Here is a 57,671-nt window from a genome sequence, read left to right as displayed (position 1 = left end):
GACGACCAGGATGGCAGGGGCCCGAGCGGAAAAATCGACGATGACGATTTAATCTCCCTGGAACAGCTGGAGCGGTTTCAGGAGCGGTACGCTGATCAGATCGGCGCGCTGTCGGTTACGTGCGGCGGGGGCAGCGGCAAGGTAAAGGATGGCCGGCTGTACGCAAATGTAAGCATTGAGGGCGCAAACGAAGGCACCAAGGAAATTAGTAATATAAAAATGCTGAAGGGTCGCTTTCTGAAAGCGAAGGACGTCAATGCCATGCGCAAGGCGGCGGTTGTATCGGATAAGCTGGTACACAATATCTTCAAGGATAAAACGGACCCACTAGGAAAGGAAATCAATATCTACAAGGATGACGGCGTTGATTCCTATACGATTGTCGGCGTGTACAAGTACGAGCAGAACGCCTTTCAGGGAGGGGGGCAGACTGCTTCGGATAAGGATATCAGCACCACGCTGTACATTCCCGTTACGGTCGCGCAACAGACGGCGGAAAATAAGAATTTCCAGTACTTTATGGTAAAATCGAAGCCGACCGTCGACACAGCCGTATTCGCGGATACCGTGCAGAAGTACTTTGACGGGCTTTATGCCAACAATGAGAAATACACTTGCCAGATTCAGAATATGGAAAGTTATTTGGAACAAGCTACCTCTACACTAAATACCATTTCCGTCGCTGTTGCGGCGATCGCGGCGATTGCGCTTTTGGTAGGCGGAATCGGCGTAATGAATATCATGCTGGTTTCCGTAACCGAAAGGACGCGCGAAATCGGTACCCGCAAGGCGCTGGGCGCGCGAAGCATTTATATTAAAATGCAGTTCATCGTGGAATCGATTATCATTTGTGTAATCGGTGGAATTATCGGCGTGCTTTTAGGAATAGGGTTAGCGTCCATCGGCGTGAACCTGCTCCATGCCACCTTAAAGATTTCCATACCGGTCATCATCATCAGCGTGGGCTTCTCCATGTGCATCGGCATATTTTTTGGCTACTACCCCGCAAGCAAGGCGGCGAAGCTCGATCCGATCGAAGCACTGCGTTACGAATAACCAAGCAAAAGGCGGGCGCATTTGCACCCGCCTTTGAACTTGTTTTCCATTGGCAGGGCGGAAATTTACACCGCTCTGCGCTTTCTTTTGCTTACTCCTGATTTTATAATATATTCAAAAAATGTAATTGCGAAAAGAGAGCAGCTACGCTATAATGGTAACAATTATAACTTGGAAAAGCGCGCCGGGGACGCGCGCGAGTAAAGGAGGAAATAGAAAATGTCATACAACCGCGTTATTGAAACATTGCTCGAACGGCGCTCTGTCCGCTCCTACCGGCCGGAACAGGTTTCAGAAGAAGAGCTGGCCGATATTCTGCATGCAGCAAAATATGCACCAACGGCAAGGGGGCTTCAAGCGAGGCATTTTACCGTTATTCAGAATAAGCAGTTCCTTGCGGAAATCGCTGCTGCAGCTACTGGAAACGAAAACGATTCCCCGTTCTATCATGCGCCGACGGTCATTGTGCTCTCCGCTCCGCAGGAGGCGAAGTATGGGCGCGAGGACTGTGCCTGTGCAATTATGAATATTATGCTTGCTGCCGAGGCGCTGGGGATTGGCACGTGCTATATCTGTTCCGCTTTGGATGCTTTGCGGAGCGACAAAATTCTTAGCCGTCTGAAGCTGCCGGAGGGGTATGTCCCATATGGCAGCGTTGCGGTAGGTTACGCAAAGGAGCACGCGGCGCCTCCCAAGGAACGCTGCACCGACGACATCAGTTATATTCAGTAAAGCATTGAAAAACGGGGGCGCCGATTGCAGCGCCCCCGTTCTCTTATATTTCTTAACTTTCCGGCTGCCGGCGGATGATTCCGCGCGGCAGTTTTATTTTTTAATAAGCTGGACCAGAAGCTTCTCCGCTTCGATTGCATCTGCTTTTCCTCGTGTAGCCTTCATTACGGTGCCCAGAATGGCCTTCAGGGCTTTTTCTTTGCCGCCAAGGTAATCGGATACCGCGTTTTGATTCGCGGAAATTGCTTGTTCGCAGGCGGCTCTGAGCGCATCCGGATCCAAGCCGCCCATATCGCTTTCGCTGATCAGTTCACTAGGTTTTTTTCCGGTGTCGAGCATTTTTTCAAGCGTAGCCTTTAATAGGTTCATCCGGATTTTGCCTTCATCCAAAAGGCGTACCAGAGCGTTCAGATTTTCAGGTGTTACCTTTACCGAGAAGTTTTCCTTAGCGCCTTCGCCTTCCAGACGGCTGAACATCTGGCCGATTATGCAGTTTGCGACGGTTTTCGGATTCTTTACGCCCTTTATGGCCGCTTCAAAATATTCGGAGATCCTGCGGTACTGCGTCAAGAGCAGGGCGTCGGCTTCCGGAAGCCCAAGTTCTTCCATATAGCGTTTCGCCTTTTGCTGCGGAAGTTCGGGAAGCTTTTTCTTAAGCTCGCTGATCATTTCCTCCGATACCTGAATGGTGACCAGATCCGGCTCGCGGAAATAGCGGTAGTCATGCGCGTCCTCTTTGCCGCGCATGCTTTCGGTGCTTTCTTCCTCTTCGTTATAGCGCCGCGTTTCCTGCACAACTTGTTCTCCGCTTTCCAAAAGGTCAATCTGGCGGTTTATTTCATAATCCATCGCTTTTGCCATGTGGGCGAAAGAGTTCATATTTTTGATTTCGGTCCGTGTACCGAATTCCTCCGACCCCACCGGGCGTACGGATATGTTTACGTCGCAGCGCATGGAGCCTTCCTGCATTTTGCAGTCGGAAACGCCGATAAAACGCATGATGAGCTGCAATTTTTCAAGGTATTCCTTCGCTTCGTCAATGCTGCGGATGTCCGGCTCCGAAACAATCTCAATCAGCGGCACGCCGCCGCGGTTGTAATCCACATAGGTGTTGCTGCGCTGATGGACCAGCTTACCGGCGTCCTCTTCAATATGGATTCTTGTCAGCCGGATTTTCCGGCCATTGCTCAGTTCCACCCAGCCGTTTTTGCACAGCGGCATGTCGTACTGGGAAATTTGGTACGCTTTTGGCAAGTCCGGGTAGACATAGTTTTTACGGTCCATTTTGGAAATGCGGCTGATTTCGCAGTTCGTTGCAAGACCGGCCAAAATTGCGTACTCCACCACCCGTTTGTTCAGCTTTGGCAGCGTGCCGGGAAGCCCAATGCAGATGGGGCAGCAGTGCGTGTTCGGCTCGCCGCCGAATTCGGTGGTGCAGGAACAGAAAATTTTCGTTTTGGTAGCGAGTTCAATATGTGTTTCCAGTCCGCAGACCAGTTCATACTTTGTCATAGCTTAACCCCCATTTCCGCCGTGCGGAACATCTGGCCGTCTGTGGCAATTTCATACTGGTGCGCGATATTCAGGATGGTTGCCTCGCAGAAGCGGTTGCCGATCAGCTGCATGCCGATCGGAAGCCCGGCAGTGTCAAACCCGCAGGGAATGGAAACAGCGGGGAGCCCGGCAATATTCACTGGAACGGTGCAGATATCCGTCTGATAGGTTTCGACTGCGTCCTTCGCTGTGAAATTCAGCGGAAAGGCGGTCATGGGGACGGTGGGCGCCAACATGACATCACATTTTTGGAACGCGTCTTCAAACGCTTTGATCAGCTCGCCGCGCAGGTTCTGCGCCTTTTTATAGTAAGCGTCGTAATACCCGGCGCTCAACACATAAGTGCCGAGCAGAATCCGGCGCTTCACTTCTTTTCCAAAGCCCTCGTTGCGTGTTTTGCACACCATTTCGTTGCGGTCGGCGTAATGGGCGGTTTTGTAGCCGTAGCGAATGCCGTCGTAACGTCCCAGATTGGAGGAAGCCTCCGCACAGGCCAGAATATAGTACACTGGCAGGCTGTATTTCAAAGAGGGCATATCAAAATAGACAATCTGTGCCCCCAGCGATTCGAAAACCTTAATTGCGTTTTGTATCGCGCTGTTCACGTCGTCTCGGATGCCGTTGAAATATTCCTTCGCAATGCCGATTTTTCTGCCCTTGATGCTGTTTTTTAGGCTTTCGCAGACCGGCGCGTTGACTTTTCCGCGCGAAGTGGAATCTTTTTCATCATAGACCGAAATAGTGTCGTAAACGATGGCAGCGTCTTCCACGTTCTGCGTAATCGGTCCGATCTGGTCGAAGCTCGACGCATAGGCGATCAGGCCGTAGCGCGAAACCGCGCCGTAGGTCGGCTTTAGGCCGGTCAGCCCGCAGAAGCTGGCGGGCTGGCGGATGGAGCCGCCGGTGTCGGAACCCAGCCCGTAAACGGCAAGATTGCCGCCGACTGCCGAAGCGACGCCGCCGGAGCTTCCACCCGCGACGCGGGACGTGTCGTGCGGATTCAAAGCGCCGCCGAAGCAGGAGGTTTCACAGGAAGAGCCCATGGCGAACTCATCCATGTTTGTCTTGCCGAGCAGAACGGCATTCTGCTTTTGCAGCAATTCCCAAACCGTCGCGTCATAGATCGGCACATAACCGGTCAGAATTTTGGAACAACAGGTTGTTTCGATTCCCTTTGTGGAAATATTGTCCTTGAGGGTCATCGGAATCCCTTCCAAAGGGAGAAGGGGTTCGCCGGACGCAATTTTCCGGTCGACGCGTTTTGCCGTTTCAAGTGCCGTTTCCGGAGTGAAGCGGACGTAGGCGTTGATTTTTTGATTGTCCTTTTCCATTGCCTCAAGGTAGGCCTTTGTAAGCTCTAGGCAGCTAATCTGCCCGGAAGCCATCTGTTCGCTTAGTTTTTTAATCCGACTTTCCATCCGTACCTCCTACATGCGTTTTTTAACCAGAAAATATCCCTCGTCCTGGCTTTCCGCGTTTTTAAGAATTTCCTCCCGGTCATAAGAAGGAACGACAATATCCTCACGGAAGGCATTGGACAGGCCGTTGATATTATCAAAATCGGTTGCCTGCGGGCAGGCGTCGTTAATGGTATTGGCAAAGCCGATAATCTCATTCATATCCTTTGTAAGCTCGTCTAATTCTTCGGGGCTGACGGAAAGCTTCGCCAGATTTGCAATATTCAGGATGTCTTCATGCGTGACCATAAAAATGCCTCCTTCGGCTTTACTTTCTCAGGCGGATATGCACTTCGCGCAGCTGCCGCTCGGTTACCTCGTTCGGCGCGCCCATCAATACGTCCTGCGCGTTAGAATTCATCGGGAAAGCGATAACTTCGCGGATGTTTTCCTCGCCGGTAAGCAGCATAATCATGCGGTCCACGCCCGGCGCCATACCCGCGTGCGGCGGCGCGCCGTACTGGAAGGCGTGATAAAGCGAAGTGAACTTATTTTTAATGTCTTCTTCCGTATAGCCGGCAATTTCAAAGGCTTTCACCATGATTTCCAGGTCGTGGTTGCGAACCGCGCCGGAAGAAAGCTCAACGCCGTTGCAGACAATGTCGTACTGGTAGGCAAGGATATCCTCCGGCTTTTTGTTCAGAAGCGCGTCCATACCGCCCTGCGGCATGGAAAACGGGTTATGAGTGAAGACATAATTGCCGGTTTCCTCATCGATTTCATACATGGGGAAGTCAACGATGAAGCACATCTGATAGGAATCCTTGTCAATCCGGTTCAGCCGTTCACCAAGCTGGGTGCGGATTTGCCCGGCAAACTTCGGCGCGTTTTCGCGGTCGTCTGCAATAAAGAAAATGACGCAACCGGGTTTCAGCCCTGCGCGGCGGATAAGCTCTGCACGGTCTTCCTCGGACAGGTATTTGTTGATCGGGCCTTTATATTCGTTTTCACCGGTTACGCTGATGTAGCCGAGCCCCTTCATGCCGATATCCGTTGCAAATTTCAGCATATTCTCAAAGAAGCTCTTCGGCTGGGAAACGCAGTCCGGCACGTTGATTGCCCGGACGGTTTTGCCCTTAAACGGGGCAAAGTCCGTGTTTTCAAATAAATCGGAAATATCGATGATTTCCAGCGGATTGCGCAGATCCGGTTTGTCTGTGCCGTATTTCAGCATGGCTTCCTGGAACGGAATGCGCGGAAACGGCGCTTTGGATACGGTTTTATCGGAAAATTTCGAAAATGTCTCGCTCAGAACTTCCTCCGCAACGGAGAAAACATCCTCCTGCGTGGCAAAGGCCATTTCGAAGTCCAGCTGATAAAATTCGCCCGGAGAACGGTCCGCGCGGGCGTCCTCGTCCCGGAAGCAGGGCGCAATCTGGAAATAGCGGTCAAAGCCGGATACCATCAGAAGCTGCTTGAAAATTTGCGGAGCCTGCGGCAGCGCGTAGAATTTGCCCGGGTGCTTCCGGCTTGGAATCAGGTAATCGCGCGCGCCTTCCGGAGATGAAGCGGAAAGAATCGGGGTTTGGATTTCCAGAAAGCCCAGCTCCGTCATCTTGTTACGCAGAAAGGAAAGAATCTGCGAACGCAGAACAATATTTTTGTGCACCTTCGGGTTGCGCAAATCAAGGAAGCGGTACTTTAAGCGAAGATCCTCCTTGGTTTCTTTCGACATTTCCACCTCAAACGGCAGGTTGGAAAGCGATTTGCCCAGAACGGTGAGCGAAGTTACCTTCACTTCCACAGTACCGGTCTTTATTTTGGGATTAATGGTATCCTGGTCACGCAGCACGACTTTACCGGCGGCGGAAACAGTGGATTCTTTTGTGACATTATTCAGCAGATTATTGTCGTAGATGACGATCTGAACGATGCCGTAATGGTCACGCAGATCGACGAATTTTACGCCGCCGTGGTCGCGGATATTTTCGACCCAGCCTGCGACGCGTACTTCGCGGCCAATGTCATTCTCGCTGATTTCACCGCACAGATGTGTGCGATATTGGTTGACACAAATCATAATCCCATAGTCCCCTTTAGCATTTCTATATTATAAAACAAAATTATACCATAAAGTACCTTGCGCTTCAATGAAAATTCAATAATCTTCGGGAAAAAAGCGACTGCACTTTATCACTTTACTATATCATATTTTTGAATAAAATGCGATACAAAAATTCAAAATGCTTTCAAGATATTAATTATTACTTCGACCATGCTGTCCATTGCCTGTACCGGGATGTACTCGAAACGGCCGTGGAAATTGTGCCCGCCGGTGGAAAGGTTGGGACAGGGCAGCCCCATAAACGACAGGCGCGCGCCATCCGTTCCGCCCCGGATCGGCACGATTTCCGGCTCCACGCCCGCGTCGCGCATGGCTTTCTTTACCCGGTCGATGATGTGCATATGCAGTGCGATTTTTTCCTTCATATTATAGTAGGAATCCTTTAGGTTCAGTTCAACCGTATTTTTCCCGTATTTTTCATTCAGGTACACGGCGATTTTCTCGAAACGGGCTTTCTTTTCGGTGAATTTGTCCATGTCATGGTCGCGGATTATATAGTGGAGGACTGCCTTTTCTTCGTCGCCTTCCATGTGGCACAGGTGATGGAAGCCTTCGTAACCTTCCGTGCAGGAAGGAATTTCGTTCGGCGGAAGCATGGAATTGAATTCTATCGCCATGAGCTGTGCATTTTTCATCCGGTTTTTCGCGTCGCCCGGATGAATGTTTACGCCGTTAACCGTTACGACGGCGGACGCCGCGTTAAAATTCTCGTACTCGATTTCGCCCAGCTTCCCGCCGTCCACCGTATAGGCAAAATCCGCTCCGAAGCGTTTTACGTCGAACCTGTCCGCCCCGCGCCCGATTTCCTCGTCCGGCGTAAAGGCAACCGCGATTTTTCCATGTTTTATTCCGCTGTTTTGCAACTGTTCGACGGCGGTCAGGATTTCCGCAATACCGGCCTTGTCGTCGGCGCCCAGAAGAGTGGTGCCGTCCGTCACAATCAGGTCCTTGCCTTTGTAATCCACAAGGCTTCCGAACTCCGCCGGGCTAAGGACAATATTGCGTTCCTTATTGAGCAGAATGTCGCCGCCGTCGTAATTTTTCACAATCCGGGCGTTGATATCCGCGCCCTTTGCGGAGGGGCTTGTATCCATATGGGCAATCAGCCCGATTACAGGCGTTTTTTCGCCGCAGTTGGCGGGGAGCGTGCCGTAAACGTAGCCGTCCTTGTCCATTTCGGCGTCGCTGATGCCGAGGGCTTTCATTTCCTCCACCAGCGCCTTTGCCAGCAGCTTTTGGTTGTCCGTACTGGGACAGCGGTCCTCCGGCGCATTCTCGTCCGAGGTCGTGTCAAAGGTCACATATTTTAATAATCTTTCATATGCTTTCATCCATTAATGCTCCTTTTGTCGGTATTTTTTTCTATTTTACTCCTTCGAATGGGAAATAACAATTCAGAGCTGCAAAAGTACATCCCTTCATGATTCGATTTCTATTTGCAATGGCTATAGGGCAAATTTCCATGCGCTTTTCAGGTACGCAACCGCGTCTTCAATGTCATCAATGGGAATGCCCGCAAATCCGAGCATCACCTTTGGAAAACTGGAACCCTTTGCCGGCATAATGGCAACGCCCTGTTTTTCCGCGAGCTCGCACAGCTTCGCCGCGGTTTTATCGGTTTTTACCGTCAGGATTACACTAAGGAGGGTTTCTTCCAGCAGGATTTCAATTCGGTCTCCGAATGCGTTTTTTAAGGCCTTTATCAGCTGCGTGCTTTTTGCGGCGTAAAGCTTGCGCAGCCGCCGAAGTTGGCGCTCCATTTGCCCGCTTTTAATATAATTGCTCAGGGCGAGCTGTTCGGTTTTTGAAGCGGTTTGATTGTAGCGGTTTGCCCGCGCGCGGTAGCGTTCCAACAGCTTCGGGGGAAGCACCATGTATCCGATTCGAACGGAGGGCAGAAGCAGTTTGGAAAACGAACCAATATAGACGATCTGCTCCCCGTTCATGCCCTGCATAGCGGGGATGGGTCTGGCTTTATAGCGCAGTTCGCCGTTGTAGTCGTCCTCAATAATAATCGCTCCGGTTTCCTGCACCCAGTTTAACAACTCGTAGCGTCGGTTCATCGGAAGGCTCATCCCGGTTTGAATCCGGTTGGACGGACTGATAAACAATACTTTTGCTTCGCTTTCCTTTAGTGCGTCCATGCGGATCCCGCTCTCGTCGGAGGGGAGACGCACAACCGTCAGGCCACAATCGCCGAATACCTGTTCCGCCTGTAAAAAGCCGGGCTCTTCCATCGCAACGCGACGGCTGGTTTTGCCTAGCAGGCCGCACAGAATGGAAAGCAGCGGCTGCGTACCCGCGCCGATGACGATTTGCTCTGGGGCGGCGACAACGCCGCGCACGCCATAGCTGTACGCCGAAAGGGCTTCGCGCAGCGCCTGCTCGCCCTGGTGCTCGCCGTAGGAAGCTAAGACATCATGTCGGTTCAGCACGTCGCGGATATGGCGGCGCCAGGCTTTGAGGTCAATGTTTTCACTATCTACGCTGTCGCTTCCGAAATTGTAGCGGATTTTTGCGCGGCGGGTCGGATTCGGGCTGATCTGTACGGACTTCTGTCTTGCGGTTTCGTCGCGGACAGAGGTCAGCACGAAATATCCGCGCCGAGGGCGGGATTGAATGTATCCTTCCACGCTGAGCTGCTGATAGGCCGTTTCGACCGTCGTGCAGCTTAACTTCAAATCTTCCGCCAGTTTCCGTATGGAAGGGAGCCGGTCCCCTTTTTTCAGATGTCCCGCATGAATGGCAGACTGAATGGAAAGGTAGAGCTGCTGATACAGCGGCGTATCGGATTGATTATCTAAAAGAAGAAAGTCGTATGTCATGCTTTGCTCCTTGAACTGTACTGGTCAAATTTTTATAAACTGTATATTTTAATATGAACAGTTATCCGCTATTATTATAGCACAGCTTTAAAGCAGTTCAAGAAAAGGAGTGGTTTTTATGGAGACGAAACAATACAATACAAAAACCTATGTTTTGACGGCTTTGTTTGCCGCACTGATTTTTTTGGTTACAGCATATGTTCTTCACATTCCAACCCCGGCGACGGGCGGATATATCCATTTGGGCGACGCGGTGCTTTACCTTGCGGCAAGCGTCCTGCCTACGCCGCTTGCCGTTGCGGCGGGAGGAATCGGGGAGGCGCTGTCCGATGCGATGACCGGAAGCGTTGTTTACGCCCTTCCGACCTTCCTGATAAAATCGGCAATGGTTCTTTGCTTTGCTTCGGCGGGCAGGAAAATTGTTACGAAGCGGAATATTGCCGCTGCGGTTTTTGCAGGTGCTATCTGTGTTGGCGGATACTATCTTACGCAAGTGTTTCTCTATCACAGCTTTGTATCCCCGCTGGTGGAAATCCCCGCAAACCTAGTTCAGGCTGGTTCGAGCGCGGTTATTTATATTCTTGCCGGCAATGCGCTGGACAGGGTGAATATCAAAAACCGCCTCGGCGGGACGGAACTGCGTGGCTAAGGAGGACTTTTTATGAATATGCTGAAGAATAAAAAAACGACGGTAAGTATTGCCTTAACTGGGCTGATGGGTGCTTTGGTGCTGGTTGGAACCTATATGAATATCCCAATTCCTGTTTTGGGCGATAGAACGATGCTCAGTTTGGGAAATGTGTTCTGTATCCTGTCCGGCCTTGTGCTCGGGCCGCTTTACGGGGGTCTTGCCGCGGGAGTCGGTTCGTTTATTTTCGACATAACCGGAGGCTGGGCCTCCAGCGCGCCTTTTACGCTTGTCTTTAAATTTATCATGGCGTTTGTGTGCGGAACCATAGCAAACGGCGGGAAGCAGGCGAAGAAAAAACTTTCCCGCCTGATCATAGCCGCGGTTTCCGGGTCCCTTACCTATAGTATTTTGTACCTGACCAAATCCTATATTGAAGCGGTGCTTTTGGGAAATTCCGCACAGGCGATTCAGATGCTCCTAATAACCAAGGGCTGCGCAAGCCTGACCAATGCCATTATCGCGGACTGCGTGGCGGTCCCCTTATTCCTTGCCATCTCTAAGGCTCTGTTTGATTATAAAATTACCGGCCGCCTGCGCCAATAATTCCCCAAATATTGTTATCTTTCATCTGCCATGCTATAATATACCTTATGCATGTTTGTACAGATTAAGGTATTAGGAGTTTCGTTGATGAAAGATAAAAAAGAACCGAAAATCAGAAGTTCGATCGTGCGTGATGCACTCAGTACCTTCGGAACCACCCTTTTCGGCGCGGTTATGGGCTTTGTTTCCTCGCTTGTTATCACCGGCATTCTGGATCCGGCTTCCAAAGGGTATATTACCCAATTGCAGTATGTAGGCACGCTTTTGGTTACTTTCCTATCCATGAGCGTCAGCTCGGCGGTTATTTATTACACCTCTCGCTACGGCTTGAAAAATGTGAGAAAGGCGCTCACAACCATTTGTATCTGGATTATTGTGCTGATTGCCGTTGTGGGCTTTGCCAGCGTGTTCATCCTTCGGGACAGTTACTTTGCCGATACTCCGTTTCTTTACAGCGCGCTCGCCGTTGTTTACGGTGTCTTTTCCTTTTTATCCACGATTTACACCTGTGTTCTGCGCGGGGAAAATAAATTCAGCGCGTACAATATCATTACGCTGATTCAGCGGATTCTGACGACGGTTTTCGCGTTCAGCGTATTTTTCTGGAAAACGCCGATGGTGATTATCCTTTCCAGCATCCTGATTATGGTTGCGATGATTTTTATGTGCATTTTTGCACTTCGTCGCGGCCCGGAGCAAGAGATTCCGGAGGAAAACGACATTGTTGTCGGCGCCGGGGCGATTGTAAAATACAGCTTGAAATCCCATATTTCCAATATTTTGACTTACCTAAATACTTACGCCGCAAATTTTATTGTAAAGGGGTATTATAAAGTCGCTGCGCTCGGCGTTTATTCCTTTGCGTCCACTTTGATGGAGCAGGTTTGGCTCTTGCCGAATGCTGTCAGCATGGTCATCATGTCGCGGATTGCCGGAATGAGGGTACAGGAGGATAAGGTGAAGCTGACGCTGATGTCCTGTAAAATCGTGACCTATATCACTTTCATCTGTGCCTTTTTGCTGACTGTAGTCGCACAGGTTTTCGTACCGATTATATTTCCGAAATATATTGCGGCTGTTCCCGCGCTACGCATCCTGATTGTGGGTTCTATTTTTATCACTTACGCGAAGGTGCTTAATAATTCCATCGCGGCTTATGGCAAACCGGAATTGAACATTATCCCTACTGCCATCGGCGTGGCGTTTAACATCATCTTTAGTTTTTTGCTAATTCCCGGTTTGGGGATCAATGGCGCGGCATTGTCGACCTCTGTTTCCCTGACAGCGCAGGGGGTAACCTCCATTGTTATTTTCTGCCGTTTTACACAGACGCCGTTTTACAAGTTGCTTTTCCCCAGCAAGGAAGAAATTGCAATCGTAAAGCGGGTGCTGAAAAGATAAATACAGATTGTATTTATTTCTGAAATATTACAAAGAGTACTTACAAGCAAATTACAGAAGGTATAATTTAAGCCATAATATACAAAGCCGCTCCGCGTTTTGCGGGGCGGTTTCTCTTTTCGGAATTTTAAAACCGAAGTAAAATGCAAACAGCGGAGCAAAAGCAGAACAATCAAAGGGGCGTACCGTACATACGGGACGCCCGATTTATGCTTTCATACTTTTGTACTTGCCGCTATGCAAAATAAGGATTAATTTTTATCTTGACTTTTCACAATAATCGGATTAAAATAGTTAACCGGTTAATTTTTAACCGGTTAAATTATAAGGAGGGGATTTTGATGAATGACGATATACGCTTTATCGTTGGTCTGTTGGGACAGATCCATATCCTTCACCGAATATACGTTCACCGCGCACTTTCGGCGACGGATATTTATTTTGGGCAATTTCCAATTTTGGAATATGTGGAAAAGCACGAGAAATGCACGCAGAGAGAGCTTGCGGATACGCTTCAAGTGTCCCCGCCTTCCATAGCGACTTCCGTTAAGCGTATGCAGAAAACCGGACTGCTGGAAAAAGAAAACGATGAAAATGATTTGCGGCGCACCCGTATTTCGATTACCGAAAAGGGAAGGGCTCAGATGAATCAATGCCGCCGGGCGTTTGATATGATTGATTTGCAGATGTTCGAAGGTTTTTCGGAAGAGGAGACCGCTCTGTTTAAAGAGTATCTGAGCCGTGTGATAGCAAACTTGACAACGGATGAATTCCGAGGTAAAACGATGTTCTCTCTTATTCAAACGATGACAAATGAAAAACATGCGCAATTGCGGGGAAAGGAAGGATCCATTTGATAAAGAGGCTTGCACCTTTTGTGCGTAAATATTGGTGGGCTACGCTCCTTGCGCCGGCAACCATTATTTGCGAGGTGTTAATTGAAATTCGGATCCCGGTGTTAATGGCCGAGATTGTCGATAGAGGGATTTCCAGCAAGGATATCTCCTATGTGGTTAGGACCGGCGGGATTATGGTTATCATGGCGCTGCTATCCCTTTTGATGGGAACTGTTTCCGCGCGCTTTTCGTCGGTTGCCAGTATGGGCTTCGGCAGCGAGATACGCGCCGGATTATTTGAAAAAGTACAGGAATACTCCTTTTCGAATGTGGACAAATTCAGTACCGCGTCGCTGGTTACCAGGCTGACAACGGACGTTAGCAATGTGCAGATGGCGTTTATGATGCTGATTCGCATTGCGGTGCGCGCGCCGATTATGCTGGTGGGTGCTACCTTTATGGCGTATTATATCAATTCCAGGCTGGTAACCATTTTCTTGGTGGCGATTCCCGTACTGGCGTTCATGCTGTTTACCATCGGAATTGCCACATTTCCAAAATTTCAGGCGATGCTGCGGAAATACGACGCGATGAACGCTTCGGTGCAGGAAAACCTGATATCCATCCGTGTGGTAAAGGCTTTTGTGCGTTCCATGCATGAAAAGATGAAATTCAAAAATGCAAACGATGGCCTGATGACCGCCTCTATTAAGGCGGAGCGCATCCTTCAATTGAATATGCCCGTCATGCAGTTGACCATGTATGCCTGCATTGTGTCCATCATGTGGTTCGGGGGCAACATGGTTATCGTCGGCGGGATGAAGACCGGTGAGCTGATCGGCTTTGTCAGTTATGTTACACAGATTCTCATTCAATTGATACTTCTCTCCATGGTGTTTATTCAGATGATTATATCCAGGGCTTCCGCAAGCCGCATTGTGGAAGTGCTGGAAGAACGTATTGATATAACGGATGAGGGAGCGGAGGAAGGGCTTAAGGTCAAGGACGGCTCCATTTGCTTCGAGGACGTTTCGTTCCGCTACAACCGCAGCGCGCACGAGAATATCCTCAAGCATATTAATCTGGATATTAAATCGGGGGAAACCATCGGCATTATCGGCGCGACGGGTAGTGCGAAAAGCACGCTGGTCCAATTGATTCCGCGCTTGTACGATGCGACCGAGGGCCGGGTGCTTGTCGGCGGCAGAGATGTTCGGGACTATAAAATCAGGGAGCTTCGCGACGCGGTAAGCATGGTGCTGCAAAAGAATGTGCTGTTTTCCGGAACGATCAAGGAAAACCTGAAGTGGGGAAATGAAAACGCGACGGACGAGCAGATTGTGGAGGCCTGTAAAGCAGCACAGGCGCACGACTTCATTATGAGCTTCCCGGACGGTTACGAAACCGACTTGGGGCAGGGCGGCGTCAATGTGTCCGGCGGGCAGAAACAGCGCCTTTGCATTGCGCGCGCGTTGCTGAAGAACCCGAAGATTCTGATTCTAGACGACAGCACCAGCGCGGTGGATACCGCAACGGACGCAAAAATCCGCGAAGCCTTTCGGGAAAAGCGCCGGGATATTACCACCATTATCATTGCACAGCGCATTACCTCGGTATGCGATTCCGACCGGATTATCGTAATGAACGAAGGAGAAATCAGCGCGGTTGGAACCCATGAGGAATTGCTGCACACCAGCGAAATTTATCGCGAGGTATACGAATCCCAACAGAAAGGGGTTGATGACTGATGCCGGGACCGAGAAGAGCTGCAACGGGTGCAAAGCCGAAAAGCATCCGGAAAACCTTATCCAGAGTTATGGGCTACATTGTCCGTCAGAAGGTAAGGTTCATTCTTATCATTCTTTTTGTTTTGATTGCTTCCTGCGCAAATGTTGCGGGTACGTATTTTATAAAACCTGTGGTGAACAGCATTGTGCCGCTGATCGGCAAACCGGTTACGGCCCAGGATCTTTTGCTGTTTGTAAAGATGGTTTTCATAATGGGTGGCGTCTACCTTGTCGGCGTCCTCGCCACATTTCTATATACCCAGCTTATGGTAAAGGCGGCAAACCGGACGCTGAATGCTGTGCGTACGGATTTGTTCAACCGGCTGCAGGACCTTCCAATCAGCTACTTTGATACGCATACGCACGGGGAACTGATGAGCCGTTTTACGAGTGATGTCGATACCCTGCGCGAGGCAATTTCCATGGGCGTAACGCAGCTTTTGTCCTCCGCGATTACCGTGGTAGGAACTTTTATCATTATGCTCGTGCTCAGCCCGATCCTGACGCTACTTATTGTGCTTATGCTTGCGGTTATGCTGCTGATTATTAAGAAAGTCGGTGGCAATTCCGCCGATTACTTTAAAAAACAGCAAAAGGCGATCGGCGCCGCAAACGGATATATTGAAGAATTGATTGAAGGGCAGAAGGTGGTTAAGGTTTTCTGCCATGAAGACCAGGTGAAGAAGGAATTCGGCGTACTGAACCAAAATCTGCGCCGGGCGGCGACTAACGCGAACTTTTTCGCAAATGTCCTGATGCCGATTATGGGCAACCTTACCTATGTAAACTACGCAATGACGGCCGCCGCCGGCGCGGCGCTTGTGATTACCGGAAGAATGGACATCGGTTCGATCGCCTCCTTCCTGCAGTACACAAGAACCTTTTCGCAGCCGATTACCCAGATTTCGCAGCAATTCAACGTGGTTCTGGCGGCGCTTGCCGGTGCGGAGCGTATTTTTGAAGTAATCGACGCCGAGCCGGAAACGGATGACGGCTACGTAACGCTTGTCAATGTAAAAGAAAATGAGGACGGAAGCCTTTCGGAAACGTCGGAGCGCACAGGGCTCTGGGCATGGAAGCATCCGCACAGCGACGGTACGACCACGTATACGAAGCTGAACGGCGACGTCCGTTTCCAAGACGTTACCTTCAGCTATGACGGAAAGAAAACCGTTCTGCATGACGTTTCCCTTTATGCGAAACCGGGGCAGAAGATTGCGTTTGTGGGTTCCACCGGAGCGGGGAAAACCACCATTACCAACCTGATTAACCGTTTTTACGACGTAAACGAAGGAAATATCGTATACGACGGCATAAATATCAAAAAGATCCGCAAGGACGACCTGCGCCGTTCGCTTGCCATGGTTTTGCAGGATACCCATCTGTTTACCGGGACCGTGCGGGAAAATATCCGCTACGGTAAGCTGGATGCCACCGACGAAGAGGTTGTTGCGGCGGCAAAGTTGGCAAACGCCGATTACTTTATCCGGCATCTGCCGCAGGGTTACGATACAATGTTGACCGGCGACGGCTCGAACCTGAGCCAGGGCCAGCGCCAGCTTCTGGCTATTGCCCGCGCGGCGGTTGCCGACCCTCCGGTACTGATTCTGGATGAAGCGACAAGCTCGATTGATACCCGGACAGAGGCCCTAATTGAAAAGGGAATGGATAAGCTGATGAAAGGGCGTACGGTGTTCGTAATCGCGCACCGCCTGTCTACGGTTCATAACGCGAATGCCATCATGGTTCTGGAGAACGGGGAAATCATTGAGCGCGGTAGCCATGACGATCTGATTCAGCAGCGTGGGAAATACTATCAGCTTTATACAGGGCAGTTTGAACTGGAATAAAGAAAGAGAAAGAACGGGCCATCCGCGGGAGCAATTCCCGCGGATGGCCCGTTTTGGCTGTGTTTTGTTTCACCAGTTTCCGCCTTAAATGCACTTTTGATTTCTTAAATATCTTCCGAAAGGCTTTTGCGCTCTTCGCTTGCCTTTTTAAGACGGATGCCGGGTATGAACGAAAGAAAGGAACCAATAATAATCAGAAGAATGCCGATGGACATTTGCATTGAGATGGGTTCTTTCAGCACAATAAAAGCAAAGATCGGCGCAAGCACAGGTTTAATATAGAAAACAAGGGAAGCGGTTGCGGCTGAGGTTTCCTCCATTGCGCGGAAGTAAAAGGTGTATCCCAGACCGGTGACAAATATACCGACGTAGATCAGCCCCGGGAGCAAAGACGGTTGGATTCCGGCAAGGATCGGCACGTTTGCGAACATGGGGAATCCCACGCCGGCAAACCAATCTGCTGCGGCGGAAATGTGCGTAACCGCAATAAAAATAAGCATTTCGGCGCATCCGAACAGAAAGCTGAAACAGGTCAGCGTAATGCCTCCGTAACGGTCGCTCCTTGTCCGGCCGATTACATTATATAGAGCGAAAGTGATTGCCGCGCCGATGGAAAAAACAATCCCCGCCGCATTGCCGGATAGGTGGGCGGGATTAATAATGACAAGCATACCCGCGACGCTGATCACAATCGAAAGGATTGTATGGCGGTATATTTTTTCCGCTAAAACCAGATAAGCAAACAGGATAACAAAAACCGAGTTGCAGCTGAACAGGACAGCAACTACGGAGGCTTTGGAAAATACAATCCCGAGCTGATATAAAATCATACTGACAACGACGCAGATGAATCCGGTTAATGAGAAGAATTTCCAGTCGCTAAAGCGGAAAGAAATCTGCTTTTTCCGGATTTCACGCACCGCCAGCGGCAGCAGCACCAGCGCGCCGATCAAGAACCTTAAAAAAGTTAGCTGAATGGGGTTGTAACTACCGGCGGAAATTTTCAAGGCGATTTCCATTGAGCTGAAAAAGAAAGTTGCGAGAATGATGTAAAGATAGCCTTTCTTCAAAAAATAGACCTCCTAACGTAATAGCCAATATATAAGTTTAGCACAAAACAGGATTTATGCAACGCGGCGGGCGTTTGAAAACGCACGAAGATGGGGAGCTTTTTTAAAAAAATTTAGGTAAAATCCAGTTGACAAAAGGGATATCCGAGCTTATACTGACTATACACCCCACCGGGGTGGGAGGTGTTTTGATGAATCAAAAATTTCAAGTTACAGGGATGACCTGTTCCGCCTGCTCGGCGAATGTGGAAAAGAGCGTCAGCAAGCTGGAAGGCGTGCAAAAGGTTAATGTAAATCTGCTGACAAACAGCATGACTGTTGATTATGACCCCGCGCTGACCGGGGACAGCGCCATTATAAAAGCAGTAGAAAAAGCGGGCTACGGCGTGTCGGTTTTTCACCGGGGGGAAGTGCAGGCCCAAAAAGATACGCGCAGCAATTTCGTCGAAGAACAGTACCGATCCATGAAATTCCGGTTGCTTGTTTCCTTCGCATTCCTGATTCCGCTTCTGTATCTTTCCATGGGGCATATGCTGGGCTTTCCCCTGCCGGATTTGGTGCATGGGACCGAGAATGCCTTTGCCTTCGCGTTTACCCAGTTCCTGCTCACCCTTCCGATTGTGTATGTCAACCGGAAATATTATCAGGTTGGATTTAAAACCTTGTTTCACGGAGCGCCCAATATGGACTCGCTGATCGCCGTCGGTTCGTCGGCTGCTCTGCTGTACGGTGTGTTTGCCCTTTATGCAATCGGCTACGGGCTTGGGCACCATAAGATGGAACTGGTAATGCAGTACAGCATGGATTTGTACTTTGAGTCGGCCGCAACCATTCTGACATTGATCACGCTTGGCAAATATCTGGAAGCGCGGTCAAAGGGAAAAACATCCGAGGCGATTGCAAAGCTGATGAACCTGGCTCCGAAAACGGCGACCGTCCTGCGCGGGGAAACCGAAGCGGAGGTGCCGGTCGAAGAGGTTGTAGTGGGGGATATCGTGCTTGTCCGGCCGGGACAGAGTATTCCGGTGGACGGCACAGTCATGGAAGGAAACTCGGCGGTTGACCAGTCCGCGCTTACGGGCGAAAGCATTCCGGTAGAAAAACAAGCGGGCGACAAGGTGGTTGCCGCAACTATGAATAAGTCCGGCTTCTTAAAATTCAGGGCGGAAAAAGTAGGAAACGACACCACGCTGGCGCAGATTATTGCGCTTGTGGAGGACGCAAGTGCCTCCAAAGCGCCGATTGCCAAGCTTGCGGATAAAATCAGCGGCGTTTTTGTTCCGGTGGTCATTGCGATTGCCGTGCTGTCCGCAGCCGTATGGCTTTTTGTAGGACAATCCTTTCCCTTCGCCCTGTCCATAGGAATTTCCGTGCTGGTTATTTCCTGTCCGTGCGCGCTGGGGCTGGCCACGCCGGTGGCGATTATGGTAGGAACCGGTCAGGGGGCGTCGAACGGTATCCTTATTAAATCCGCCGAGGCGCTGGAAACCGCCCATATGGTAAAAACGATTGTCCTCGACAAGACGGGAACCATAACGGAGGGCAGGCCGGTTGTAACGGATATTGTCGCTTCCAAAGGTGTGACGGAGCAGGAATTGCTTACAGCGGCGGCATCCATTGAAAAGCTTTCGGAGCATCCCCTGGCAGAGGCAATCGTAGAGAAAGCAGAGGAAATGGGAATCCACCCTCAACCCGTACAGAATTTTAACGCCTTGTCCGGGCTGGGAATCACGGCGGAAATCAACGGAGAACCGTACTTCGCCGGGAATTTGGCCTATATGAACCGCATGGAAGTGGATGTGTCGTCTCTTGGGGAACAGGGGGATGTGTTCGCGGAAAGCGGGAAGACACCTCTGTATTTTGCAAAGAGCAAAAAGCCGATGGGCATCATCGCCGTGGCCGACGTGGTAAAACCCACTAGTGAACAAGCAATCCGGCAATTAAAATCCATGGGACTGGATGTTGTCATGCTCACGGGCGATAATCAAAAAACAGCCGAATCCATCCGGAAACAGCTTGCGATCGACCGGGTTGTGGCTGAGGTGCTCCCGCAGGATAAGGAAAGCGAAATCCGTAAAATCCAGCAGTCCGGCCGGAAGGTTGCCATGGTGGGGGACGGCATCAACGACGCGCCGGCTCTAGCAAGGGCGGATGTCGGCATCGCCATTGGCGCGGGAACGGATATTGCAATGGAATCGGCGGATATTGTGCTTATGAAAAACGATTTGCAGGATGCGGTAACCGCCATTCAGCTTAGCAAAGCGGTTATCCGGAATATCAAGGAAAACCTGTTTTGGGCGTTCTTTTACAACAGCATAGGCATTCCGCTTGCGGCCGGCGCGTTTTATTCCCTGTTCGGCTGGAAGCTGAACCCGATGTTTGCCGCGGCTGCAATGAGCCTGAGCTCGGTCTGTGTGGTGACAAACGCACTCCGGCTGAAGTTTTTCCGGCCTGACTGGGGCGTGCGGAAGCAACAATTATTATCAGAAACGGAAGGAGATTCAATGATGAAAAAAGTAATTCAAATCAACGGCATGAGCTGTGAGCACTGTAAGGCTAGGGTGGAAAAAGCCCTGAACGCCATCGAGGGGGTCGAGGCGAAGGTGGATCTGAAGCAAAAAAAAGCCACAGTAACGCTGAAAGCGGATGTCTCCGACGAGGTTCTGAAAAATGCGGTAAGCGAAGCCGGCTACGAGGCGGTTTCTATTCAAGAGAAAAAGGGATTGTTCGGGAAATAATGAAAGAAAAGGCGGAGGGCAAAAATGAAAGCGGATAAAGCGAAAATAACCCGCTTGTTGAAAACGGCCAGAGGCCAGCTGGACGGGCTTCTGAAAATGGTGGAGGACGATCGCTACTGTATTGATATATCCAACCAGTTGATGGCAACGCAGGCGATTTTGCGCAAAACAAACCTTGAAATTATGCATGCGCATCTGGATTCCTGTGTGCGGGAAGCCCTTGAAAAGGGGGATTCCACCGACTCAAATGAAAAATTGAATGAAATTATGAACATATTAGATAAAATTCTAAAGTAGCAAATAAATTCAGAAAAAGCTTCCATTTCTTTGGAAGCTTTTTTACTAATCTGTTTAAATATTCAGTATATTTCACCAAAATTTAAAAAAATATTCATAAGGTAATTTTAATTGACAAAATTTTACACCTGAAATATAATACATATAAGTTTGTCGTTGTGAAATTTAAACATGGAATAAACGTAAAAGAGTAAAATTTTAATCAGTTTTGAACTGAATTTCAAGGCGGTAGGGAAATGAATACGACTTTCAAAAAACCTTTGCTGATTTCCTTAGCGGGAATTGTTCTCCTGCAGGGAATAGCGTTGCTATTCCATTTTAACGGTGTGGCGGGGTTCCTTTTCTCTGTTATCGGCAGCGCTCTTATTCTTTTCGGCGCCAACGCTATCTTTGGCGAAACGGGCGAAGTTTCCTATTCTACGGCGCAGAACCCGCAAAACGAAAGTGATTTAGGCGAGGAACTGTTTCGTGTGGCGGAGACGATGGGGTTTGATTCCCAGCAGCTCATTTGGCTTTCAAAGGATAATATGAAAACGTTTGAGAAACTTACGGAGATTTCTTATGATATTGAAAGGCTGAGTGAGCAGAATGCCGCCAGTACCGAAGAAATCAATGCAAGCATCAATGAATTGGCTGGCATATGCAACGCGCTAAATTCCGGTATCGTGAAAATCAAGGAGCATTCCGAAACCTCGGTGGAAATGCTGGATAAAAACGAACAAACCCTGCGCGGGATCGGCGACTTTATTCTCGACCTTACCTCCAGGGTGAAAGTGGCTTCCGACAGCAATCTTGAGCTTCAGGAATCCTCCAATAAAATTAATGAAATTGTGGATTATATCCGCAAAATTTCCAGCCAGACAAATTTGCTTGCCCTGAACGCCGCGATTGAAGCGGCCAGAGCCGGGCAGGCGGGGCGCGGGTTTTCGGTGGTTGCCGGCGAAATCAGAAGGCTTGCGGTTCAGACGGACGAAGCGATTTCTGTTATTGAAGGCGTTGTTAAAAACATTATCGAAAAAATCGATACGTCCAATACGGCGATGTCCGATATCCGGGATAAGATGAAGAATGTGGATAATATCGTCAATGAGTCGACGGAAATTATTCAAGGCATCAATTCAATTTTAAAAGATGTTCAAAGTTCGCTTGTTGCCATTACGGAAGAGTCCATCATGCAGAAAAACACGGCCAGCGAGATTGAAAGCGCCGTCAGTACTGTTGCGAACGCCGTACAGGAAACGCACGATGTTTCCTACAAAGCGATACAGATGGTGGATGTACAGCAAAAGAAAAACCAGACGGTTCTTGATTTCTGCAACAAAATCGGGGAAACGTCGGAATCGCTGCAGCTTAACGCTTTGCATTTTAAAAAGGCAAACGAAATCATCTTTGGAGTCAATCCTTTTGTTGAGCCAGAGCGCATAAAAAAGACTTATGTGCCTATTTTGGAGCGGGTCTGTTCCAGCATCGGGCTGAAATGCCGCACGCTGATTGTACGAAGCTACGACGCGCTGAGTGAAAGTGTTGGAAAAGGGATTATTGATATCGGCTGGTTTTCTCCTTTTGCGTATGTAAATGCACACCAAAAATTCGGTGCGAATGTTCTGGTAACGCCGAAGGTCAATGGCCGCTGTTCCTATAACGGCTTCATCATCGCGCGCAAGGACGGCAGGGTGCGCTCCATCAACGACCTCCCGGGAAAAACTTTCGCTTATGTCGATGAAAAAAGCGCTTCCGGTTATTTGTATGCTAGGGATATGATCAAGCAAAACCATATGAATCCTGATACGATCTTCGAAAAGGTTGTCTTTTTGGGGAATCATAATAATGTTCTAAACGCGGTTCTTTCCGGGGAAGTGGATGCCGGAGCGACCTATGACGAGGTTTATGACCAGGCCCGCGCAGACGGTTTGTTTACGGATGAGATCTGTATTATCGCCCGCACCGAAGAGATTCCGAAGGACGCGCTTGCCGCAAGAAAGGATTTCCCGCAGGAGCTTGCGGATATGCTGAGCAACGCTTTTGTGGAATTCAATGATTACAGCGGCATTGATACGACTGTGCAGGGCTTTATTAAAAATACGGATCAGGCGTATGATATTATTCGGAAATTGAATTCCTAACCAGAATATGGATTAGTTTACATAATTTTCAGTATTGTCTTCTTAACCCGATGGTGTTACTATTGGTAATAAGAAAAGTTACAAATATGTAACCTTTCAATCGGGGACCCCAGAAGAAAAGAAAAGGAGATAATACATGAAAACGAAAATACTTGCTTTAATAGCTTGTGTGTTTGTGTCCGGTACAGTAGGCGCGATTATTAATAACAACGCATCGGCCATACCAACCAATGGTAACACGGTAACAAGTACCGTTGCGAAGAATTCTCCTGCAGTAGCGGCAATCACACAAAACAGCAGCAACTGTATTTCCACGAAACAGAACGCCAGTACTTCAAACACCTGCCGACAGGCGGCGGGCGAAACAGCAGATACAGCTTGCCGAACGGCTTCTGACTGTGCGGGGAATACTGTATGCAGCAGCGGAAGTTGTGTGACTGCAAACTGCAAGACAGGGAATACCTGCGGCAGCACTTGCAGCTTGGGAAATTATACAAATAGCGCAAGCAGCAATTGCACGAAAAACGCAAACGGGAACGGTATATGTGTTATTGGCAACAAGAAAATAACGGTTAGTGAAATCCTGTCGAAATTCAATTGCACGTCGGGCTCCGGCTCCTTGTCAAAACCGAATTCTTCAAGCTCCAAACCTGCTTCCCAGAGTGATTCTTCAAACACAGCCTCAACCGGAAGCTATTCCTCTTTCCAGAATCAGGTCGTTCAGCTTGTCAATCAGGAAAGAGCAAAAGCCGGTTTAAAAGCGCTTACGGTAAATTCTCAGCTTACTAAAACAGCAACCCTGAAGTCTGAAGATATGGCGAAGTTAAACTATTTTGACCATACTTCCCCGACTTATGGTTCACCGTTTGATATGATGAAGCAGTTTGGCATCAGCTACCGTACTGCTGGTGAAAATATTGCAATGGGCCAGACTTCTCCCCAGCAGGTTATGCAGGGCTGGATGAACTCCTCGGGCCATAGAGCCAATATTCTGAATTCCTCCTTTACGCAGATCGGCGTAGGCATTGCAAAAAATGCAAAAGGACAGTATATCTGGACACAGCAATTTATCGGGTAAGTAAAAAATCAGGGGGCTGCCATTTGGCAGCCCCCTTTTTTAACCCCGTTTTACATTACCCTGACCGGGAACAGGGCGTCCAGAACACCAATTACCAAGGCACCGAGTATTGCGCCGATAATGGAAACACTCATACCGGGCACCAAAAATTGTGTGACGTATATAATGACCGCGGAAATGAAGAATCCGGCTAATCCTTTGCCGAATGGCGAAGCATCAATGCCCATGATTCTTTCCACAAGATAATCGAGTAGGCTGATCACTACCGCAGCCAGTAAGAACGACCACAATCCCTGGATGGTAAATCCGGGGGTTAAGAAGGATACAACCATAAGGATAATTGCTACAATGACAAACCTTCCTATCCACCGTAAAAGTTCTGAACCTCCGCTTGATGGTTTGGTTTCTGTACGCGTTTCATGTGTCGTCATTCGCTTCTCCTCCTAAATATAAAGTCTGCGAACAGATATAGCTTTGCCAGAATCGCGAGCACTATCCTTCTGAACCGCTAGTATATTTTGTTATAGGAAAATGGAAAAGAATATATTGAATCGAGGCCTTGCACAAAAATTCGCCTGCTGCATTATTATAGAAATAAAAGCGCTTGGCGGGTGAATGCATGTGAATTTTCTTTCTGCGTTTCTATTTGCTCTTTCTGCAAATCTAGACAATTTTGCCGTTGCAATCACATTTGGCATGCGTAAGATTAAAATTGGATTTTTTATTAATTTTTTCATTGCCGCCATTATTGGCGCCGGTACTTTTTTTTCTATGTCGATTGGGAAAACGGTATCCGGATATCTTCCTGCAGGCGCATCCAATCGAATTGGCAGTATTTTATTGATCGGAATTGGGATCTGGTTCTTAAAGGATTTTTTTAAAAAGCCGCAGAAGAAGGAACCGGAAGAACAAGGACAAAAAATCGATCTGAACCGTATGCTGAAAGAGCCTGAAAAAGCGGATATGGACTGTTCGGGCACGATTGATGCGAAGGAATCCGCCGTTCTCGCTCTGGCACTAACGATTAATAATTTCGGAATGGGCGTAGGCGCAAGCTTTGCAGGCCTTGAAATTTATACCACAACCCTCTGCACTTTTATCGTAAGTATGCTGTTTATTACCCTGGGATACCATGTGGGAGAACGCTGCATCCCAAAATTTCTGTCCCGTTACGTTTCGCTTCTGTCTGGCGCGATTGTCATTCTTCTTGGCATTTATGGAATGCTGTTTTAGCCGCCGAGCGTGACGTCCTGTTCCTGATACCATTCCAATGCTCTGTAGAACTGTTCCGGTTTAAAATCGGGCCAAAGCTCATCCAAAACGTAAATATCCGCGTAGATCGACTGGATCGGCAGGAAACCGCTTAAACGCCGCCGACCGCCCCAGCGGATAATCAGGTCGATTCTTGAAATATCGGCGGATGCGATCGTATTTGCCAGATTTCCGTTAAATTTTGCATCCGTATTTTTCAGCGAACAGCTAAGATCCCAGTTCCAGCCGTAATTTACGAGAAAATTGATTTTCATAAGCCCGCGGCCGAATTTGACCCGCTCGGAATAGGGAAGCAGTTCCGGAGGAAACAAAGGGGAATTCGTATTGCCGACGATCAGAAGGTCGGCGTCCTGATTTGCCAAATTCTGAACCGCGTCCACGCAGGCTTTCTGAAACGCCCGGGTCTGTACAGCTGGGCGTTTGGTATTGTCAATCGTAAAGCCATAAAATGTCATTTCCTGAATGCCCAGTTCCAGGCAAAGCCTGTAAAGCTCAAAACCGGGCTGGATGCCGAACCGGTATCCGTCCTGTTTTTCATATCCGTTTTTTACCGCCCATCTTCGATTTCCGTCGGGAATAATTCCAATATGCCGGGGCAGCCTTTTAAAGCGTTTTTCGTTCATTATTTTCTCCGATTCTGTTATTGTTATTTGAATAGTTTATGTTTTTCTTATGTTTTTATACCGCTCCGGAAGAAGAATCCTGTAGAAACAAAACTGCACCTGTGTTCCAATGGAACAACGGTGCGGTTTCAGTAAATCGTTCAGTTTTCCTGTTTCAGACTGACGGCGCTCAGCGCAACAACCGCCGCGCCGCATAATGCGGTAATGATTCCGAGCACAAACTCGGCAATGGACAAGCCTTTTCTCAATTTTATCACCTCTTTTTTAGTATAGCGTAAAGACGTGCATATGGCAATGAAGAATTATATATCCTTTGGAAACCCGAGTCGGTTAGACGGACGGCCCCGATTATGTTATAATTCAATACAACGAAAACCGGATGGAGAAACCCGATTTCCCGCAAAGGTTTTTCATCGATACGGGCTAAAAAAAACGCCGTGAAAATTTCGCGGTGGTTTTTTATACCATAGAGGTGCTGTTTATAGTTTAAAATCATCCGCGCGGTAGCGCTTTAAAGGCGGAAGATTATTCGGTGAGCGTTTCAGCGGGTCGTAGGAGAAACGGCTACAGCTTCCGTCCGGCTGAAGATACCTTCCAAGGGTGCAGACGTCCGCTCCGTCAAAGTCGGTACTGTTTGCGCAGTATTTGCAATTGATTTCAATATTATTGCCAAATAACTTTTCTTTTTTCTTCCCAAACATTTTCTGCTCTCCTAAAATTCAAAAATGTAATCTTCGGGTGTATAGAATTTCTTTGACAACCCTATTATAGCATTAGGTATCTTCAAATTCCAGTTTTTCACGAGGAAGGCAGATTATGAGTGCGATGCAAAGAAAAATTAATGCCGCAGAAGCGGGAACGGAGCCGGAAAGAGCCGGAGTAAGCGGTCTTGCGATATTGCTGAACGCTTCGGTATCAACCGGAAATGCCCGCATCAGCAGTACGGTGGTCAGCGCGGCGAGCAGCCCGTGCAGCACGCGGTAAAAAACAAATCGGGCAAGAGGAACCTTGACGTTGGTAAAAAAGGAGAGAATCTGGAAATGGACGCTGACCCCGCCCCAGCCGATGGCAAGCGAAAACGCCCACAGCGGAACCCCAAGCTTTGTAAGGTCGGAGCATCCGCCCGTTACCTCCATGAATGCCGATAGTGCCGCCGAGGCAGCCGGGTGCGTTACCCAGATTCGGAACAGATTTAAAAAAGCGGCGAATAAGATGACAAAGCAGCACATCCCGACCATTGCGTGAGCGGCGTCCGCCGCCGAAAGCACAAGCGCGTCTGCCATCCCGGTTTTCCGCTGCTTTCCGGTTCCGCGTGGCACCGTTTCATTTTTTGCCGGGATGCTGCACAGGATGCTTAGGAAAAAGGAGGCAATCAGCTGCGAAGCAAAAAGAATCCCGCCTGCGCGGGCATTCCTTAAAAAACCGGCGCCTACCGCGCTGATTACAAAGGCGGGCCCGGCGTTTACACAGAAGCACAGCATGCGCGCCGCCTGCTTTTCCGTTAAGGAGCCGCGTTCATACAGGGAGGCGATCCCGCGCGCGCCGGTGGGGTACCCGCCGACCGCGCTCATAAGAATGGTCGCGGCGGCGCTTCCCGGAAGCTTTAGGACCGTGCGGCAGGGGCCTTCAAATATTTTTCCAATTTTATCGGAAAGTCCGGATTTTACAATGAATACGGATAATACCATGAATGGGTACAGGGATGGAACCAGGATTTGCAGGCAGTAGCAGATTCCGTTTTTTGCGCCGGTCGCCGCTTCCGCTGGGAAAATGAGCAGCGCACACGCGGCGAGAAATGTAAGAATGAGCAGAAGGTTCTGTCTGATTTTCATATATCTACCACCGTTTCTACCATTATTCCCTGCTTATCTGAGCACTACAAAATTATATATATGCCGCCGCGCGGATATTTACGCCACCGTTCGCATAGGCTTTATGTGACAAAACGTTGAGGGCGGCGATGAGATTGGTTAAAAAAGTGAATATCCAAAAGCTGACGGCGCCGCTGAAAATGCCGTCCCATATGGAAATCAACGGGAATCAGGAAGTAATTGTAGACGGCTGCAGCGGCGTGCTTGAGTATGATACCGATGTAGTTCGGATTAAAACGGGCAAGCTGATTGTCCGCTTTTCCGGCCGTGGCCTTGTGATTAAATGCCTTACCGCAGACTCTTTGGTGGTGACGGGCTTTTTAACCGGGATTGAGTTTATTGTGTGAGGTGGAGGGATGATTTCTTTACGTCTGACGCGCTGGCTTCTGGGCTACGTGCACTTCAAAGCGCCCGGCGGCAGTTCCGAACGTTTTCTGAATTACTGCGCCCGTTCCGGAATCAATTTATGGAATATTAAGGGCGGCAGGGAATGCGAAGCCTGCGTGGCCGTTCAAAACTACCGCGACCTTCGCTCCTGCGCGCGAAAGGCGAACGCGAAGCTAAAGGTGCTGGATAAACACGGCTTTCCGTTCGCGACAAAGGGAATCCGGAAGCGCAAAGGGATTCTTTACGGTGCGGTTCTGTTTTTCCTTGTGCTGTATCTGCTTTCCATTCGTGTCTGGAGTATCGAAATTGTTGGGAATGAAACCATCCCAACCCAGCAGATCCAATTGGAGCTCACCCAGCAGGGGATAACCACCGGCACTTTGAAGTCAAGGGTGCGTCCGTTGGAGCTGCAGCAAAAGCTAATGCTGAAATTTCCGAAAATCAGCTGGATGTCGGTGAACACAAGAGGCTGCTGCGCCGAAATCCATCTTCAGGAAAAGATCGATCGGCCGCCCATAATCGAAAAGGAAAAGCAGAATTTCTGCAATATAAAAGCCTCCCGGACGGGACAGATCGTTTCCATGGAGGTTTATACAGGTACTCCGCAGGTGAAGGAAGGCGACGCCGTCGTCGAAGGGCAGCTTCTGATCAGCGGTGTGGTGGAAAATAATGCGGGCGAGGTCTCCCTTAAGCATGCGGGAGGGAAGGTGATTGCGGAAACATCACACAATTTTACTACAGAAGTCGATTTAAAACAGATGGTTAAAAAGCCGACGGGAAAGACGGTAACCAGGCGCAGCTTCTGCCTGTTTGGTGCCCGCATACCGCTGACTTTTGTTGGGAAACCGGACGCGAGCTATCAGGCGGAAGGGGTACATACCGATATAAAGCTTATGAACTCGGTTCTGCCGATTAGCATCTACGAAGAAACGTGGACGCAGGAGGAGATGCAAGCGGTTACGCTTACAAAGGAGCAAGCGGTGGCGCAGGCGCAGAAAATGATACAGGAGAAGATAAAGGGGGAACTGAAAGATGCAAAAATCATTACCTCCAGTACGACGGAAAGGATAACCGGAACAAGACTGAATTATGATTTGTTTATAAAATGTGAAGAAAATATTGCCCAAGAATCAGAAATATTAATAGAATAGAAACAATTTTTAACATTTATTGTGGTGACGAAATTGAATTGTTGTGTTATAATAAAAACAATTTATCGAGTGACATTTGCCGCCGATACTTCTTTAAGGTGATTGGATGTTTGAACAAAGGATTAATATAGACCGTATGGAGCAAGCGGTTGCCCTTTTCGGCAACTTTGACGAAAATATCAAGCTGATTGAGAAAGAGTACCATGTCAGCATCGTTGGAAGGGACAGCGAAATAAAAGTTTCTGGGGAACCGGAAGAGGTGGCTTTGGCGGTTCGCACCATCGACAGCCTTTTAACGCTGATCAACCGCGGAGAAGCATTGAGCGAGCAAAATGTACGCTACTGTATTTCGTTAGTAAACGAAGGCAGTGAGTCAAAAATTGAAATGCTTGCAGGCGACTGCATTTGCATAACATCGAAAGGGAAGCCGGTCAAGGCGAAAACGCTGGGGCAGAAAAAATACTGCAACGCGATTAAGAAAAATACGATTACGATTGGGATTGGCCCCGCAGGAACCGGCAAGACTTACCTTGCCGTGGCGCTCGCGGTAACGGCGTTCCGTGCGCAGGAAGTGAACCGTATCATCCTGACGCGCCCGGCGGTAGAAGCCGGGGAAAAACTGGGGTTTCTGCCGGGGGATCTCCAGCAGAAGGTAGACCCCTATCTGCGCCCCCTGTATGACGCGCTGTTCGATATGCTTGGAGCAGAAACGTATCAGCGGTATGTCGAGAGGGGTAACATTGAGGTGGCCCCGCTGGCATATATGCGCGGAAGGACGCTGGACGACAGCTTTATTATCCTGGATGAAGCGCAGAATACCACGCCGGAGCAGATGAAGATGTTTCTTACCCGGCTGGGGTTTAATTCGAAGATGGTCATAACGGGCGATGTAACGCAGATTGATCTGCCCGACGGCCGCAGATCCGGTTTAAAAGATGTTATTAAAATTTTACGGGATGTGGACGATATAGCACAAGTAAGGTTTAATGAAAAAGATGTTGTGCGCCATAAGCTGGTGCAGGACATAATTAAAGCATATGAAAAAAACGAGGAGGCCGGGCGTTAATTAATTATGGAAAAGATTAGAGTAATTATTGAAAACAAGCAAAAAGAAGTAAAGATTCCAACGGGCTTACGCATGCTGGTTCGCAGGTGCTGCAACGCCGTACTTAGGCTGGAAAAATTTGATTCGCCTGCAGAAATCAGCGTAACCTTTGTAAACAACCAACAGATTCAGGAGCTGAATAAACAGTACCGGAATAAGGATGTTCCAACGGATGTTCTTTCTTTCCCAATGGGGGAAAACGGTGTTTACGATATTAATCATTCCACCGGCGCAAAGATTCTGGGCGATATCGTTATTTCCATGGAAAAGGCCGTGGAACAGGCGGAGCGTTATGGGCACAGCCTTGAGCGCGAGGTAGGGTACCTTTCTGTACATTCCATGTTGCACCTTCTTGGTTACGACCATGTGAACGGTGGCATTCAAAGAGTCCATATGCGCGAAAAAGAAGAATTGGTCATGACGCAGCTTGGCCTTCCGGGAACAAGCAGTTATGTACTGGACGAGGATGAGGAATAAGGTTTGCGACTTTTTAAAAGCTTTAAATATGCTTTTCGAGGGATCGTTTACTGTGTTAACAATGAACGGAATATGCGAATACATACAGTAGCAGCGCTGTATGTATTCGTGTTTTCGCTTTTTTTCGAAATGTCGCGGACAAGCTATGCGGCGATATTCTTGGCCGTTGCCATGGTGATGGCGGCGGAACTGTTCAACACGGTGGCGGAGGAGCTTTGCGATATGAGTGCTGCCAGCTTTAACCCAGTTGTCCGTATCGTAAAGGATATGGCGGCAGGGGCGGTTCTGGTTTGTGCTGTTTTTGCCGTTGCCGTTGGAATATGCGTATTCTGGCAGCCGGCGGCCTTTTTGCAGATCTTCCAGTTTTTCACCTCAAAGCCGCTGATGCTTCTTGCGCTTGCCGTGTCCCTCGTAATTAGCATTGTCTTTATCATATCGGGTCCGACTGGAATCCGTGACCGTATCCGCAGAAAACGTGAAGAATAAGGAGAAGCACATGGTAGAGCAAACAGGGCAGAAATCGGCCTTTATCGCGATTGTAGGCCGTCCGAACGTAGGAAAATCCTCCCTTTTGAACGCGATGCTCGGGCAAAAGGTTGCGATTGTTTCCAATAAGCCGCAGACAACGCGCACGCGCATTATGGGCGTGCTGACGCAAGGGGAATATCAGCTTGTTTTTATTGACACGCCCGGCCTTTTAAAGCCGCACAACCGGCTCGGCGAGTATATGGCGCGTTCCGTAAGCGAGTCTGTTGCTGGTGTGGATGCATGCCTTTTGGTTGTGGAAGCGGGGAGAAAAACGTCCCCTGCGGATTTGACGCTGATTGAAAAATTCAAGGCGCTCCAAATGCCGGCGGTTCTTGCAATCAATAAAATCGACCTGCTGGCGCAGAAAACCGAACTGATGTCCCAGATTTCCGAGCTTTCCGCTCTCTATGAGTTTGAAGCGGTCGTACCGGTTTCCGCGATTGACGGCAACGGCATAAAGGATTTAACGGCGGAGCTGGAGAAACTTGCCATGCCCGGCGGCCATTTCTTTGAGGAAGACACGCTGACCGATCAGCCGGAACGCGTTCTGGCCGGGGAAATTATACGGGAAAAAATTCTTCGTTTGTGCAGCAAAGAGGTTCCCCACGGTGTTGCTGTTGTGGTGGAGCGGATGCATGAGCGTGGCGACAAAAGCGGCATAACCGATATCGATGCGACCATCTATTGCGAAAAAGACAGCCATAAAGGGATTATCATCGGACACGGAGGCGCGATGCTCAAGAAGGTTGGTACCCTTGCGCGCTCGGATATGGAACGCTTTTTTGACTGCAAAATCAATCTGAAATTATGGGTCAAGGTAAAAGAAGACTGGCGCAACCGCGCGGAGGTTTTGCGCAGCTTCGGCTTTGACAGCAACAGCTTTGACCAATAGCAAAAGCATATTTTTAGAGTGAAATTTGTCATTTTATGGGTATAAAACATTTATTTACCGCTCATATAAGAGGATTTAAGGCAAATACTTTGATTAGCACAATGAAAAAGGAGCGGGAAAAATGGATGAAAATACTGCATGGAATTGTTTTCAACATACGGGAAATATTAGCGATTATTTAATTTACAGCCAATGTAAGCACAATCATGAGGAAATGCAGATGCGGGAGGACTTGGATGCGAATCGAAACCAAGGGCCTGGTGATTCTGGAGAAATGCGTGGGTGAGAATGACCGCCTTGTAACCGTTTTGACGGATCGGGAAGGCGTTCTGCGCGCATTTGCCCAGCAGGCGAAAAAATTAAAAAGCAGTAAGCTTTCCGCTACGCAGCTTTTCAGCTATTCCTGCCTTTCCATTTTTAAAGGGCGGGATAAATACATAATCGATGACGCTCAGCCCATCGAAGTCTTTTTTGACTTGAGGAAAGACATTGAGCGCCTGTCCCTTGCCCAGTATTTCTGCGAGTTGGCGGGTGCGCTGGCTCCACAGGAAGCGGAGGCGGGGGATTTTTTGCGTTTAATGCTGAATTCCCTGCATTTTTTAAGTAAGGGAACACGGCCGAACGCGCTGATAAAGGCGATTGTGGAAATGCGGATGCTCTCGTTGGCGGGCTATATGCCGAATCTGGTCTGTTGTGCAGGCTGTTCGTGCTATGAAGCGGATCAAATGTTTTTTCTTCCGCGCAGCGGGCTGATTTACTGCGGGGACTGCTATCGGCCTTCCTCCGAGCAGGCGGTCGTTCTGGGCCGCGGCGCGCTGACTGGGATGCGCCACATTATTTATTCTGAGTTTGAAAAGCTTTTTTCTTTCACCCTTTCGCCAAAGGGATTAAAGGAGCTTGCAAAAGCTAGCGAATATTTTACGCTGTGTACGCTGGAACGTGGTTTTCAAACGCTTGATTTTTACCGCCAGATGAAAACGGGGCAAGAGTAACAGGAGCACAATGGAGCCGTTTTACCGGAGCTTTGCTCCCTATGCTTTTGATTCCGTCTGTTTTTTTATAAATAAAATTATTTATTAATAAAATCGAAGGAAGAACATAGAAATAAAAGAGGTACCTATGGAAGACATGCAAAAACATTACCGGTCACTTGAGCTCGATAAGATACTCAAAATGTTGGCGGGGGAAACCGCCTGCGACGATGCCGCGGAGCTCGCCTTGCAACTTTCGCCGTCCCACTCCTTAAGCGAGGTTCAGCGGCTTTTACAGGAAACGGATGAAGCCCATACCCTGATGGCCCGATTTGGCGCGCCGTCCTTCGGCGGGCTGAAAAATGTCAGCAATTCCCTGCGCAGGGCGGAAGCAGGAGGCACCCTTACGATGGCGGAGCTTTTGCGTATCGCCGGGGTTCTTCGTACGCTGCGCGGGATTGTAGATTGGCGCGCGAAAAGCGCAGGGCAGAAAACCTGCCTTGATTGGCGCTTTGATTCCCTGATGCCCAATAAATATCTCGAAGACCGTATTTTTGGCGCGATTCTTTCCGAAGAGGAGATGGCGGACAGCGCGTCCCCACAACTTGCCTCCATCCGCCGCAAAATCCGTTCCGCTTCGTCCCGTGTAAGGGAACAACTGGATCAGATGATTCATTCCACCGCCTATCAGAAATACTTGCAGGACCCGATCGTAACGTTGCGTGGAGGACGTTTTGTCGTTCCGGTCAAGGCGGAATTCCGCGGGGAAATCGCCGGGTTGGTGCACGATACCTCCGCGAGCGGCGCAACCGTATTTGTGGAGCCGATGAGCGTGGTGGAAGCCAATAACCAGGTGAAAGTCTTACAGTCGGAGGAACAGGCGGAAATCGAGCGGATTCTCGCGGAGCTTTCGGCTGAAACAGGGAATTTCGCAAGCGGCATTATCAGCGGATATCAGGCGGCGGTAGAGCTGAACCTTATTTTTGCAAAAGCGAACCTCGGTTATAAAATGAAAGCAACGTTGCCCCTTGTAAACGATAAAGGGGAAATCCTGTTAAAAAAAGCGCGCCACCCCCTGATTGACCCGAACCGCGTGGTGCCGACCGATATTGAGCTGGGAATCGGCTTTGACACCCTCGTCATCACCGGACCGAACACCGGTGGGAAAACCGTATCGCTGAAAACCGTCGGCCTTCTAACGCTGATGGCTATGTGCGGCCTGCTGCTACCCGTAGCCGAAAACAGCCGCATCTCCGTTTTTCAGAAGGTGCTGGCGGATATCGGCGACGAACAGAGCATAGAGCAGTCCCTGTCCACGTTTTCCGCGCATATGACGAATATCATTAAAGTTATCGCACAGGCGGACGAAACCAGTTTGATCCTTCTGGATGAGCTGGGGGCGGGAACCGACCCTGTCGAGGGTGCGGCGCTCGCCATGTCGATTCTGGAGGTATTGCGCAGGAAGGGTGCGCGGATTGCTGCAACCACGCATTACGCCGAATTGAAGGCCTACGCGCTGCAAACGGTGGGCGTGGAAAACGCATGCTGTGAATTTGACGTAAACACACTTCGCCCGACCTACCGCCTGCTTATCGGCGTGCCGGGGCGTTCCAACGCGTTTGCAATTTCCCAGCGCCTTGGAATGGATGAGGAAATCGTGGAGCGTGCAAAGGAACTGGTGTCCAGCGAAAACGTCCTTTTCGAAGACGTGGTGCAAAGTCTGGAAACCAGCCGCCAGAAATTGGAGGCCGAGCGCGCGCAAACCGAGAAGGTTCGCTTGGAGGCCGAGCGCGCACGGCAGGAAGCGGAGAAAATCCGCGACAGCATTCAGAAAAAAGCGGATCAGGAGCTGGAAAAGGCACACCGCCAGGCTTCCGAGCTTGTTTCTCGCACACGCGGCCAGATTGACGCATTGTTGAACGAAATGGAAGAGCTGAAAAAACAGCGCGATAAAGCGCTCAGCGCCGAACAAAAAGCAAGGCTGAAGTCCGGATTGCGCAGCCTTGAGGAAACCGCCGACCCGGTTCACAGCCGCGAGGAACAGGGCGCTTATGTCCTCCCGCGTCCGCTGAAGGTGGGCGATTCGGTTTTGATATACGATATTGACAAACAGGGAACCGTGCTGCAGCTTCCGGAAGGAAACGGGCAGAATGTGCTGGTGCAGGCCGGGATTATCCAAACCCGCGTTCCGCTTTCCAATCTTCGCCTGATCGAGAAAAAGAAAATCGCCAATAAACCGCGCAGAACGGTTACACGCAGCATGACAAGCCGGGCGGAGGCAAAGGTCACAACCGAGTGTGACCTGCGTGGGCAGACCGTCGAAGAAGCCCTTATGAACGTCGATCGGTTCATCGATTCCGCGCTGCTCAGCGGGATCGAACAGCTTACCATCATTCACGGCAAAGGAACGGGCACCCTGCGCGCCGCAGTACAGCAGCATCTCAAGCGCCATCCGAACGTGCGCGCTTTCCGCCTCGGTACATTCGGCGAAGGCGAAGCGGGCGTAACCGTTGTGGAGCTGAAGTAAGCAAGCGGGTGAGTAAGCGGCCTTGGGCGGGAATAATATTTGCGGGAGGGACTTCTATGAAGACAGCCCGAAAGCGCAGTAAAATACCGATTATCATGCTTTCCGTTTTTGTATTCCTGCTGTCCGCAGTTGGAATCGCATATGCCCTTGCGCGAAGCGACCCAAATCCGCCACTTGCCGCGGCGGAGCATACAGACGGCATTGCCGTCAGAATGATGAAGGCCGCCGTTACGGGAGAGCCTGCGCTCCTAACGGAGGAGGAAGCCAGTTTGCTCTTGTCCCGTAGCCTCACACGGGACGAAAGGATTCAGGGCGTGCGGCTTTCCATCAATGATGATCAGACGGTAAACGTCTATGTTCCCGTGCTTTACAAGCAAATGCGCCTCGGCATCAGCACCGTCGTAGCGCCCGGCTGGGACAGCGCTTCAAAACAGATAACCGCCACCGTGCAATCCGTCCGGATCGGGCGGCTGTCGGTGCCGCGCGGCTGGTTTTTGTCCCGGGTAAAAAGGGAAGTTCCGGATCGTTTTCAAGTGCAGGGCAATACCGTCTTGGTGCAATCCCCCCTGCCGAGCGGGCTTTCCCTGTCAAACGGCAATATTCTGTATCTCAGCGGCTTGTCCGTATCGGATGATGGTTTCCTTGTAAATATTACAGCGGATATGAATACCCTAAGAAATTATCTTGAGAAATTTTTAAAGCGATCGTAGGTAAAAAGGTGCGGTGCTTTTCCTCTTGACAAGCACTACGCTTTATTGTATAATGCATACCTGTAAAGCAATTAACTTTACAGGCGAATGGAGGGCGAGCTGTGACAAAAAATTTGGAAATATCGTTGCTGCTCGATTTTTACGGTGATATGCTGACGGAAAAGCAGCGCGAAGTAATTGAATGCTATTATAACGAGGATTTGTCACTCTCCGAAATTGCGGACAACCAGGGGATTACCCGTCAAGGCGTCCGCGACTCCATAAAGCGCGCGGAATTCCAGCTTCTCGACATGGAGGAGCGTTTGGGCCTTGCCCGCCGCTTCCGTGAAGTGCGTATAGGGTTGGAACAGATTCATGCAGCCGCGCAGCGCATAAAAGAGTTTAACCAACATTCCATCTATTCCAATGAACTCGAAAGGGATGCAAATCTCATATTGGAAGTTACCAAAAAGCTTTGCGAATAGGAAGGAGGGGCTCCATTGGCATTTGAAGGACTTGCCGAAAAATTGTCAGCCGCGTTTAAGCGCCTGAAATCAAAAGGAAAACTGAACGAAGCCGACGTAAAGGAGGCAATGCGCGAAGTACGCCTTGCTTTGCTGGAGGCCGACGTTAACTATAAGGTAGCAAAAGATTTTACAAACAGAGTTAGTGAGCGCGCCGTCGGCGCCGAAGTTATGGAAAGCCTGACGCCGGCGCAGATGGTGATTAAGATTGTCAACGAGGAACTGACCGCTCTGATGGGTGGGAGTGACGCGAAGATTGCCAGCCCTTCTTCTCCGCCGACCATCCTCATGCTCTGCGGCCTGCAGGGCTCCGGTAAAACCACCCATGCGGGTAAGCTTGCGGTAATGCTGAAAAAGAAGGGGCACCGCCCCCTCCTTGTCGCGTGCGATATTTACCGCCCCGCGGCGATCAAACAGCTGCAGGTTGTCGGCGAAAAAGCGGGCGTTCCCGTTTTTGAAATGGGAACCGAAAAGCCGGTGGAAATCTGTAAAGCCGCCATTCGCCACGCAAAGGATTACGGAAACGATATGGTGTTGATTGATACCGCCGGTCGTTTGCAAATCGACGAAGTATTGATGAACGAATTAAAAGATATCAAGAGTACGATTTCCCCGCATGAAATCCTACTGGTGGTGGACTCCATGACAGGGCAGGAAGCGGTCAATGTTGCGAAAACTTTTGATGATATGCTTGATATCACCGGCGTTATCTTGACGAAGCTGGACGGCGACACCCGCGGCGGCGCGGCGCTTTCCGTACGCGCTGTAACAGGGAAGCCGATTAAATTTATCGGTACCGGCGAAAAATTGCAGGATCTTGAGGTGTTCCACCCCGACCGCATGGCTTCGCGAATCCTTGGCATGGGCGATGTCCTGTCCTTGATTGAGGACGCGCAGAGCAAGCTGGATCAGAAGGCTGCGGAGAAAACGGCCCAGAAGCTGATGCAGAACAAGTTCGACTTCAACGATCTGCTGGATCAGCTTATGCAGGTAAAAAAGATGGGGCCGCTAAAAAATGTGCTTTCCAAGCTGCCGGGAATGGAAAAGCAGTTGAAGGATGTGGATATTGACGACCGGGAAATGGACCGTATCGCCGCCATTATCCTTTCCATGACGCCGGAGGAGCGTAGCAAGCCCTCAATTATCAATCCTTCCCGGAAAAGGCGCGTGGCCGCCGGAAGCGGTATGAAGGTGGAGGACGTTAACCGGCTTTTAAAGCAGCTTGAGCAGATGCAGAAGCTGATGAAGCAGCTAAAAGGCCGCGGCAGACGCCGGTTCCCCGGAATAGGTATGCCGTTTTAAGCTGAATTCATCCAAGAAGGAATTTTTGGTGAAGATATTTTATCAATTCATGGAGGTGAAACATTATGTCCGTTAAGATCAGATTACGCAGAATGGGTGCAAAAAAAGCTCCTTTCTATCGCATAGTTGTTGCAGATTCCCGTTTCCCGCGCGATGGTCGTTTTATCGAGGAAATCGGTTACTACAATCCGTTGGAGCAACCTGCTGTTGTAAAGGTTGACGCCGAAAAGGCCAAGAAATGGATTGCAAACGGTGCGCAACCAACAGATACCGTAAAAGCTCTTTTAAAGAGCAACGGTGTACTGTAATCGCGGAGGGTTAATCATGAAAGAACTGCTGGTTACAATCGCACAGGGGCTTGTCGAAGATCCGTCTGCCGTTAGTGTGGACGTTGACGAACCCAAAGAGGATGGTACCGTTGTTTATCACCTCCATGTTGCTGAAGACGACATGGGTAGGGTGATCGGAAAGCAGGGGCGCATTGCCAAGGCGATCCGCACGGTTATGCGCGCTGCCGCGACCCGTAACAACGGTAAGGTATCCGTTGAGATTGACTAAGTATGAAACAGGGCTGCAACCGCTTTTTTGTTGCGGCCCCGCTTTGTAGGAATTAAAACCCTAAAATTATGGCAGAGTAGAATTTTGAGCGTTAAGTGCCGCCTGAACGGGGAGTTGTCAGGTGGACGAAAAGGAAACTTGCGGTTCAAAATTCGCATCCCGCTGCTGCATACTTTGAGGGAAAGCCTCTTTTATGTAGCAGAAAAAAACATGAAGGAGGCTTTTTAATGTATACTTTTTTTCAGTCTGTAAAACAATCCGCTGAAGAATTGAAAAATGCGTCAACCATTGCCGTCTGCGGCTTGCTGATTGCTTTAAATGTGGTGCTTGGCCTTTTTTCCATTGTTATATCCAATGTGCTGCAGATTCGCTTTTCGTTTCTTGCAATTGCGGTATCGGGCGCTCTTTATGGTCCTTTGGTGGGCGGTATTGTTGGCGCCGTGAGCGATCTGGTGAATTTTGTTGTCCGCCCGACGGGACCGTTTATCCCGGGTTTCACCCTGGATGCGTTTTTAACCGGATTTATCTATGCGCTGGTTCTTTATAAAAAGAAGATAACCGTAAAGCAGGTTTTTGCAGCGAATACGGTTGTAATGCTTGTGATTAATATTTTCCTTTCTACCATTTGGCTTTCGCTTGCGTACGGGAAGGCTTTTTATGCCATTGTTTCCGCACGAATTATAAAAAATCTGATTATGCTTCCGATTAATACCGGTATGCTATATGTCGTGATTCGCTTTATTGAAAAAGTTCCAAGCTTTCGTTTTGGAAAGCAGAGGAGATAACGGCGGAAGGCATAAACAGGCAATAGAATTGTGGAGGTCATTATGCTGCATCAGTTTTTAGAAGCGGGAAAGGTCGTGGGCACCCATGGCCTTCACGGCGAACTCCGGGTCGATCCGTGGTGCGATTCCGCCGCGTTTTTGACGGGGTTTAAAAGGCTGTATTGGGATAAGGGCGCAAAAGAAGGGCTTGTTGAATCTTCACGCGTTCATAAAAATCAGCTTTTGCTGAAGCTGAAAGGGATCGATACCGTTGAACAGGGCGATACGCTGCGCGGAAAGGTGCTTTATATCCGCCGTGAGGACGCGAAGCTGGATGAGGGTTCTTATTTTATGCAGGATCTGATCGGCATGGATGTGTACGATGCCGATACCTTTATTTACTACGGTACGCTGACCGATATTCTTCAAACCGGTGCAAACGACGTTTATCAGATTACTTCGGTAGATAAGAAGAATTATTTGATTCCTGCTATACCGGATGTAATCATTCATGTTAATTTAGAAGGCGGTAAAATGCAAATCCGGCCGCTTAAGGGGATTTTTGACGATGCGGATTGACTTTCTAACTCTTTTTCCCGATATGTGCGAAGCGGTAATGTCCGAAAGCATTATCGGACGTGCCCGTAAAAAAGGCGCAATCGAAGTGCATTGCCACCAAATCCGTGATTTCGCATATGATAAGCATAAACGGGTCGATGACGCCCCCTTCGGCGGCGGAAAGGGGATGCTCCTGATGGCGGAGCCGATCGCCCTCTGCATCGATAACCTGATTGAGGAACTGGGGGAAAAGCCGCATCTGGTGTATATGTCCCCGCAGGGGAAAACCCTGACGCAGCAGCGGGTAAGGGAATTGGCGGAATATCCGAACCTTGCTTTGCTTTGCGGGCATTATGAAGGAATAGACGAACGCATTATTGACCAGTATGTGGATGAAGAAATCTCGATTGGGGATTATGTTGTTACTGGCGGGGAGCTTCCTGCGCTCGTTCTGGCGGATGCGGTCTGCCGCATGATCGACGGGGTGCTTTCGGGTGCGGAATGTTATCAGGAAGAAAGCCATTTCCATTCGATTTTGGAGTACCCGCAGTATACCCGGCCGGCTGTTTGGAGAGGAATCAAGATACCGGAGGAGCTTGTTACCGGGCATCATGAAAACGTGCGCAAATGGCGCAGGCAGCAGTCGTTAATCCGTACCGCTTTAAAGCGCCCGGAATTACTGGAAGCGGCGGATTTGACAGAAGAAGACTATAAGTTTTTATCTGATTTTCAGGAAAAATTGAAAAATATGGGAGATAAAAAAGCTGAAATCGAATAAAATGGAAGATCGTCATAGCAAAGGGGCCAAAAGTTTTCAACAATAACAGCATATTGCACAAAGCAAGACCAAACATAAACGTTCCGATTCGGTCATCAATCCAAAGTTTTTTTATTTTGTTGACGGTTAACCGAATTGTGCTATAATAGCCTTGAATCTTAAAACTTAGCTAATAATGTTAGGCGGAATGGATTTTCTGTTAGGAGTGAATAAGTAATGTGTGTTAAAGAAGTTCTGGTCCAGAATCAGGTGGGACTCCATGCCCGTCCGGCGACTTTCTTTATCCAAAAAGCAAATGAGTTTAAATCCTCCATTTGGGTTGAAAAAGAAGAAAGACGTGTGAATGCGAAAAGCTTACTGGGTGTATTATCTCTTGGAATCGTCGGCGGAACCACCATCCGGATTATTGCAGATGGTACGGACGAAGAAGAAGCTGTAAATAGCCTTGTAGAATTGGTAGAGTCCGGCTTCACCGAGTAATTTTTCCGACAAATAGCACCGCTTAGTCAGCGGTGCTTTTTTTGTATTGTTATCCTCGAGGGAGAATGTAATGACCGATCATGAAAAACATATAAAAGAGCTGCGCAAGCGTGCCATGCGGCTTCCCATGAATCCGGGCGTTTATATTATGCACGATAAAACCGGAAAGATTATTTATATCGGCAAGGCAAAGGCGCTAAAAAACCGGGTGAGCCAGTACTTTGGCTCGGAAAAGAACCATGACAAAAAGGTGCGCCGCATGGTCGCGAATGTCGAGTATTTTGAATATATCCTTACGGACAGCGAATTTGAAGCCCTTGTTTTGGAATGCAGCCTGATCAAGCAGCATATGCCCAAATACAATATTCTGCTAAAGGACGACAAGGGGTATCATTATATTAAGGTAACCGCGGGCCCGTGGCCGCGGATATCCGAGGCAAAGCAGATTGCCGACGACGGCGCGCGCTATATCGGCCCCTACGTCAGTTCGTGGGCGACGAAGCAATCCGTGGATGAAGCGCTGAAAATTTTCAAGCTGCCGACCTGTACTCGGAAATTTCCGCAGGATATCGGGAAGGCAAGACCCTGCCTGAACTATTATATTAAGCAGTGCTGCGCGCCTTGCCGCGGGAAAATTTCCGAAGAGGAATACAATGAAGGCGTTGAGGAAGCGATTGACTTTCTGCGCGGCGGCAGCGCGCAGTGCGTGCGGCAGCTCACCCAGAAAATGGAGGAGGCTGCCGAAGCGATGGAATTCGAACGCGCGGCAAGAATCCGCGACCGCCTTGCGGCGATTAAACGGATGGGCGACCGCCAAAAGGTTGTTGCCACGCGCGTGCCGGAGCAGGATGTGATCGCGCTGGCACAGGGAGCGGGGACAAGCTGCTTTGAGGTTTTCCGCTTTTTGGACGGACGCCTTTGCGACCGGGAAACCTTTTTAGTGGGGGAAACGGGAAATCCGAAGGCCGCCCGCGGCGAATTCATCGAGCGCTACTATTCCATGCGGGACCGTGTTCCTCCGCGTATCTGCCTGGACGGGGTAGCCGAGGGAATGGAGCTGTTAAGGGACTGGCTTTCGCAAAAAGCGGGAAGGAAAGTGGTTCTGTCCGTTCCGCAGAAAGGCGAGCAGGCGAAGCTTGTGGAAATGTGCCGCAACAACGCCGCCGAGCAGGTGGCGCAGGCAACGGGGCGCACCGTGCGCGAAGCGTCGGCTCTGGATGAACTGGGACGGCTACTTGGAATGGAAAAACCGCCGATTTATATTGAATCGTATGATATATCAAATCTGGCGGGAAGCGAAAATGTGGCGGGTATGGTCGTTTTTGAAAACGGTAGGCCTTTAAAATCCGCTTACCGGAAATTTAAAATAAAAACGGTCGAAGGACAGGATGATTACGCCTCTATGCATGAAGTCATGGAACGGCGTATCCGTGAATATTTTGATGCGCAGGGGAAGAATATATCCGACGGTTTCGGAAGGCTGCCCGATTTGATTCTGCTGGACGGCGGTCAGGGTCAGGTGAGCGCGGTAAAACCCGTGCTGGAAGCCGCCGGCCTGCAAATCCCGCTTTTCGGGATGGTAAAGGACGACAAGCACCGGACGAGGGCGATCGCCTTTGACGGTGGGGAAATCGCAATTCATTCCAACCGGAAGGCTTTTACGCTGGTTTCTTCCATTCAGGAGGAGGTTCACCGGTTTGCCATCGGATACCACCGACAGACGCGGAAAAAATCCACGATTTCTTCCACTTTGACTTCAATTGAAGGGATCGGCCCTTCGCGGGCAAAGGCGCTTCTAAGGCATTTTAAGATGATTACAGCAATCAAAAATGCGGATTTGGAAGAACTTTGCGCTGTGCCGGGCATGACGAAACCGGCTGCGCAAAAAGTGTACGATTCTTTCCACCCGGAAGCGGAAAAAAGTTGACACAGCGGCGGTGAAATGGGATAATATCGGATATAAAGTTGTATTATGCAATTTAAGGAGTTTTTATAAATGAGAGTAATAACCGGACTGGCGCGCGGGAAACGGTTGACCACGCCGGAGGGGGAGGATATCCGCCCCACGCCCGAAAGAGTGAAAGAAGCATTGTTCAGCGCTATACAGTTTGAAATTGAAGGGCGGCGGGTTCTGGACCTTTTCGCGGGAACCGGCCAGCTTGGCATTGAGGCGCTGAGCCGCGGCGCGAGGGAAGCGGTGTTTGTCGATGCAAATAAAAACTCCCTTGCCGTAGTGCAGAAGAACCTTGAAAACACGGGCCTGCTTGAAAGCGCCCATATAAAAAATATGGATTTTGCTTCGTTTTTAATGCAGAATGAGGAACCTTTTGACATAGCGTTTCTCGACCCGCCGTATCGTACCGGCCTTTTACAGCGTGCGCTGCCCATGGTAGCCGGCCGTATGAACAAGGGCGGAATCATTATCTGTGAGTATCCTTGTGATGACGACATACCCGAAACGGCAGGAGAATTTGTTCGGGGACGTAGCTACCGCTATGGAAAAATCCAGATAACATTCTACAGACATAAGGACGTGACCTCACAATGAAAACAGCAATTTGCCCGGGCAGCTTCGATCCGGTTACATTAGGCCATTTGGACATTATCAATCGGGCACGTAAAGTCTTTGACAAAACCATTGTCGCCGTTCTTGTAAACCCTGAAAAACATACCATGTTTACGGTGGACGAGCGTATTGCTCTTCTGAAAAAGTGCACCAAGGATATGGACGATGTGGAAGTCGTCGGGTTTGACGGCCTGTTGGCCGATTACGCACGGGAGCGCGGGGTAACGGCGATTGTAAAAGGTTTGCGGGCGCTGTCGGACTTTGAGTATGAATTTCAGCAGGCGCTGACCAATAAGAAATTGAATCCGAATCTTGAAACCATGTTTTTAACCACGAATTCGGAAAATATGTTTTTAAGCTCCAGTATTGTAAAGCAGATTGCATGTTTCGGCGGCGATATTTCTAACTTTGTGCCGGACTGCATCTTGGACGATATTAAAAAACGTTTATACGCAGGGGGAGGAAAAACGAATGAGTGAGCTAAACACGGAAGAATTGCTTGACGAACTGTATGAAATGGTTGAAAAGGCATGGAGTTTTCCCCTTAGCCGCGGACGTGCGGTTCTCAACGCAGAAGAAGTAAGGCAAATCCTCGATGAAATCCGCAGCAGCCTTCCTCAGGAAATCCGCCAGGCGCGGGCAATCTGCGCGGATCGCGCCCAGATTATCGCTGATGCGAAGCGCGAGGCGGAAACTATTGTCCGTGTTGCGGAAGAACGGGCTAAGGCTATGGTGAATCAGGATGAAATTGTGAAGCAGGCGCAGCAGAAAGCAAACGATATCCTTAGTCAGACGCAGGCAAGGTGCCGCGAAATGCGGAAAGCCTCCAATGATTACATAGACGACCTGATGAAGCGTACGGACGACGGTCTTTCTGCCAACCTTGCGGAGCTTCGCCAGACACGCCAGAACATCAAAGCGTCGCAGCGGTCAGGTCAAAATTAACAAATGTTTTGTCGTTTTTTGCAAAGCACACCACAAGATCTTGTGGTGTGCTTTTTATTTCTTCAAAATAAGTAAAAGCGTGAAAAATCAAGGGAAATTGGTAATAATAATCAAAAAATAAATAGTTGCAATTATTCAATAAATACGTTATAATCAAAACACAAGTGGTGAAAGGTGGGGACAAGTAGCACAATGTGGGTAATATGACATGTTGCGCTATTGCTCGGTAAGTGGCTTGCTATGTTGATCGGTGAGTACCAACATAATATTGACACGAAGGGCCGTGTGATTGTTCCGGCCAGATTCCGTGAGGATCTGGGCGAGCATTTTTATATCACAAAGGGTCTGGACGGTTGCCTTTTTGTTCTTCCGCCCGAAGAGTGGGCAAAGCTTCAGGATAAGGTAAAAGCGATGCCGATTTCCAAAGCAAGGGGTCTTCAGCGCTTCTTCTTTTCCGGTGCGGCGGAGGCTGAGCCGGACAGGCAGGGCCGCATCCTGATTCCGCAGGTATTGCGTGAGCACGCGAATCTTACCAAGGACGTAACCTTCATCGGGGCTTCCAGCCGGGCGGAAATTTGGGATACCGGTCGCTGGAACGAATTCAATTTGAACTTAACAGAAGAGAGCATAGCCGAAGCAATGGATATGCTTGAACTGTAAACAGGCGATATTATGGAATTTCAACACAAACCGGTACTGTTTGACGAAACAATCCAAAGTTTGGCGATTCGTCCGGACGGGATTTATATTGACGGTACAGCCGGTGGGGGCGGGCATTCCAAGGCCATTGCGGACAAGCTCACAACGGGCAGGCTCCTGTCCATTGATCAGGATCCGGATGCCATCCGCGCGGTTACCAAAAGATTGAAAAACAATCCCTGTTCTACGGTTTATCAGGCGAATTTTTCCGAGATGGCCGAAGTGGCGGAGAAGCTTCATTTGGTTCCCGTCGACGGTGTTCTCTTAGACATAGGCGTTTCTTCCTATCAGCTTGACAACCCGGAGCGCGGGTTTTCCTACCATAGCGACGCGCCGCTGGATATGCGGATGAGCAAGCAGGGCGTTTCCGCCAGGGATTTGGTGAATACCCTTACGTGGCAGGAACTGGCGCAGATCATCAGCCGCTATGGCGAAGATAAAAATGCGCGCAGCATTGCAAAGGGTATTGTTAAGGCAAGGGAACATGCGCCGATTGAAACAACGCTGCAGTTGGCGGAAGTGATTAAAGCTTCCGTTCCGGCGGCGGTAAGGCGGGAGCAGGGACATCCCGCGCGCAAGACCTTTCAAGCGCTGCGGATTGCGGTGAATGGGGAACTGGACAGGCTGTCACAGGGATTGGACGCCGCGTTTTCCATTTTAAAACCGGGCGGAAGGCTTGCAGTTATTACTTTCCATTCGTTGGAAGACCGTATTGTAAAACAGAGAATGGCTTCGTGGTGCACGGGGTGCACATGTCCGCCGGATTTTCCGGTTTGCGTGTGCGGGAAAAAGCCGCAGGCGGAGCTTCTTTATAAAAAGGGTCTGGCACCATCGGAGGCGGAGTTGGAACAAAATCCGCGCAGCCGAAGCGCAAGGCTCCGGGTTTGCATCAAACTGTAAATACGAATATTCAGACAAGGGAGTGGAAGTATGGCTGCATCAAACAGCAACGGGGCTTATGATTTTGCGTTATTTGAGCCAAAGCGGCAGCAGGAGGCGCCGCGGAAAAAAGACAATATCATAGAGATTCCTAAGGAAAAACTGGAACAAAACCGCAAAACCGGGGCAAAGCCGTTCCGGGCCGTATCTTATTTCCTTGCTTTGACCGTTATGCTCGGGATTGTCGGTACATATGTTTACGGCCAGGTACAGCTCACCGAATTAACAGACAACCTGAACGCAGCGGCAAAAACGCTGAGCGAAAGTGAAAGCGTGTACACACAGACGCAGATGAAGGCGAATTCAAAGCTTTCCCTTGAAACGGTGGAAAACTATGCAACCGGGAAACTCGGATTGCAAAAAATAGCACAAAATCAGGTGGAACCGATCTCCCTTTCCAAAGGGGATAAAATACAGGTCCTTGAGAGTGACGCCGGGGAAAACTGGCTTTCTTCCATTTGGAATGCGATCCGGCATTTGTTGTCATAAAAAAAATAGTTGATCAATAAGTATTACTACCCGAATTCGAGAGATGTTCGGTTAGGCATGCGATAAGGGAGAGTTGAGAGCGAATCTTAACTCTCATTTTTGTAACGCAATGTATTTGGAGGAAAGAAAATGTCAAAAGGCACAACAATACGAATGTGGCGCCGCACTATTTTTGTGCTGCTGGCTTTGATCATCGTTGGTTTTGGCGCAATTGTATTCAGCCTGGCAAGGCTGCAGCTTGTGGAAGGCTCCAGCTTGCAGACGCGCGCAGTTGACCAGCAACTGAAGGACACCGTTTTCAGCGCACAGCGGGGAACAATTTATGACTGCAATATGAAGCCGCTTGCCGAAAGTGCCAGCGTTTGGAAGGTTGTGCTGGAACCCGCGTTTATAACGGATAAAAACCGCGAGGTGATTGCGGAAGGGCTTTCTAAAATCTTAGGAATGGATAAAAACGAAATCATCAAGCGCAGCATGAAGAAAACCTACTATGATGAATTAAAACGGAAAGTGGAAACCGACGTAAAAGACCAGATTATCAAATTTAAAGTTGAGCATAAAATTGACAACGGGATACGTTTAATCGAAGATTTTAAAAGGTATTATCCCTATGGGGAATTTGCGGCTTCTGTTCTTGGTTTCACAGGAACGGACAATCAGGGTTTGTACGGCCTTGAAAAGCAGTATGACAGCTATTTGACCGGTGTGCCGGGAAAACTGGTCACTGCAAAAAACGCAATCGGAACGGATATGCCATTTCAGTATGAACAAAAGGTGAATGCTCAGAACGGCAACAGCCTTGTCCTTACCATTGACGAGGTCGTACAGCATTTTTTGGAAAAGAACCTTGAAGAAGGCGTAAAAGAAAATAAGGTTGGAAACCGCGCCTGCGCGATTGTTATGAATGTGAAAACGGGCGCAATTCTCGGTATGGCGGTCAAGGGGGATTTTGACCCGAACAACCCGTTTGCAATTGCTGATAAGGAAGAAGCGGCGAAAATTGCCGCTATGCCGGATGGCGATGCGAAAAAAGCCGCTTTGAAAGCCGCGCAGGAAAAGCAATGGCGGAATAAATCCATCAGCGATACCTATTACCCCGGTTCCGTTTTTAAAATGATTACGGGTTCAGCCGCCATGGAAGAAGGTATTGTCAACGAAAATACGCCGTTTTTCTGCAACGGGTCGATTAAAGTTGCTTCCGAAACAATCCATTGCTGGCGTTCCTACGGTCATGGAAGTGAGACTTTTGTACAAGGCTTATGCAATTCCTGCAATCCGGTTTTCATCCAGATCGGTGAAAAACTAGGACCGCAGAGATTTTTTAAATATTTCTCCGCCTTTGGCTTCACAAGCAAAACGGGCATAGACCTTCCCGGCGAGCCGCTGCGGACGATTTACTATACGCCCGAACAATTGAACCCGGTTGAACTCGCGACCGAATCGTTCGGGCAGAACTTCAGTATTACGCCGATTCAAATGATTACGGCAATCGCCGCGGTTTCCAACGGTGGTTACCTGGTGCAGCCCCATGTCGTCAGTCAAATTCTGGACGAAGACGGGAACATTGTTAAAACGGCGGACACAACGCCCAAACGCCAGGTGATTTCGGCGGATACTTCCGCCCGCATGTGCAAAATTCTACAGTTGAACGCTACCATCGGCACGGCGAAAAACGGTTACCTGCCGGGGTACCGCATTGGTGGAAAAACAGGGACCTCCCAGAAAATGGACGTTAAGCAGAAGACGGGCGTTATGCAGTACATCGCTTCGTACGGAGGTTTTGCTCCGGCGGATGATCCCCAGATTGCCATGCTAGTGTTTTTCGACGAACCGCATGGAGGCAGTTACTACGGCGCAGCCGTAGCGGGGCCTGTCTTTGCAAAGACAATGGAGGAAATCCTTCCGTATCTCGGCGTGCAGCGAAAATATACCGACAGCGAATTGGCAAAGCTCGACGTAAAAGCGCCGGATGTCGTCGGAAAAACGATTGACGAGGCAAAATCCATACTCAATAAGCAGAAGCTTACGCCGAAGATTTACGGCAGCGGATCGAAAATTGTTTCCCAGGTGCCGGAGTCCGGTAAAACCATACCCCAAAACGGCACAATGGTACTCTTCACAGATGAGAAAAGCTCGGATACAATAGTGACGGTTCCAAAACTCACCGGAATGTCGCTTGCAGCGGCAAATAAGACGGCGGCAAACGCCGGGCTGAATATCAGTATTACCGGTGCGGCGCTGACCGGAACGAATCCGGTTTCCAACTCGCAGAGCATTGCCGCGGGAACCAAGGTACCGCCGGGCACGGTAGTCGTGGTTGGCTTTATTGAGCCGAACCAGGTTGAGTAGAAGGATAAAGGAGATGGCCGCATGGAAAATCTTCATTCTGTCAAAAAACAGATTGCTGTAAGTGATAAAAAGGGGAATACTTTATCCATACTGAATGCGATTCTGGCGTTTTGCGGAAGGGAGAATTACATCGCGCAGCCCGCCGGAGAACCTGCCATGGAAAACACACAGCCGGCGGTGCTGCTTCTTTGCGGCGCGGATGACATTCCTTCCGCTTCCGGCTTTGCGGCCTGTGTGGCGGAATACAGTTTGTCCGCCCTGCCGGAAGTGGCTGAGTATCATCCGATTACGTATTCCGTTTCCAGCGATAACGCGGATTTCACCGCCAGAAATATTCGGAAAACGCCGGAGGGATTTGCCGCGTTTGAAATCATCGGCGTGGGGGTTATCGGCCGGGCGCGGCTTTCTTCGCCGACGCTAGAACCGGTCGGCGACGCCCTTGCGGCTTCTGTTGCGGCGATTACTGCGGGAATCTCTTTTGCAGATGTGCTTGAGGCTTTAAACAACATTCATCTTGAAAGAGAAATGCTTGAAAGAATATGATATAATAAAAAACAAGTCCGTTCCGGCTTGGCGGGCAACAACAACTAAAGGTGGAGTTAGAATATTATGAATTTGTTTTGGACTGCGTTAGCAGCCGTGCTTTCTTTCGCAATTACTGCAATTATCGGGAAGTGGATGGTGCCTTTCCTTCACAAAATCAATTTTGGACAGACGATTCGTGAAGTGGGTCCCAAATGGCACAGCAAAAAGAACGGAACACCAACCATGGGCGGCTTTATGTTTATCATAGGAATTGCGGTAGCGATTCTCCTTTGCGTGCCGATGTATTATACGTATACAAAACAGAATTCGCTTGCCATGCTGATGCGCACGAAGATATTCGGCGGTTTATTAATGGCGGTCGCTTTCGGCGCGGTTGGCTTTTTCGACGATTACATAAAGGTTGTGAAAAAGCGTAATTTGGGCTTAAATGTGCGGCAGAAGCTGGTCCTGCAATTTTTGATTGCGGCGGCATACCTCTATTCGCTGTATCTTGCAGGGGGTACTGCCGTAACGCTGATTCCCTTCTGGGGCAGCGTGAACCTTGGCATCTGGTACTGGATAATTGCGTTTTTTGGCATTGTCGGAATGGTGAACGCCGTCAATTTTACGGATGGAATCGATGGCCTGAACGCGACAGTAACGTTTTTTGTATGCTTGTTCTTTATGCTGCTTTCCGGCATGATGGGCGTAAACGCTTTGAGTATCTTCGCGGCGGCGTCTGCGGGTGGCTGCCTTGGTTTCTTAATCTGGAATTTTAATCCGGCAAAGGTGTTTATGGGCGATACGGGCTCGCTGTTTTTGGGCGGTATTGTCTGCGCGCTGGGCTTTGGCCTGAACCTGCCGATTTTGATTTTGCCCCTTGGTATCGTCTATATCTGCGAAATCCTCTCCGTTGTTTTGCAGGTTTCGTATTTTAAGGCTACACATGGAAAAAGACTGTTTAAAATGAGCCCGATCCATCATCATTTTGAGCTTTGCGGCTGGAGTGAAATCAAAATCTGCAGGGTGTTCGCGCTGGTGACGGTCGTGTTTGGCATTTGTTCCGCATTACTTGTTTATTACGGGTTTTAAGCTTGAATATTTCCACAATATATGCGAAGGATATCCATAGAAAGAGCGCTATATTGTTGCTGCTTCCATTTTTTATGACAAATTTTTCGCATCAATATGTTTAAATTCGTTTTGACAATTACCCTGATGCACTGAAAGGGGGACAAAAATGGCAGGAAGAAAAACAAAAAACGATACGGCCCCCCGTGTTACAAAGCAAGATGAATCGAAAACAAAGGGAATCCGGAAAAAGTTCAAGGTCTTTTCCGTGCGTTCCGGATTAGATATGCCTTTTCTGTTTTTGGTATTAACCCTGTTGATTATCGGTTTGATTATGCTTTTTTCAGCGAGCTTTGCAAATGCGCTTTACCGCCACGGCAGCAGCTATTTCTTTATCAGCCGCCAAGCGTTCTTCGCGGTCATCGGTGTTGCGGCTATGATTGCGATTTCCTATTTCGATTACCATCATTTGCATAAATTTGCGATTCCCATACTCTTGTTTTCCTATATGATGCTCGTGCTCGTGCTGTTCATGAGACCGATCAGCGGTGTGCACCGTTGGATCAGCCTTGGGCCGCTTGGCCAGTTTCAGCCCTCGGAGCTTGCCAAATTTGCGTTAATCCTGGTGTTCGCCCATTTGATTTCCCTGAACTTTAAACGGATGGATACCTTTCGGTACGGTGTTTTGCCGTACATACTCATTTTGGGTTCCATGACAGGGCTGATGGTGCTCGAGCCGCATGTTTCGGCGACTGTTATTTGTGTTATGCTTGCGGCTGTAATGCTCTTTATCGGCGGGGTGCGGCTTCGCTGGTTCGGTCTTGCCTTTGGCGGGGCGGGAGCGGCGGTTGCTTATCTTGTTCTGTTTACAAAAAAATTCAGCTATGCCAATGACCGTATTGTTGCCTGGCTTGACCCGTTTTCCAATGCGAGCAGGGCGATTATGGAAGACACCTGGCAAACCCGCCAGTCGCTTTACGCCATCGGTTCCGGTGGCCTGCTCGGCCTTGGGCTGGGGCAGTCCAGACAAAAGTATCTTTACCTTCCAGAGCCGCAGAACGATTTTATTTTTGCTATTGTCTGTGAGGAACTGGGCTTTATTGGCGCGCTGATTATCATTATCCTGTTTGCAATGCTTGTCTGGCGCGGAATCAATATTTCGCTAAAGGCAAAGGATAAGTTTGGCATGCTTCTTGGAATCGGCTTGGTTGTACAGGTCGGATTGCAGGTTGTTTTAAACATCGCCGTTGTGACAAATACAATTCCGAATACCGGGATCAGCTTGCCGTTTTTCAGTTACGGGGGTACCTCGCTGGTTCTGCTGTTGGCGGAGATGGGTATAGTGCTTTCCATCTCGCGAACGTCGGCGATCGAAAAAACTTAGCTTCGTTGAAGGGTTTTCAAAATAGCCAAGACCTGGCAGCGGAGGCAAAAGGGGATTTATTATGAGAATTTTATTTGCAGGCGGCGGCACCGCAGGGCATATCAACCCGGCGCTCGCCATCGCGGGCTATGTGTGCGAAAAGGAACCGGATGCACAAATCCTTTTCATCGGGGCAAAGGGCGGTATGGAGGAACGTTTGATTCCCGCCGCGGGCTTCTATTTTAAAAGCATTACCATCTCCGGTTTTCAGCGCAAGCTCAGCCTGAAAAACGTGAAAAGAAATATCGGGACGATTGTCCATATTGTTACTTCCAGCATAGAAGCACGTAAAATGATCCGTGACTTTCAGCCGGATATCTGCATAGGTACTGGCGGCTATGTGGCCGGTCCGGTTCTCCGCGAAGCAATGAAGATGAAGATACCGGCGCTTATCCATGAACAAAACGCCTATCCGGGCATTACCAATAAAATGCTTTCCAAGAATGCGGATAAAACTATGCTCGCCGTTGCGGACGCACAGAAATTCCTTGCCCCTTCAGCGAAATGCGTGTTAACTGGGAATCCGGTGCGCCAGGCGGTTATCCGCGCGGACCGTGAAGCGTGCCGCAAAGCGCTTGGTCTGGACGACCGGCCGCTGATCCTTTCTTTCGGCGGAAGTCAGGGCGCGCGCAAAATCAACGAGGCGATGGCCGAACTGCTGGTGAAAAGCGCCAAAACCGGCCGTTTCCAGCATATTCACGGGTACGGCCAGTGGGGAGGTTGGTTCCCTGATTTGCTGAAGGAGAAAGGCGTGAACCTTTCGGAACGTCCCAATATAGATGTTCGGGAATATATTCATAATATGCCGGAATGCCTTGCCGCAGCCGACTTGGTTATCTGCCGCGCAGGTGCGATTACGCTGAGCGAATTGCAGGCACAGGGAAAGGCTTCGATCTTGATTCCGTCGCCAAATGTTGCGGAAAATCATCAGTATCACAACGCAATGGCAATGGTTGACCGCCATGCGGCGGTAATCCTTGAGGAAAAAGACCTTTCCGGAGCGGCTCTTTGCAAATTGGTCGATGAGCTGTTCGAAAATCCGGACACGATTCGATCGCTTGGAAAAAACGCCCGCGCAATGGCAATTCTGGATGCCAATCAGCGGATTTATAAAATTATCAAAGAGGTGCTGGCAGGGAACTGACAAAGCAATCACCGCAATGCCAGAAGCCGCATAGTATGGCATTAGACTATGTGGGGGTGTTGCTATGTCAGAACTTTTTATACAGGGACCAAACAAACTCTCAGGGGAAATTTGTATTCACGGTGCAAAAAATAGCACATTACCGCTTATGGCGGCCTCATTGCTCTGTGACAACGAGTGCATACTACATAATTGTCCTGTTTTGTCGGATGTAGACACATCTTTGAAAATTTTGCGCTATCTGGGGTGCAGGGTACAGCGTTCGGGGAACGATGTCGCGATTGATCCCTCGAGCGCGGATCAATGTAAAATCCCGGATAGCCTGATGCGTGAAATGCGATCTTCGATTATTTTTTTGGGTGCGATTGTAAGCCGCATGGGTAAAGCTGAGCTTTCTTTCCCAGGTGGCTGTGAACTGGGGCCGCGGCCGATCGACCTCCATCTTTTGGCTCTAAGGAAGATGGGTGTCATTATTGAGGAGGATCACGGGTGTCTGAAATGCAGCGCGCCGGACGGCGTAAAGGGCACCTGTATCAATCTTTCTTTCCCGAGTGTAGGCGCAACGGAAAATATTATGATCGCAGCCAGCTGCGCAAAGGGAACAACCATCATTACCAATGCGGCGCGTGAGCCTGAAATTTGGGATTTAGCCGATTTCCTCAATTCGTGCGGTGCGAAAATTTATGGGGCGGGCGAAAGCACCGTTGTTATAGAAGGCGTAAAATCCTTGAGTGGCTGCGAACATAGAGTGATTCCGGACCGTATCGCTGCGTCCACTTTTTTAGCCGCCGCCGCAATAACTGGCAGCACGCTTACGGTTTCCCAAATCATACCGGAACACATCGCTCCGGTCATTCCGATCCTGGAGGAATGCGGCTGTCATTTTGACATATCGAAAAGCAGCATGAAAATTACCGCGCCGAAACGGCTCGGAAGAGTCAAGAGCGTTCGCACGATGCCCTATCCCGGTTTTCCAACCGATGCGCAGGCACCAGTTATGGCGATGACCACGCTTTCGGACGGAACAAGCGTTTTTATAGAGACAATTTTTGAAAGCCGATATAAACATGTTGGCGAGTTGCTGCGCCTTGGGGCAAACATTAAGGTCGAGGGACGCGTGGCGATTGTGGAAGGAGTCAGCCGCCTTTCCGGAGCACCGGTGGAGGCTGCCGATCTGCGCGGGGGAGCCGCTCTTGTTGTTGCGGGGCTTGCGGCGCAGGGAGTAACACAGATTAGTGGTTTAAAGCATCTTGACCGTGGATATGAAAGTTTGGAAAAGAGTCTGGCTTCGCTGGGAGCAGATATTAAAAGAATCTAGGCGATATTTATTGGGAAAGGCCTAACCCGTTACCGGAGGTTTTAAATGAGCAGGAAGCGAAACAGCAGGAGGGATCTGACGCCGCGTGTATATGATAAAAAGAGCGGTGAATATCGCCCCGTGGCGGATTTGCGGGAACAAGATCCAGCAGTACGTAACAAATATGCCACACCACAGCGCCGGTCACAGCTGCGCAGGCGCCGGAGACGCCGATTCCTTCTGGTTTTCTATATTCTGCTTTTTTTAACGGTTACCGTGGGGGCTGTGGTGATTTCCTTGACCGTCCTGTTTAAAATAGATGCCATTGAAGTCACGGGTACTTCGCGTTATTCAGCGAATGCGATTGTTGAGGCGGCAGGAATAAAAAAAGGCGAGAACCTTTTTCTTGCCAATACGGAAGGGGCAAGCGCCGCAATACAGCAAAAGTTGCCCTATATCGGAACCGCAAAGGTTTCCCGGGGTCTGCCTGCGAAAATCTATATTAAGGTTGCCGAAGTGCCGGTATCCGGTGTGTTGGAGAACAAGGGAAAATACATTGTGATTGGAACAAACGGAAAAGTCCTTGAGATCGCCAATCGGATGCCGGCCAACTTCCCAGTCATTAAGGGTCTGTCGCTGGCAAAGGCGGAAACAGGGAAAATGATCGTCTACAAGGACAGCGCGCAGCAGGATATATTTAAGGATCTGACGGCGGCGATTACAAACAACAAATTAGACAAAATTACGGAAATTGACCTGAGCAATCCATCAAAGATTCAAATCCTCTATGATTCCCGTATTTTGATGAATCTGGGACTGCCGTCTGATTTTGATTATAAAATCCGTTTTGCAAAAACAATTCTTGACGAGGGGAAAATTAAAGAGAATGAGTACGGAACCCTGAACCTTTCCGTTGCTGCGGAAGATAATAAAAGCTTCTTTGATCCGTCCCATGCGATTTCTTCAGCGCCGTCCAGACAGAGCCCTTCTTCAGCGTCTTCTAGTACAAGCTCTGCCCAATAGCCCGGTATTTGCATGCGAACATATAATTCCGGATTATAATATAGTAATAAGATAGAATTTTATTGAAATTCAATGCAATACGTGATAAATTATTAGTATATAGTTTAAAATTATAATTTTCATGGACGTAAATCATTCATGAATTTTAGACGTATAGTAAAGGGGATGCAGCACATGGCTATCGAAATAGAAAATGACTTTGACAACATCGTGCAAATTAAAGTAATTGGTGTAGGCGGGGGTGGCGGAAACGCAATCGACCGCATGGTCACCATGGGCGTGAAGGGCGTTGAGTTTATTAGTGTAAATACCGATAAACAGGCACTTTATCGTTCCAAGGCTACGCAGAAAATACAGATTGGTGAAAAGGTAACCCATGGCAAGGGTGCCGGTTCGAAGCCGGAAATGGGTCAGAAAGCAGCGGACGAAAGCCGCGAGGCTATCGCAGCCGCCATCCGGGGCAGCGACATGGTGTTCATCACAGCGGGAATGGGCGGCGGCACGGGTACCGGTGCGGCGCCGATTGTTGCTTCCATTGCGCGCGACATGGGTGTACTTACAGTTGGCATTGTCACAAAGCCGTTTGATTTTGAAGGCCGCCGCCGTATGGAACAGGCTGAAAGCGGCATTGCCGCTTTGCGCGAACATGTGGATTCCCTTGTTGTCATCCCGAATGAACGACTGAAGCTGGTAAGTGAACAGCGCATCACCCTTCTTAACGCGTTTTCCATAGCCGACGATGTTCTGCGCCAGGGCGTTCAGAGTATTTCCGATCTGATTAAGCTTCCCGGTTTGGTCAACCTGGATTTTGCGGACGTAACTGCCGTTATGAAGGACGCCGGGTATGCCCATATGGGTGTCGGCAGGGCTTCCGGCAAGGATAAGGCGGAAACAGCTGCCAACATGGCAATTTCCAGCCCGCTTCTTGAAACCGCAATCAACGGTGCAAAGGGTGTCATTATCAACATTACATCATCGCCGGATATCGGTCTTGATGAAATCGAAACCGCTTCCTCCATGATCGCCGAGCAGGCGCATCAGGATGCGAATATCATTTGGGGTGCTGCGTTCGATGAGAACATGGATGACGAAATGAGCGTCACGGTGATCGCGACCGGTTTCTCAACAGCCAACGATACCTCATCTTTAAACGGGGACAAGTCCCAGGAAAGCGTTAAACGCGAGGGCCCTGTAAAAGATACGTCAAAGGAAAGCTCGATTGACGACGAGGACTTTACTGATATCATGTCTATATTCAACCGGAAATAACATATATAATTCTTAAATCAAAGGCGAATACGTTTTGTGTATCCGCCTTTTTTTGAATACCCACAAAAACTTTTTAAGACGGTGAAGTTCGAATATAAATCCTCTAATTCGTCCAAATATCGCCTTAAACTCCATTTTAGCGCGAATTTATAGAAATATTGCTCAAAATACCCTCCATACTCTTGTAATCTCGTTATTTTGTGTTATAATAACGTTTGGGCAAATTTGAATTATATTGGGGGTGGCATTGTGAAACCTGACCCTTTCAGTCGACGATATCAAAAACATAATAAAGGAGACGAGCGCAATGCTATCCTATTACAAGACGATCGACGGCCATATTACGCCGATTCCTTCCTGTGAACCTGGATG

At 49.3% G+C, this 57,671-nt stretch carries 56 protein-coding genes and 1 riboswitch (1 of these 57 running past the window's edge); of the genes, 45 read left to right on the top strand and 11 right to left on the bottom strand.

What is annotated here, in order from left to right; genetic code table 11:
• Positions 1–1,056 carry the 3' portion of an ABC transporter permease gene (locus tag CAGA_RS10630; RefSeq protein ID WP_135660655.1) on the top strand. The gene continues 204 nt to the left of window position 1, outside the view, so the window shows 1,056 of its 1,260 coding nt (coding positions 205–1,260); its start codon lies off the left edge, out of view; its stop codon occupies positions 1,054–1,056.
• A gap of 219 nt (positions 1,057–1,275) precedes the next feature.
• The gene (locus CAGA_RS10625; protein WP_135660653.1) at positions 1,276–1,788 is read left to right on the top strand and encodes a nitroreductase family protein; all 513 of its coding nucleotides are present in this window, start codon (positions 1,276–1,278) and stop codon (positions 1,786–1,788) included.
• Positions 1,789–1,881: 93 nt separating this feature from the next.
• Here the strand turns inward: CAGA_RS10625 and gatB are convergent, their stop codons facing one another.
• The 6 genes from gatB to pdxR form a co-directional block, all read right to left on the bottom strand.
• Positions 1,882–3,300, bottom strand: a complete 1,419-nt coding sequence (gatB, locus tag CAGA_RS10620) for an Asp-tRNA(Asn)/Glu-tRNA(Gln) amidotransferase subunit GatB (protein ID WP_135660651.1) — start codon at positions 3,298–3,300, stop codon at positions 1,882–1,884.
• Positions 3,297–4,760, bottom strand: coding sequence for an Asp-tRNA(Asn)/Glu-tRNA(Gln) amidotransferase subunit GatA (gene gatA / locus CAGA_RS10615; protein ID WP_135660649.1), 1,464 nt, complete (start codon positions 4,758–4,760; stop codon positions 3,297–3,299). The genes gatB and gatA overlap by 4 nt, the downstream gene beginning before the upstream one ends.
• A gap of 9 nt (positions 4,761–4,769) precedes the next feature.
• Positions 4,770–5,048 carry an Asp-tRNA(Asn)/Glu-tRNA(Gln) amidotransferase subunit GatC gene (gatC, locus tag CAGA_RS10610; RefSeq protein ID WP_135660647.1) on the bottom strand — a complete coding sequence of 93 codons (279 nt, stop codon included), beginning with the start codon at positions 5,046–5,048 and terminating at the stop codon, positions 4,770–4,772.
• Between the two features lie 19 nt (positions 5,049–5,067).
• Positions 5,068–6,819: an aspartate--tRNA ligase gene (aspS, locus tag CAGA_RS10605; RefSeq protein ID WP_135660645.1), complete on the bottom strand. Its 1,752-nt coding sequence runs from the start codon at positions 6,817–6,819 to the stop codon at positions 5,068–5,070.
• Between the two features lie 158 nt (positions 6,820–6,977).
• Entirely contained in the window at positions 6,978–8,195 is a 1,218-nt protein-coding gene (gene pepT / locus CAGA_RS10600; protein WP_135660643.1) for a peptidase T, read from the bottom strand.
• Positions 8,196–8,309: 114 nt separating this feature from the next.
• Positions 8,310–9,689, bottom strand: a complete 1,380-nt coding sequence (gene pdxR / locus CAGA_RS10595; RefSeq protein WP_135660641.1) for a MocR-like pyridoxine biosynthesis transcription factor PdxR — start codon at positions 9,687–9,689, stop codon at positions 8,310–8,312.
• A 118-nt stretch (positions 9,690–9,807) separates the two neighbouring features.
• On the opposite strand from pdxR, the gene CAGA_RS10590 reads away from it, so the two are divergent.
• From CAGA_RS10590 to CAGA_RS10565, 6 genes are all read left to right on the top strand, one after another.
• A complete protein-coding gene (locus tag CAGA_RS10590; RefSeq protein WP_135660639.1) occupies positions 9,808–10,338 on the top strand; it encodes a TIGR04002 family protein in 531 nt (176 codons plus the stop codon).
• Between the two features lie 12 nt (positions 10,339–10,350).
• The gene (locus CAGA_RS10585; RefSeq protein ID WP_135660637.1) at positions 10,351–10,923 is read left to right on the top strand and encodes an ECF transporter S component; all 573 of its coding nucleotides are present in this window, start codon (positions 10,351–10,353) and stop codon (positions 10,921–10,923) included.
• A gap of 87 nt (positions 10,924–11,010) precedes the next feature.
• Positions 11,011–12,324 carry a lipopolysaccharide biosynthesis protein gene (locus tag CAGA_RS10580; protein WP_167875223.1) on the top strand — a complete coding sequence of 438 codons (1,314 nt, stop codon included), beginning with the start codon at positions 11,011–11,013 and terminating at the stop codon, positions 12,322–12,324.
• A 341-nt stretch (positions 12,325–12,665) separates the two neighbouring features.
• Complete coding sequence (locus tag CAGA_RS10575) at positions 12,666–13,181, top strand: MarR family winged helix-turn-helix transcriptional regulator (protein ID WP_135660634.1); 516 nt, start codon at positions 12,666–12,668, stop codon at positions 13,179–13,181.
• Positions 13,178–14,908 (top strand): ABC transporter ATP-binding protein, encoded by a 1,731-nt coding sequence (locus tag CAGA_RS10570; RefSeq protein ID WP_135660632.1) that lies wholly within the window; start codon positions 13,178–13,180, stop codon positions 14,906–14,908. Before CAGA_RS10575 ends, CAGA_RS10570 begins: the two co-directional genes overlap by 4 nt.
• Complete coding sequence (locus CAGA_RS10565) at positions 14,908–16,797, top strand: ABC transporter ATP-binding protein (protein WP_135660630.1); 1,890 nt, start codon at positions 14,908–14,910, stop codon at positions 16,795–16,797. The genes CAGA_RS10570 and CAGA_RS10565 overlap by 1 nt, the downstream gene beginning before the upstream one ends.
• Before the next feature lie 104 nt (positions 16,798–16,901).
• Here the strand turns inward: CAGA_RS10565 and CAGA_RS10560 are convergent, their stop codons facing one another.
• A complete protein-coding gene (locus tag CAGA_RS10560) occupies positions 16,902–17,867 on the bottom strand; it encodes a DMT family transporter (protein ID WP_135660628.1) in 966 nt (321 codons plus the stop codon).
• Between the two features lie 191 nt (positions 17,868–18,058).
• On the opposite strand from CAGA_RS10560, the gene CAGA_RS10555 reads away from it, so the two are divergent.
• From CAGA_RS10555 to CAGA_RS10540, 4 genes are all read left to right on the top strand, one after another.
• Positions 18,059–20,605 carry a heavy metal translocating P-type ATPase gene (locus CAGA_RS10555; protein ID WP_135660627.1) on the top strand — a complete coding sequence of 849 codons (2,547 nt, stop codon included), beginning with the start codon at positions 18,059–18,061 and terminating at the stop codon, positions 20,603–20,605.
• A gap of 24 nt (positions 20,606–20,629) precedes the next feature.
• Positions 20,630–20,902, top strand: a complete 273-nt coding sequence (locus CAGA_RS10550; RefSeq protein ID WP_135660626.1) for a metal-sensing transcriptional repressor — start codon at positions 20,630–20,632, stop codon at positions 20,900–20,902.
• A gap of 236 nt (positions 20,903–21,138) precedes the next feature.
• Entirely contained in the window at positions 21,139–23,025 is a 1,887-nt protein-coding gene (gene phnD, locus CAGA_RS10545; protein WP_135660625.1) for a phosphate/phosphite/phosphonate ABC transporter substrate-binding protein, read from the top strand.
• A gap of 136 nt (positions 23,026–23,161) precedes the next feature.
• Positions 23,162–24,103, top strand: a complete 942-nt coding sequence (locus CAGA_RS10540; RefSeq protein WP_135660623.1) for a CAP domain-containing protein — start codon at positions 23,162–23,164, stop codon at positions 24,101–24,103.
• A gap of 50 nt (positions 24,104–24,153) precedes the next feature.
• Here the strand turns inward: CAGA_RS10540 and CAGA_RS10535 are convergent, their stop codons facing one another.
• On the bottom strand, positions 24,154–24,534 hold the full coding sequence (locus tag CAGA_RS10535) for a phage holin family protein (protein ID WP_135660621.1): 381 nt from the start codon (positions 24,532–24,534) through the stop codon (positions 24,154–24,156).
• Between the two features lie 190 nt (positions 24,535–24,724).
• Here CAGA_RS10535 and ytaF point away from each other — a divergent pair, with 190 nt between their 5' ends.
• Positions 24,725–25,336: a sporulation membrane protein YtaF gene (gene ytaF / locus CAGA_RS10530; RefSeq protein ID WP_167875222.1), complete on the top strand. Its 612-nt coding sequence runs from the start codon at positions 24,725–24,727 to the stop codon at positions 25,334–25,336.
• Here the strand turns inward: ytaF and CAGA_RS10525 are convergent.
• From CAGA_RS10525 to CAGA_RS10515, 3 genes are all read right to left on the bottom strand, one after another.
• Positions 25,333–25,998: an undecaprenyl diphosphate synthase family protein gene (locus CAGA_RS10525; protein ID WP_135660617.1), complete on the bottom strand. Its 666-nt coding sequence runs from the start codon at positions 25,996–25,998 to the stop codon at positions 25,333–25,335. The two genes, ytaF and CAGA_RS10525, sit on opposite strands and share 4 nt — an antisense overlap.
• 479 nt (positions 25,999–26,477) lie before the next feature.
• Complete coding sequence (locus CAGA_RS10520; protein ID WP_135660615.1) at positions 26,478–26,699, bottom strand: hypothetical protein; 222 nt, start codon at positions 26,697–26,699, stop codon at positions 26,478–26,480.
• Positions 26,700–26,771: 72 nt separating this feature from the next.
• Positions 26,772–27,830, bottom strand: coding sequence for a sporulation protein (locus tag CAGA_RS10515; RefSeq protein WP_135660613.1), 1,059 nt, complete (start codon positions 27,828–27,830; stop codon positions 26,772–26,774).
• A gap of 128 nt (positions 27,831–27,958) precedes the next feature.
• On the opposite strand from CAGA_RS10515, the gene CAGA_RS10510 reads away from it, so the two are divergent.
• The 32 genes from CAGA_RS10510 to ftsZ all read left to right on the top strand — a co-directional run bounded on the left by CAGA_RS10510 (position 27,959) and on the right by ftsZ (position 57,299).
• The gene (locus CAGA_RS10510; protein WP_135660611.1) at positions 27,959–28,216 is read left to right on the top strand and encodes a YabP/YqfC family sporulation protein; all 258 of its coding nucleotides are present in this window, start codon (positions 27,959–27,961) and stop codon (positions 28,214–28,216) included.
• Positions 28,217–28,225: 9 nt separating this feature from the next.
• The gene (yqfD, locus tag CAGA_RS10505; protein ID WP_135660609.1) at positions 28,226–29,407 is read left to right on the top strand and encodes a sporulation protein YqfD; all 1,182 of its coding nucleotides are present in this window, start codon (positions 28,226–28,228) and stop codon (positions 29,405–29,407) included.
• A 106-nt stretch (positions 29,408–29,513) separates the two neighbouring features.
• Positions 29,514–30,473 carry a PhoH family protein gene (locus CAGA_RS10500; RefSeq protein WP_135660607.1) on the top strand — a complete coding sequence of 320 codons (960 nt, stop codon included), beginning with the start codon at positions 29,514–29,516 and terminating at the stop codon, positions 30,471–30,473.
• A gap of 6 nt (positions 30,474–30,479) precedes the next feature.
• Positions 30,480–30,989 (top strand): rRNA maturation RNase YbeY, encoded by a 510-nt coding sequence (gene ybeY, locus CAGA_RS10495; protein ID WP_135660604.1) that lies wholly within the window; start codon positions 30,480–30,482, stop codon positions 30,987–30,989.
• A gap of 3 nt (positions 30,990–30,992) precedes the next feature.
• A complete protein-coding gene (locus tag CAGA_RS10490) occupies positions 30,993–31,475 on the top strand; it encodes a diacylglycerol kinase family protein (RefSeq protein WP_135660602.1) in 483 nt (160 codons plus the stop codon).
• 10 nt (positions 31,476–31,485) lie between these two features.
• Positions 31,486–32,409 (top strand): GTPase Era, encoded by a 924-nt coding sequence (era, locus tag CAGA_RS10485; RefSeq protein ID WP_135660600.1) that lies wholly within the window; start codon positions 31,486–31,488, stop codon positions 32,407–32,409.
• A gap of 236 nt (positions 32,410–32,645) precedes the next feature.
• A complete protein-coding gene (gene recO, locus CAGA_RS10480; protein WP_135660598.1) occupies positions 32,646–33,401 on the top strand; it encodes a DNA repair protein RecO in 756 nt (251 codons plus the stop codon).
• A gap of 136 nt (positions 33,402–33,537) precedes the next feature.
• Positions 33,538–35,907: an endonuclease MutS2 gene (locus CAGA_RS10475; protein ID WP_135660670.1), complete on the top strand. Its 2,370-nt coding sequence runs from the start codon at positions 33,538–33,540 to the stop codon at positions 35,905–35,907.
• A gap of 56 nt (positions 35,908–35,963) precedes the next feature.
• Entirely contained in the window at positions 35,964–36,617 is a 654-nt protein-coding gene (locus CAGA_RS10470) for a hypothetical protein (protein ID WP_135660596.1), read from the top strand.
• A gap of 101 nt (positions 36,618–36,718) precedes the next feature.
• Positions 36,719–37,081: a YlxM family DNA-binding protein gene (gene ylxM / locus CAGA_RS10465; protein WP_135660594.1), complete on the top strand. Its 363-nt coding sequence runs from the start codon at positions 36,719–36,721 to the stop codon at positions 37,079–37,081.
• Positions 37,082–37,096: 15 nt separating this feature from the next.
• Positions 37,097–38,422 (top strand): signal recognition particle protein, encoded by a 1,326-nt coding sequence (gene ffh / locus CAGA_RS10460; protein ID WP_135660592.1) that lies wholly within the window; start codon positions 37,097–37,099, stop codon positions 38,420–38,422.
• 65 nt (positions 38,423–38,487) lie between these two features.
• Positions 38,488–38,730 (top strand): 30S ribosomal protein S16, encoded by a 243-nt coding sequence (rpsP, locus tag CAGA_RS10455; RefSeq protein WP_135660590.1) that lies wholly within the window; start codon positions 38,488–38,490, stop codon positions 38,728–38,730.
• Between the two features lie 16 nt (positions 38,731–38,746).
• Positions 38,747–38,980 carry a KH domain-containing protein gene (locus CAGA_RS10450; protein ID WP_135660588.1) on the top strand — a complete coding sequence of 78 codons (234 nt, stop codon included), beginning with the start codon at positions 38,747–38,749 and terminating at the stop codon, positions 38,978–38,980.
• Between the two features lie 70 nt (positions 38,981–39,050).
• A riboswitch (THF riboswitch) is annotated at positions 39,051–39,147 on the top strand.
• Between the two features lie 60 nt (positions 39,148–39,207).
• Positions 39,208–39,765 (top strand): folate family ECF transporter S component, encoded by a 558-nt coding sequence (locus CAGA_RS10445; protein WP_135660585.1) that lies wholly within the window; start codon positions 39,208–39,210, stop codon positions 39,763–39,765.
• A gap of 42 nt (positions 39,766–39,807) precedes the next feature.
• On the top strand, positions 39,808–40,323 hold the full coding sequence (gene rimM, locus CAGA_RS10440) for a ribosome maturation factor RimM (protein ID WP_135660583.1): 516 nt from the start codon (positions 39,808–39,810) through the stop codon (positions 40,321–40,323).
• Entirely contained in the window at positions 40,313–41,080 is a 768-nt protein-coding gene (gene trmD / locus CAGA_RS10435; RefSeq protein WP_135660581.1) for a tRNA (guanosine(37)-N1)-methyltransferase TrmD, read from the top strand. Before rimM ends, trmD begins: the two co-directional genes overlap by 11 nt.
• Positions 41,081–41,296: 216 nt before the next feature.
• Positions 41,297–41,560, top strand: a complete 264-nt coding sequence (locus CAGA_RS10430) for an HPr family phosphocarrier protein (protein ID WP_135660579.1) — start codon at positions 41,297–41,299, stop codon at positions 41,558–41,560.
• Positions 41,561–41,630: 70 nt separating this feature from the next.
• Positions 41,631–43,487 carry an excinuclease ABC subunit UvrC gene (uvrC, locus tag CAGA_RS10425; RefSeq protein WP_135660577.1) on the top strand — a complete coding sequence of 619 codons (1,857 nt, stop codon included), beginning with the start codon at positions 41,631–41,633 and terminating at the stop codon, positions 43,485–43,487.
• 69 nt (positions 43,488–43,556) lie between these two features.
• Positions 43,557–44,108, top strand: a complete 552-nt coding sequence (gene rsmD / locus CAGA_RS10420) for a 16S rRNA (guanine(966)-N(2))-methyltransferase RsmD (RefSeq protein WP_135660575.1) — start codon at positions 43,557–43,559, stop codon at positions 44,106–44,108.
• Positions 44,105–44,605, top strand: a complete 501-nt coding sequence (gene coaD, locus CAGA_RS10415; protein WP_135660573.1) for a pantetheine-phosphate adenylyltransferase — start codon at positions 44,105–44,107, stop codon at positions 44,603–44,605. The genes rsmD and coaD overlap by 4 nt, the downstream gene beginning before the upstream one ends.
• Positions 44,598–45,071 carry an ATP synthase subunit B family protein gene (locus tag CAGA_RS10410; RefSeq protein ID WP_135660571.1) on the top strand — a complete coding sequence of 158 codons (474 nt, stop codon included), beginning with the start codon at positions 44,598–44,600 and terminating at the stop codon, positions 45,069–45,071. The genes coaD and CAGA_RS10410 overlap by 8 nt, the downstream gene beginning before the upstream one ends.
• Positions 45,072–45,311: 240 nt before the next feature.
• Positions 45,312–45,731: a division/cell wall cluster transcriptional repressor MraZ gene (gene mraZ / locus CAGA_RS10405; RefSeq protein ID WP_135660569.1), complete on the top strand. Its 420-nt coding sequence runs from the start codon at positions 45,312–45,314 to the stop codon at positions 45,729–45,731.
• A 12-nt stretch (positions 45,732–45,743) separates the two neighbouring features.
• Complete coding sequence (gene rsmH, locus CAGA_RS10400; RefSeq protein ID WP_135660567.1) at positions 45,744–46,670, top strand: 16S rRNA (cytosine(1402)-N(4))-methyltransferase RsmH; 927 nt, start codon at positions 45,744–45,746, stop codon at positions 46,668–46,670.
• 30 nt (positions 46,671–46,700) lie between these two features.
• Positions 46,701–47,198 (top strand): hypothetical protein, encoded by a 498-nt coding sequence (locus CAGA_RS10395; RefSeq protein WP_135660565.1) that lies wholly within the window; start codon positions 46,701–46,703, stop codon positions 47,196–47,198.
• Positions 47,199–47,327: 129 nt separating this feature from the next.
• Positions 47,328–49,547: a penicillin-binding transpeptidase domain-containing protein gene (locus CAGA_RS10390; protein WP_135660563.1), complete on the top strand. Its 2,220-nt coding sequence runs from the start codon at positions 47,328–47,330 to the stop codon at positions 49,545–49,547.
• A gap of 21 nt (positions 49,548–49,568) precedes the next feature.
• Complete coding sequence (locus CAGA_RS10385; RefSeq protein WP_135660561.1) at positions 49,569–50,090, top strand: hypothetical protein; 522 nt, start codon at positions 49,569–49,571, stop codon at positions 50,088–50,090.
• Between the two features lie 66 nt (positions 50,091–50,156).
• The gene (gene mraY / locus CAGA_RS10380) at positions 50,157–51,164 is read left to right on the top strand and encodes a phospho-N-acetylmuramoyl-pentapeptide-transferase (protein WP_135660559.1); all 1,008 of its coding nucleotides are present in this window, start codon (positions 50,157–50,159) and stop codon (positions 51,162–51,164) included.
• Between the two features lie 265 nt (positions 51,165–51,429).
• Positions 51,430–52,527 (top strand): putative lipid II flippase FtsW, encoded by a 1,098-nt coding sequence (gene ftsW / locus CAGA_RS10375; protein ID WP_167875224.1) that lies wholly within the window; start codon positions 51,430–51,432, stop codon positions 52,525–52,527.
• A gap of 61 nt (positions 52,528–52,588) precedes the next feature.
• Entirely contained in the window at positions 52,589–53,710 is a 1,122-nt protein-coding gene (gene murG, locus CAGA_RS10370; RefSeq protein WP_135660555.1) for an undecaprenyldiphospho-muramoylpentapeptide beta-N-acetylglucosaminyltransferase, read from the top strand.
• 64 nt (positions 53,711–53,774) lie between these two features.
• Positions 53,775–55,028 (top strand): UDP-N-acetylglucosamine 1-carboxyvinyltransferase, encoded by a 1,254-nt coding sequence (murA, locus tag CAGA_RS10365; RefSeq protein WP_135660553.1) that lies wholly within the window; start codon positions 53,775–53,777, stop codon positions 55,026–55,028.
• Between the two features lie 45 nt (positions 55,029–55,073).
• The gene (locus CAGA_RS10360; RefSeq protein WP_135660551.1) at positions 55,074–56,030 is read left to right on the top strand and encodes a cell division protein FtsQ/DivIB; all 957 of its coding nucleotides are present in this window, start codon (positions 55,074–55,076) and stop codon (positions 56,028–56,030) included.
• Positions 56,031–56,204: 174 nt separating this feature from the next.
• A complete protein-coding gene (gene ftsZ / locus CAGA_RS10355; protein ID WP_135660549.1) occupies positions 56,205–57,299 on the top strand; it encodes a cell division protein FtsZ in 1,095 nt (364 codons plus the stop codon).
• Positions 57,300–57,671: the final 372 nt, after the last annotated feature.

It is taken from the genome of Caproiciproducens galactitolivorans (assembly GCF_004768785.1).
Taxonomy (GTDB): Bacteria; Bacillota; Clostridia; order Oscillospirales; family Acutalibacteraceae; genus Caproiciproducens; species Caproiciproducens galactitolivorans.
Note: the sequence above shows the minus strand (reverse complement) of the source record. Positions and strands in the feature narration are given on the sequence as shown.

Excerpts from the sequence above, each read along its gene's own strand:
- murG (WP_135660555.1), top strand. The coding sequence starts at position 52,589 with ATGAGAATTTTATTTGCAGGCGGCGGCACCGCAGGGCATATCAACCCG.
- coaD (WP_135660573.1), top strand. The coding sequence starts at position 44,105 with ATGAAAACAGCAATTTGCCCGGGCAGCTTCGATCCGGTTACATTAGGC.
- CAGA_RS10580 (WP_167875223.1), top strand. The coding sequence starts at position 11,011 with ATGAAAGATAAAAAAGAACCGAAAATCAGAAGTTCGATCGTGCGTGAT.
- CAGA_RS10535 (WP_135660621.1), bottom strand. The coding sequence starts at position 24,534 with ATGACGACACATGAAACGCGTACAGAAACCAAACCATCAAGCGGAGGT.
- CAGA_RS10450 (WP_135660588.1), top strand. The coding sequence starts at position 38,747 with ATGAAAGAACTGCTGGTTACAATCGCACAGGGGCTTGTCGAAGATCCG.
- era (WP_135660600.1), top strand. The coding sequence starts at position 31,486 with ATGGTAGAGCAAACAGGGCAGAAATCGGCCTTTATCGCGATTGTAGGC.
- pdxR (WP_135660641.1), bottom strand. The coding sequence starts at position 9,689 with ATGACATACGACTTTCTTCTTTTAGATAATCAATCCGATACGCCGCTG.
- CAGA_RS10555 (WP_135660627.1), top strand. The coding sequence starts at position 18,059 with ATGAATCAAAAATTTCAAGTTACAGGGATGACCTGTTCCGCCTGCTCG.
- aspS (WP_135660645.1), bottom strand. The coding sequence starts at position 6,819 with ATGATTTGTGTCAACCAATATCGCACACATCTGTGCGGTGAAATCAGC.
- CAGA_RS10445 (WP_135660585.1), top strand. The coding sequence starts at position 39,208 with ATGTATACTTTTTTTCAGTCTGTAAAACAATCCGCTGAAGAATTGAAA.
- CAGA_RS10360 (WP_135660551.1), top strand. The coding sequence starts at position 55,074 with ATGAGCAGGAAGCGAAACAGCAGGAGGGATCTGACGCCGCGTGTATAT.
- CAGA_RS10625 (WP_135660653.1), top strand. The coding sequence starts at position 1,276 with ATGTCATACAACCGCGTTATTGAAACATTGCTCGAACGGCGCTCTGTC.
- CAGA_RS10430 (WP_135660579.1), top strand. The coding sequence starts at position 41,297 with ATGTGTGTTAAAGAAGTTCTGGTCCAGAATCAGGTGGGACTCCATGCC.
- CAGA_RS10410 (WP_135660571.1), top strand. The coding sequence starts at position 44,598 with ATGAGTGAGCTAAACACGGAAGAATTGCTTGACGAACTGTATGAAATG.
- rsmD (WP_135660575.1), top strand. The coding sequence starts at position 43,557 with ATGAGAGTAATAACCGGACTGGCGCGCGGGAAACGGTTGACCACGCCG.
- mraZ (WP_135660569.1), top strand. The coding sequence starts at position 45,312 with ATGTTGATCGGTGAGTACCAACATAATATTGACACGAAGGGCCGTGTG.
- phnD (WP_135660625.1), top strand. The coding sequence starts at position 21,139 with ATGAATACGACTTTCAAAAAACCTTTGCTGATTTCCTTAGCGGGAATT.
- rimM (WP_135660583.1), top strand. The coding sequence starts at position 39,808 with ATGCTGCATCAGTTTTTAGAAGCGGGAAAGGTCGTGGGCACCCATGGC.
- ftsW (WP_167875224.1), top strand. The coding sequence starts at position 51,430 with ATGCCTTTTCTGTTTTTGGTATTAACCCTGTTGATTATCGGTTTGATT.
- uvrC (WP_135660577.1), top strand. The coding sequence starts at position 41,631 with ATGACCGATCATGAAAAACATATAAAAGAGCTGCGCAAGCGTGCCATG.
- CAGA_RS10510 (WP_135660611.1), top strand. The coding sequence starts at position 27,959 with ATGAGATTGGTTAAAAAAGTGAATATCCAAAAGCTGACGGCGCCGCTG.
- CAGA_RS10575 (WP_135660634.1), top strand. The coding sequence starts at position 12,666 with ATGAATGACGATATACGCTTTATCGTTGGTCTGTTGGGACAGATCCAT.
- CAGA_RS10565 (WP_135660630.1), top strand. The coding sequence starts at position 14,908 with ATGCCGGGACCGAGAAGAGCTGCAACGGGTGCAAAGCCGAAAAGCATC.
- CAGA_RS10475 (WP_135660670.1), top strand. The coding sequence starts at position 33,538 with ATGCAAAAACATTACCGGTCACTTGAGCTCGATAAGATACTCAAAATG.
- mraY (WP_135660559.1), top strand. The coding sequence starts at position 50,157 with ATGAATTTGTTTTGGACTGCGTTAGCAGCCGTGCTTTCTTTCGCAATT.
- CAGA_RS10540 (WP_135660623.1), top strand. The coding sequence starts at position 23,162 with ATGAAAACGAAAATACTTGCTTTAATAGCTTGTGTGTTTGTGTCCGGT.
- CAGA_RS10590 (WP_135660639.1), top strand. The coding sequence starts at position 9,808 with ATGGAGACGAAACAATACAATACAAAAACCTATGTTTTGACGGCTTTG.
- ftsZ (WP_135660549.1), top strand. The coding sequence starts at position 56,205 with ATGGCTATCGAAATAGAAAATGACTTTGACAACATCGTGCAAATTAAA.
- recO (WP_135660598.1), top strand. The coding sequence starts at position 32,646 with ATGCGAATCGAAACCAAGGGCCTGGTGATTCTGGAGAAATGCGTGGGT.
- CAGA_RS10500 (WP_135660607.1), top strand. The coding sequence starts at position 29,514 with ATGTTTGAACAAAGGATTAATATAGACCGTATGGAGCAAGCGGTTGCC.
- CAGA_RS10515 (WP_135660613.1), bottom strand. The coding sequence starts at position 27,830 with ATGAAAATCAGACAGAACCTTCTGCTCATTCTTACATTTCTCGCCGCG.
- CAGA_RS10395 (WP_135660565.1), top strand. The coding sequence starts at position 46,701 with ATGGCTGCATCAAACAGCAACGGGGCTTATGATTTTGCGTTATTTGAG.
- rsmH (WP_135660567.1), top strand. The coding sequence starts at position 45,744 with ATGGAATTTCAACACAAACCGGTACTGTTTGACGAAACAATCCAAAGT.
- CAGA_RS10585 (WP_135660637.1), top strand. The coding sequence starts at position 10,351 with ATGAATATGCTGAAGAATAAAAAAACGACGGTAAGTATTGCCTTAACT.
- CAGA_RS10385 (WP_135660561.1), top strand. The coding sequence starts at position 49,569 with ATGGAAAATCTTCATTCTGTCAAAAAACAGATTGCTGTAAGTGATAAA.
- CAGA_RS10520 (WP_135660615.1), bottom strand. The coding sequence starts at position 26,699 with ATGTTTGGGAAGAAAAAAGAAAAGTTATTTGGCAATAATATTGAAATC.
- rpsP (WP_135660590.1), top strand. The coding sequence starts at position 38,488 with ATGTCCGTTAAGATCAGATTACGCAGAATGGGTGCAAAAAAAGCTCCT.
- yqfD (WP_135660609.1), top strand. The coding sequence starts at position 28,226 with ATGATTTCTTTACGTCTGACGCGCTGGCTTCTGGGCTACGTGCACTTC.
- CAGA_RS10550 (WP_135660626.1), top strand. The coding sequence starts at position 20,630 with ATGAAAGCGGATAAAGCGAAAATAACCCGCTTGTTGAAAACGGCCAGA.
- gatB (WP_135660651.1), bottom strand. The coding sequence starts at position 3,300 with ATGACAAAGTATGAACTGGTCTGCGGACTGGAAACACATATTGAACTC.
- CAGA_RS10470 (WP_135660596.1), top strand. The coding sequence starts at position 35,964 with ATGAAGACAGCCCGAAAGCGCAGTAAAATACCGATTATCATGCTTTCC.
- CAGA_RS10390 (WP_135660563.1), top strand. The coding sequence starts at position 47,328 with ATGTCAAAAGGCACAACAATACGAATGTGGCGCCGCACTATTTTTGTG.
- pepT (WP_135660643.1), bottom strand. The coding sequence starts at position 8,195 with ATGAAAGCATATGAAAGATTATTAAAATATGTGACCTTTGACACGACC.
- ybeY (WP_135660604.1), top strand. The coding sequence starts at position 30,480 with ATGGAAAAGATTAGAGTAATTATTGAAAACAAGCAAAAAGAAGTAAAG.
- gatA (WP_135660649.1), bottom strand. The coding sequence starts at position 4,760 with ATGGAAAGTCGGATTAAAAAACTAAGCGAACAGATGGCTTCCGGGCAG.
- gatC (WP_135660647.1), bottom strand. The coding sequence starts at position 5,048 with ATGGTCACGCATGAAGACATCCTGAATATTGCAAATCTGGCGAAGCTT.
- murA (WP_135660553.1), top strand. The coding sequence starts at position 53,775 with ATGTCAGAACTTTTTATACAGGGACCAAACAAACTCTCAGGGGAAATT.
- trmD (WP_135660581.1), top strand. The coding sequence starts at position 40,313 with ATGCGGATTGACTTTCTAACTCTTTTTCCCGATATGTGCGAAGCGGTA.
- CAGA_RS10525 (WP_135660617.1), bottom strand. The coding sequence starts at position 25,998 with ATGAACGAAAAACGCTTTAAAAGGCTGCCCCGGCATATTGGAATTATT.